Origin of the sequence: Streptomyces sp. NPDC059917 (genome assembly GCF_042730635.1) — a bacterium.
GTDB lineage: Bacteria > Actinomycetota > Actinomycetes > Streptomycetales > Streptomycetaceae > Streptomyces.
Map to the genome: position 1 here is coordinate 38456 of NZ_JBHWLC010000028.1, position 56113 is coordinate 94568.

The window sequence follows — 56113 nt, forward strand, 5'->3', positions numbered from 1 at the left end:
AAACACTTTCCCCACCCCCCCCCACCCGCGCCGCTCGCTGTGGCTGCGCCACAACCTGCAATATCCAAACCCGGGTTTTGGGGTTCTCCCGGGGGCCGCGGGGGGGGGCGCGCGGCCACCGGTCATTCCACTCTGGGTGCAGTCATGTCCACACAGAGTCAGGAGGCCCTATGCGTCGTCCCTTTGCCCGAGCCATGGCAGGTGCGCTGACCCTCGTGGCGGGAGCGGGCGTGGCCCCGCTGGCCCAGGCGCCCCGCGCCCTCGCGGACGGTGTGGTGATCGGCGGGCAGCCCGCGAAGGTGGCGGACAGTCCCTGGGTGGTCGCCCTGTCCAGCCGTGACCGGTTCGGGCGTACGCGGGCCGGACAGTTCTGCGGGGGAGTGGTCGTCGGCCCGACCAAGGTGCTCACCGCGGCGCACTGCCTGGGCGAGAACGTGCTGGGCGGCCCGGTCCAGTCGGTGTCCGACTTCGTGGTGATCGCCGGCCGGACCGAGCTGAACGCGGGGGACGGCCGTGAGATCGCGGTCAGCGGCGCCCGGGTGAACCCCGCCTACGACCCGTTCACCAACGCCGGGGACATCGCCGTACTGGAGCTGCGCGAGGCCGTCCCCGCCGGGTACGTCCTTCCGATGGCCGCCGGCGGGCATCCGGGCTACGCCCCCGGTGCGGACGCGACCGTATACGGCTGGGGGGACACGAGCGGCTTCGGTGACTACGCGTACGCGCTGCAGGCCGCTCGGGTGAAGGTGCTGGCGGACGAGGACTGCGTCCGCGCCTACCCCGGCGACGCGGACGGTCAGTACCAGGCGGGCACGATGGTCTGCGCGGGGGCCAGGGAAGGCGGCAGGGATGCCTGTCAGGGGGACAGCGGGGGGCCTCTGGTGGCCCAGGGCAAGCTCATCGGGCTGGTGTCCTGGGGGCGCGGCTGCGGGCGCGCGGACAGCCCCGGGGTGTACACGCGGATCGCCCCGCTGATCGACTTCGTCGGCGGGGCGGGTCGGCAGGGCTGAGACGGGTCGCCTTCGGGCGTGCCGGGACATGAGGACGGGCGGTCCCCCTGGGTCTCAGGGGTACCGCCCGTTGACCGGCGTGCGCCGGTCCTGGCTCGTCGGGATGCGAGGTATAGGCCTGTGTCAGCGGTCCTCGGGGTCGGCCACAGTGGCCGGAGCGGTCGTAAGCCGCTCAGTCTCATCCTGTATTTCCGCGGCGATCTTCTTGAGTTCCGGCTCGAACTTACGCCCGTGGTGGGCGCAGAAGAGCAGTTCACCGCCGCTCAGCAGGACGACGCGCAGGTATGCCTGGGCGCCGCAACGGTCGCATCGATCAGCGGCCGTCAGCGGGGTCGCGGGTGTCAGAACAGTAGTCACGTCGCCTCTTCTCTAGCTCGACGAGCTGTCGTACCAGGGTCAACATCCAACCAGGCCGAAAACGTTCCCGCTCGCGGCTTTTCCTCGAAACTTCCTTCCGAAGCTGGCCGGCTGTTGCCGGTTGGCGGCGAAGGAGCCGTATTGCATTGCTTTACGGTTTCGCGTTGTCTGTCGTTGCTTCTTGCAGGTTCAGCCCTCTCCGGCGAAGGCCGGTTGTTGATGAGGACGTGCCCGAACCCTAAATGGTTCATGCCTGGAAGGGAACGTGATGTTTGCTTCACTCCAACGAGCGATCGAACATCCGTGCGGGTCTGCACTAGGCTGAAGGATCACGAGGGTGGCGTTACATAGGCTCTAACAGGCCTCGATACCCTCTGAGCGGCACCCGAGCCACCCCTGCGCCCGACCGGGCCAGAAAAGAAATTCAGCGAGGAGCGAACTGCGTGACCGCCGACACGTCCGTGCCTTCCAGCGCGCTGCTGTCCGGAGCAGACCGGGACGGTTCCAACTACACCGCGCGGCACCTGCTCGTCCTCGAGGGCCTCGAGGCCGTCCGCAAGCGCCCCGGCATGTATATCGGGTCCACGGACAGCCGTGGCCTCATGCACTGCCTGTGGGAGATCATCGACAATTCCGTCGATGAGGCCCTGGGCGGCTACTGCGACCACATCGAGGTGATCCTCCACGAGGACGCCTCCGTCGAGGTCCGCGACAACGGCCGTGGCATCCCGGTCGACGTCGAGCCCAAGACGGGGCTCTCCGGCGTCGAGGTCGTGATGACCAAGCTGCACGCCGGTGGAAAGTTCGGCGGCGGCTCGTACGCGGCCTCCGGCGGCCTGCACGGCGTCGGCGCCTCCGTGGTGAACGCGCTCTCCGCCCGCCTCGACGTCGAGGTCGACCGCAACGGCTCCACGCACGCGATCAGCTTCCGTCGCGGGGTGCCGGGGATGTTCACCGAGCAGGGTCCCGACAGCCCCTTCGACCCGGCCAACGGCCTGCGCAAGGGCAAGCGCGTCACCAAGGGCCGCACCGGCACCCGCATCCGCTACTGGGCGGACCGGCAGATCTTCCTCAAGGACGCCAAGCTCACGCTGGACACGCTGTACCAGCGCGCCCGCCAGACCGCCTTCCTCGTCCCGGGCCTGACCATCGTCGTCCGCGACGAGCGGGCGCTCGAGGGGGCCGGCAAGACGGAGGAGACCTTCCGCTTCGACGGCGGCATCAGCGAGTTCTGCGACTACCTCGCTCAGGACAAGGCCGCCTGCGACGTCCTGCGACTGACCGGCTCCGGCACCTTCAAGGAGACCGTGCCGGTCCTGGACGACCGCGGCCACATGACCCCCACCGAGGTCACCCGCGAGCTGGGCGTCGACATCGCCCTGCGCTGGGGCACCGGCTACGAGACCAACGTCAAGTCCTTCGTCAACATCATCGCCACGCCCAAGGGCGGCACCCACATGTCCGGCTTCGAGCGCTCGGTCACCAAGACGGTGAACGAGGTGCTGCGCTCGGCGAAGCTGCTGCGCGTGGCCGAGGACGACGTGGTCAAGGACGACGCGATGGAGGGCATGACGGCCGTCGTGACCGTCCGCCTCGCCGAACCCCAGTTCGAAGGTCAGACCAAGGAGGTCCTCGGGACCTCGGCCGCCACCCGGATCGTCGCCGCGGTGGTCGCCAAGGAGCTCAAGGCGTTCCTGACCTCGACCAAGCGCGACGACAAGCAGCAGGCGCGCTCCGTGATGGAGAAGATCGTCGCGGCGGCGCGGACCCGGATCGCGGCCCGCCAGCACAAGGAGGCGCAGCGCCGCAAGACCGCGCTGGAGTCCTCCTCGCTGCCGGCGAAGCTCGCCGACTGCCGCAGCGACGACGTGGAGCGCAGCGAGCTGTTCATCGTCGAGGGGGACTCCGCCCTCGGTACCGCGAAGCTGGCGCGCAACTCCGAGTTCCAGGCCCTCCTGCCGATCCGCGGCAAGATCCTCAACGTCCAGAAGTCCTCGGTCTCGGACATGCTCAAGAACGCCGAGTGCGGCGCGATCATCCAGGTCATAGGGGCCGGGTCGGGCCGCACCTTCGACATCGACGCCGCCCGCTACGGAAAGATCGTCCTGCTCGTCGACGCCGACGTGGACGGCGCGCACATCCGCTGCCTGCTGCTGACCCTCTTCCAGCGCTACATGCGTCCGATGGTCGAGGCGGGCCGGGTCTTCGCCGCCGTACCGCCGCTGCACCGGATCGAGCTGGTCCAGCCCAAGAAGGGCCAGGACAAGTACGTCTACACGTACTCCGACAACGAGCTGCGCCAGACGCTGCTGGAGTACCAGCGCAAGAACATCCGCTACAAGGACGGCATCCAGCGCTACAAGGGCCTCGGCGAGATGGACGCCGACCAGCTGGCGGAGACCACGATGGACCCGCGCTTTCGCACGCTGCGCCGGATCAACATCGGCGACCTGGACTCGGCGGAGCAGGTCTTCGACCTGCTCATGGGCAATGAGGTGGCGCCCCGCAAGGAGTTCATCACCAGCTCGGCGGCGACCTTGGACCGCTCGCGCATCGACGCCTGATCCGCGGTCGGGCCGCCGCGCGGCCCGACCGGGCTCCCGCCACCGCTCGTCCTCGCTCCCTCGTCCGTCCATCACCTGATGGAGTGAAGAGAACCGGGTCACCGGTGGCGAACCCTTCCTTCCGCACATCCTGGGCGGTACGCGGCCACTGCGGCGGCGGACAAGGAGAGCCCGGTGGACAAGCAAGAAGGGCGCGATGCCGGAACGATAATCCGGTACGACGACCCCTGGTACGAGGCGCTCGCCGCGGGGTGGGGCGAGGGCGAGGGCGAGACGGGGGAGGCCGGGGCGCAGGCCCCCGGCCCGCGCTCGGCCACCGCATCCGACGACGACGGCCGGCGCGATCCCCGCGCCGCCGACATCTACCTGGAGGTGCAGCGCAGCGCCGCCTTCCAGGAGGTCCGCAGCCGCTACCGGAGGTTTGTCGTCCCGGCCACCCTCGGCTTCCTCCTCTGGTACCTCGCCTACATCGTCGCGGCGACCGCCGCGCCGGGGCTGATGGCCCGACCCGTCGTGGGCGCCGTCAACGTGGCCCTGCTCGCCGGGCTCGGCCAGTTCCTCAGCACCTTCGTGCTCACCTGGGCCTACACGCGCCACGCGCGGCTCCGCCGGGACCGCGCCGCCCTCGACCTGCGCTGGACCGTCTTCGAGCAGGAGCGGGGCCAGGAGCGCACCCGGGGGGCCCAGCGGTGAGCACCGAACACCAGACGCTGGCCCTCATCCTGTGCAGCCTCTTCATCGCGGTCACCCTGGGCATCACCACCTGGGTCAGCCGCAACCGGCACGGCTCCGCGGAGGAGTTCTACGCGGGAGGGCGGCTGTTCTCCCCTCTGGAGAACGGTTTCGCCATCGCCGGTGACTACATGTCCGCCGCGTCCTTCCTGGGCATTTCCGGCCTGATCGCCCTCTTCGGCTACGACGGCCTGCTCTACTCCGTCGGCTTCCTCGTGGCCTGGCTGGTGGTCCTGTTCCTGGTCGCCGAGCTGGTGCGCAACTGCGGCCGCTTCACCCTCGCCGACGTGGTGGCGGCCAGGATGAGCGAGCGGCCCGTCCGGATCGCCGCGGGCGTCTCCTCCGTCACCGTCTCGGTGCTCTACCTGGTCGCGCAGATGGTCGGCGCGGGCAGCCTGATCGGGCTGCTGCTCGGCAGTTCGAGCACCGGGGCCCGGACCCTGACCGTGATCGGCGTGGGCGCGCTGATGGTGATCTACGTGTCCTTCGGCGGCATGCGCGCCACCACCTGGATCCAGATCGTCAAGGCGGTGCTGCTGATGGGCGGGGCCGTCGCGCTCACGGTGCTCGTCCTGCTCCGCTTCCACGGCGACTTCAACCAGCTGCTGACCAGCGCCGCCGCGCGCAGCGGCCACGGCAAGGAGTTCCTGAACCCCGGGCTCAAGTACGGCGGTGACTGGACCGCCCGCTTCGACTTCATCAGCCTCGGGCTGGCGCTGGTCCTCGGCACCGCCGGGCTGCCGCACATCCTGTCGCGCTTCTACACCGTGCCGACCGCGCGGGCGGCCCGCCGCTCGGTGGTGTGGGCGATCGGGCTCATCGGGGGCTTCTACCTGATGACGATCGTGTTGGGGTTCGGTGCGGCCGCGCTGTTGGGCCCGGACCAGGTGCGGGCCTCCAACGCCTCGGGGAACACGGCCGTGCCGCTGCTCGCGGCCCAGCTCGGCGGAGGGGCCGACTCCACCGGGGGCGCGGTGCTCTTCGCGATCGTCGCCGCCATCGCGTTCGCGACGATCCTCGCCGTGGTCGCCGGGATCACGCTGGCCTCCTCGGCCTCCGTCGCGCACGACCTGTACGCCTCGCTCAAGCGGCGCCACGCGCGTCAGCGCAGCGAAGTGACCGTGGCCAGGGCGGCCGCGGTGGGCATCGGGGCGGTGGCGATCGCCCTCGGGCTGCTCGCCCAGGACCTGAACGTGGCCTTCCTGGTGGGGCTGGCCTTCGCGGTCGCGGCCTCCGCGAACCTGCCGGTGCTGCTGTACTCGCTGTTCTGGCGGGACTTCACCACGCGGGGGGCCGTCTGGTCGGTGTACGGCGGGCTCGTCCCGGCCGTGCTGCTGGTGGTGCTCTCGCCCGTGGTCTCCGGCAGCCCCGACGCACTGTTCCCGCACGTGAACTTCCAGTACTTCCCGCTGCAGAACCCGGGCATCGTCTCGATCCCGCTCGGCTTCCTGGCGGGCTGGCTGGGCACGGTCACCTCGGCCGAGGTCCCCGACGCGGCCCGGCACGCCGAGACCGAGGTCCGCTCGCTGACCGGCGCCGGAGCGGTGTGAGGGCCGGGGGTGTCCGGTGGACCCGGACACCCCTCAGGGGTGCGCGGTCGGGAGCCAGGTGTAGCGGTGCTCCGGGCGGCCGGTCTCCCCGTAGCGCAGCGAGAGCCGGACGCGGTCGCTGCGTTCGAGGAGCTTGAGGTAGCGCTGCGCGGTCTGGCGGCTGATGCCCGCCAGGTCGGCGATCTGCTGGGTCGACAGAGGGCCGTCGGCGCTCCGCAGGACCTGGCGGACCAGGTCGGCGGTGGTGGGGGAGTGGCCCTTGGGGAGTTCGTTGGGCGTGGCGGCCCCGGCCAGGGCGCCGAAGATGCGGTCGACCTCGGCCTGCTCGGCCTCCCCGCCCCCGCCCAACGCGCGGCGCAGGGCCCCGTACGCCTCCAGCTTGGCGCGCAGCCCGGCGAAGGTGAACGGTTTCACCAGGTACTGGAGGGCGCCGAGGCGCATCGCGGCCTGGACCGTGGCGAGGTCGCGGGCGGCCGTCACCATGATCACGTCGGTCTGGTGGCCGAGCCGGCGCAGCGATCCGACCAGGTCGAGCCCGCTGCCGTCGGGCATGTAGTGGTCCAGCAGGAGCAGGTCCACCGGCCGGTCCGCCGGGCTGGCGGTGATGAACGCCAGCGCCTCGGCGGCCGAGTGGGCCCGCCCCGCGACCTCGAAGCCGGGCACCTTGGCCACGTAGGCCGCGTTGATCCGGGCCACCCGGGGGTCGTCGTCCACGACCAGGACCTGGAGCGGGGAGCCGCTCACCGCAGGGCCTCCGGCAGTTCGACGCGGAACTCGGCCCCGCCGTCGGGCGCCTCACCGGCCCGCGCGCTGCCGCCCTGGCGCTGTGCGAGCCGGCGTACGAGCGCGAGCCCGAGCCCGCGCTCGCGGTGCCCGCTGGGCAGTTTCGTGGACCAGCCTTCGGTGAAGATCTCCTCGCGCCGGTCGGCGGGCACCCCGGGGCCGCTGTCGCGCACCCGCAGCACGGCGGTGCGGCCCCGGGCGCACAGTTCCACCTCGACCCGGGGATCGGCCGAGCCGACCGCCGCGTCCAGGGCGTTGTCGACGAGGTTGCCGACGATGGTGACGAGGCCGCCGGGGTCGACGAGCCGGTCGGGCAGGAGGGTGGCGGGGGCGAGGCGCAGCGCGACGCCGCGTTCGGCGGCGACGGTGGCCTTGCCCACCAGCAGCGCGGCGAGCAGGGGATCGTGGACCTTCTCGGTGACCTGCTCGGCGGTGCTGCGGTGCACGCCGACGACCTCGGTGAGGAACTCCGAGGCCTCCTCGTGCAGGCCCAGTTCGAGCAGGCCGAGGAGGGTGTGCAGCCGGTTGGCGTGTTCGTGGTCCTGGGCGCGCAGGGCATCGATCAGGCCACGGGTGGAGTCCAGCTCGCGGCCCAGGTGCTCCACCTCGGTGCGGTCGCGCAGGGTGGCGACGGCGCCGCCGTCCTCGGTGGGCATGCGGTTGGCGAGCAGGACCCGGGAGCCCTGCACGGTGAGCAGGTCGCGCCCGGTGACCCGGCCCGCCAGGACGTCGGTGGTCCGGCCGGGGCCGAGCAGTTCCTCCAGGGGGCGCCCGGCGGCGTCCGGGGCGCCGGGGGCGAGGCCGAGCAGCCGTGCCGCCTCGTCGTTGACCAGTCGGACGCGGCCCGCCCGGTCGAGGGCGACGACGCCCTCCCGGATGGAGTGCAGCATCGCCTCGCGCTCGGCGAGCAGCCCGGCGATATCGGAGAAGGCCAGGTCACGGGTCTGGCGCTGGATCCGGCGGGAGAGCACGAAGGCGGCCAGGGCGCCCACCGCCAGCGCGCCGCCGGCGTAGGCGAGCAGGCCCGGGATGGCGCCGACGAGCCTGTCCCGGACGTTGTCGTAGGCGATGCCGACGGAGACGGCGCCGACGATCTCGCCGTCGGTCGCGAGCAGCGGGACCTTGCCGCGGGCGGATCGGCCGAGGGTGCCCTCGTCGATCTCCATGACCTCGCGCCCGGCCAGCGCGTCGGCGGGGTCGGTCGAGACGGGCAGCCCGATCAGCTCGGGGCTGGGGTGGGAACGGCGGATGCCCCGGAGGTCCACGACGACGACGTACTCGGCTCCGGTGGCGCGGCGGACGCGCTCGGCGATGGCTTGGACCCGACCGTCCGGCGCGGGCGGGCCGGACAGCAGGGCGGTGGGCAGATCGGGGTCGGCGGCGGTGCTCTGCGCGATGGCCAGGGCGCGCCGCATGGCCTGGTCGTCGAGCTGGGAGCCGAGCGGGGCCAGGAAGAGGCCGGTGGCCAGAACGGCGACCCCGGCGGCTATCGCCAGCTGGGTCAGCAGGATCTGGGAGACCGCCCGTCGGGGGCGGCCGAAGCGCCGGGCGCCCGTCGCGCCCGTGGCGCTCGTGAGGTGGGACCGCATGAGTACGAACCGTAGGGCGGCTTCCGCTTTTTAGGAATTTCCATAGGGCACGCAAATTCCTTGCGCTGCTTGCGTGCTGCTTGCGCAAGTGTTTCAGGAGGAAAAGTGTGGTCATGGCGGTAGACGACTGACCAAGGCTCTGCAATTCTCGCACCGCAGTACGCAAATTCCTATGTCACCTGGTTCAGAAAACTCATGTCGAGGGACGAGGACGTATGAGAAGGCACAGCTGGAGATGGCGGGCCCTGGCCGCCCTGATCAGCACGGCCCTGCTGATGTTGGGATGGCCGGCGCTGACCGCCACGGCCGCGGGCGGTCCGAACATCGCCGCGGGCAGGCCCGCATCCGCGAGCAGTACCAACGGCTCCTTCACGGCCGCCGCCGTCACGGACGGCAACCAGTCCACCTACTGGGAGAGCGCCGGCAGCACCTTCCCGCAATGGGTGCAGACCGACCTCGGCGCCACCACGCGCGTCGACCAAGTGGTGCTGAAGCTCCCCGCGGCTTGGGAGAACCGCAACCAGACCCTGTCCGTCCAGGGCAGCGCCGACGGCACCGGCTTCAACACCCTGGTCGGCTCGGCCACCTACACCTTCGGCCAGGGCAGCGGGAACACGGTGACCATCGGCTTCCCGGCCACCCAGACCCGGTTCGTCCGGATCGAGATCACCGCCAACACGGGCTGGCCGGCCGCCCAGCTCGCCGAGCTGGAGGTCCGGGCCCCGGGCGAGTCCTCGGACAACCTGGCCCTGGGCAAGACCCTGACCGCGAGCAGCAACACGCAGTCCTACGTCGCCTCCAACGCCAACGACGGCAACCGCGCCAGCTACTGGGAGAGCGTCAACAACGCGATGCCGCAGTGGATCCAGGCCGACCTCGGCGCCTCGCTGCGCGTGGACCGGGTGGTGCTGCGGCTGCCCGAGAACTGGGGCCCCCGCACCCAGACCCTGAAGATCCAGGGCAGCGCCAACGGCAGCGACTTCACCGACCTGACCGCCTCCAAGGCCTACGACTTCACCACGGCGGGCGGCAACGCGGTGACCGTCACCTTCGACGCCGCCACCACCCGCTACCTCCGGGTCCTCATCTCGCTGAACAGCGTCCAGCCGGGCGGCCAGCTCTCCGAACTGGAGATCTACGGGCCCCAGTCCGGGGACACCCAGGCGCCGAGCGCCCCCACCGCGCTGGCCTACACCGAGCCCGCCACCGGTCAGGTCAAGCTCACCTGGCAGGCCGCCACCGACAACGTCGGCGTCACCGGCTACGACGTCTACGCCAACAACCAGCTGCGCACCAGCGTGGCCGGCAACGTCACCACCTACACCGACACCCAGCCCACCAGCGCGAGCGTGACCTACTACGTCCGCGCCAAGGACGCCGCCGGGAACCAGTCCCCGAACAGCAACAGCGTGACCCGCGCCGGTGACACCGGTGACACCCAGGCGCCGACCGCCCCGGGCTCCCTGGCCTTCACCGAGCCCACCGCCGGCCAGGTCAAGCTCACCTGGCAGGCCGCCACCGACAACGTCGGCGTCACCGGCTACGAGGTGTACGCGAACAACGCGCTGCGCACGACCGTCGCGGGCAACGTCACCACCTACACCGACACCCAGCCCACCAACGCGAGCGTGACCTACTTCGTCCGCGCCAAGGACGCGGCGGGCAACCGCTCGGGCGACAGCAACTCCGTCACCCGCAACGGCACCGGGGGCGGCGGCTCCAACCTCGCCGTCGGCAAGGAGATCGCCGGCTCGTCCGTGACGAACGCCTTCGTCGCCGAGAACGCCAACGACAACGACACCGCGACCTACTGGGAGGGCGCGGGCGGCGCCTACCCGAGCACCCTGACGGTCAAGCTCGGAGCCAACGCGGACCTGGACCGGCTCGTCCTCAAGCTCAATCCCAGCGGCAGCTGGGGCGCCCGCACCCAGCGCATCGAGGTGCTCGGCCGCGAACAGGGCGCCTCCGGCGCCACCAGCCTCGTCGCCGCCAAGGACTACGTCTTCGACCCGGCCTCCGGCAACACCGCCACCATCGCGCTGAGCGCCCGCGTGGCGGACGTACAGCTGCGCTTCACGGCCAACAGCGGCGCCGGGAACGGCCAGATCGCCGAGTTCCAGGTCATCGGCGTCCCCGCGCCCAACCCGGATCTGGTGATCACCGCGCTGAGCACCGCCCCGGCCGCCCCGGTCGAGTCGGACCCGGTGACCCTCTCCGCCACGGTCAAGAACAGCGGTCCGGCCGCGGCCGCCGCCACCGCGGTGACCTTCCAGCTGGGCGGCTCGAAGGCGGCCACCGCCAACGTCCCGGCCCTGGCCGCGGGCGCGCAGGCGAACGTCACCGCCTCCATCGGGCCGCGCGACGCCGGCAGCTACCCGCTGAGCGCGATCGTCGACGAGGCGAACACGGTCATCGAGCAGAACGACACGAACAACTCCTTCACCGCCCCGCCGCTGGTGATCCGGCCGGTGGACAGCTCCGACCTGGTGGCCGCGGCCGTCAACTGGAGCCCGAGCGCGCCGGCCGTGGGCCAGAACGTCGACTTCTCGGTCACGGTGAAGAACCAGGGCACCGTCGCGGCGGCCGCGGGGTCGCACGGCATCACGCTCACCCTGCTGGACGCGAACGGCGCCACCGTGCGCACCCTGACGGGCTCCTTCAGCGGCGCCCTCGCGCCCGGCGCCTCCTCGGCCCCGGTCGTCCTCGGCGGCTGGACGGCGGCCAACGGCAAGTACACCGTCAAGGTGGTGCTCGCCGACGACGCCAACGAACTGCCGGTCAAGCGCGCCAACAACACCAGCACCAAGGCCTTCTTCGTCGGCCGCGGGGCGAACATGCCCTTCGACACCTACGAGGCCGAGGACGGCGTCGTGGGCGGCGGGGCGAGCGTGGTCGGCCCGAACCGCACCATCGGTGACATCGCGGGCGAGGCCTCCGGCCGCAAGGCGGTCAGCCTCGACGCGACGGGCGAGTACGTCGAGTTCACCACCCGGGCCGCCACCAACACCCTGGTCACCCGCTTCTCCATCCCGGACGCCCCGGGCGGCGGCGGCATCGACGCCACCATCGACGTCTACGTCAACGGGACCTTGAAGAAGGCCCTCCCGCTGACCTCGAAGTACGCCTGGCTGTACGGCGCCGAGGCCTCCCCGGGGAACTCGCCCGGCGCCGGCGCTCCGCGGCACATCTACGACGAGGCCAACGTCCTGCTGGGCGAGACCGTTCCGGCCGGCAGCAAGATCCGCCTCCAGAAGGACGCGGCCAACACCTCCACCTACGCCATCGACTTCGTCAGCCTGGAGCAGGCCACGGCGATACCCAACCCGGACCCGGCGGCGTACGCCGTGCCCACCGGATTCGGCCACCAGGACGTGCAGAACGCCCTGGACAAGGTCCGCATGGACACCACCGGCAAGCTCGTCGGCGTCTACCTGCCGCCCGGCGACTACGACACGGCCAGCAAGTTCCAGGTGTACGGCAAGGCCGTGCAGGTGGTCGGCGCGGGCCCGTGGTTCACCCGCTTCCACGCGCCCACCGCGCAGGACAACACGGACATCGGCTGGCGGGCGGAGGGCACGGCGAAGGGATCCTCCTTCTCCGGCTTCGCCTACTTCGGCAACTACACCTCGCGGATCGACGGCCCCGGCAAGGTCTTCGACTTCTCGAACGTCACCGACATCACCATCGACAACGTCTGGAACGAGCACACGGTGTGCCTCTACTGGGGCGCCAACACCGACCGGATCACGATCAAGAACTCCCGGATCCGGGACACCTACGCCGACGGCATCAACATGACCAACGGCAGCACGGACAACCTCGTCTCCAACAACGAGGCGCGCTCCACGGGCGACGACAGCTTCGCGCTCTTCTCCGCGATCGACGCGGGCGGCGCCGACATGAAGAACAACGTCTACGAGAACCTGACCACCCTCCTGACCTGGCGCGCGGCCGGGGTCGCGGTCTACGGCGGCTTCAACAACACCTTCCGCAACATCCTCATCGCCGACACCCTGGTCTACTCGGGCATCACGATCAGCTCGCTGGACTTCGGCTATCCGATGAACGGATTCGGCACCGATCCGACGACCTTCGAGAACATCTCGATCCTGCGCTCGGGCGGCCATTTCTGGGGAGCGCAGACCTTCCCCGGAATCTGGATCTTCTCCGCCTCGAAGGTGTTCCAGGGGATCCGGATCAACAACGTCGACATCGTCGATCCGACCTACAGCGGCATCATGTTCCAGACCCAGTACATCGGAGGCCAACCGGTCAATCCCATCAAGGACACGATCCTGCGGGACATCACCATCACGGGTGCCAAGAAGAGCGGCGACGCCTACGATGCGAAATCGGGCTTCGGGCTCTGGGCCAACGAGATGCCGGAAGCGGGCCAGGGTCCCGCGGTCGGTGAAGTCGAGATCCACAACCTGAAGACGAGCGACAACGCCGTGGACGTGCGGAACACGACCTCGACGTTGAAGATCAACCAACTGCCGTAAATCGGCCCCGCCAAGAGGGCCGAAGACTAGCGCAAGCGACTTGCGTCGCTTGCGCTAGTCTTGCGCTCATGACGCGACGACTTGCTCAGGTAGCGAAGAAGGTGGGAGTCAGCGAAGCCACGGTCAGCCGGGTGCTCAACGGCAAGCCGGGGGTCTCGGACGCGACCCGCCAGTCCGTGCTCACGGCCCTCGACGTCCTCGGCTACGAGCGGCCCACCCAGCTGCGCGGCGAGCGCGCCCGGCTGGTGGGCCTGGTCCTGCCCGAACTGCAGAACCCCATCTTCCCGGCCTTCGCCGAGGTGATCGGCGGAGCCCTGGCCCAGCAGGGGCTGACCCCCGTGCTCTGCACCCAGACCACGGGCGGGGTCTCCGAGGCGGACTACGTCGAGCTGCTGCTCCAGCAGCAGGTCTCCGGCGTGGTCTTCGCCGGTGGACTCTTCGCCCAGGCCGACGCCCCGCACGAGCACTACCGGCTGCTGTCCGACCGCAAGGTCCCGGTGGTGCTCATCAACGCCTCCATCGAGGACCTCGGCTTCCCCTGCGTCGCCTGCGACGACGCCGTCGCGGTCGAGCAGGCCTGGCGCCACCTGGCCTCCCTGGGTCACGAGCGGATCGGCCTGGTGCTCGGGCCGCCCGACCACATGCCCTCGCTGCGCAAGCTCGTCGCGGCCCAGGCCGTCGCCGCGGCGGCGCACACCGAGCTGCCCGCGGCCCACGTCGAGCGGGCGCTGTTCTCCCTGGAGGGCGGCCACGCGGCCGCCTCCCGGCTGCTGGACCGCGGGGTCACCGGCATCATCTGCGCGAGCGATCCGCTGGCCCTGGGGGCCGTCCGGGCGGCCCGCCGGCGGGGTCTGGACGTACCCCGGCAGGTCTCCGTGGTCGGCTACGACGACTCGGCCTTCATGAACTGCACCGAACCCCCGCTGACCACGGTCCGCCAGCCCATCGAGGCCATGGGCCGGGCCGCCGTGGAGCTGCTGACGGCGCAGATCCAGGGCGCCGCGGTCCAGCCCGGCGAGCTGCTCTTCGAGCCGGAGCTGGTCGTGCGCGGCTCCACCGCCCAGGCCCCGCGCGACTAGGTCGCCCCGGGCACCGATCGACAGAGCCCCCGTACGTCCATGTGACGTACGGGGGCTCTCTTTTTGCGTCTCATGACGCACTCGATCCGGTCTGTCCTGTCAATGTATTACGAAATCTGCGCGAGATCTTGCGTTCATCTGTGGCTGGTGGTTGAGTGTGCCGCGCTCGCCCCCACGCACTCCTGCTCGATGCTCGAAGGGGTCCATCGATGAGAAGCAACACCCGCCGCGCCGTCGCGGCAGCCCTCGTCTCCGCGCTCGCCGTCACCGCCCTCGCGGCCTGCGGTACGAGCAGCAGCGGCGACGGCAAGCCGGACAAGGCGGCGCCCGGCGCCCCCGCCGACGCCTCCGCTCCACTCGACCCGAACACCAAGGTCACCCTCACCATCGACTGCATGCCGCCCGCGGCGAAGGCGGCCGAGCTGAAGGAGTGGAAGGAGGACGTCGAGGCGTTCAAGAAGATCTACCCGAACGTCACGATCGACGGCCGTTCCACCCCCGGCCAGTGCCTGGAGCCCCCGCGGTTCACCGCGATGCTCAAGGCCAAGTCCCAGCCGGACGTGTTCTACACGTACTTCACGGACCTGAAGCAGGTGCTCGACAACAGCGGCGCCGAGGACATCTCGGCGTACGTCACGCCGAAGTCGGTCCCCGCCCTCGACACCATCGACAAGAACGTCATGAACGTCCTGAAGCAGGACGGCAAGCTCTACGGCCTGCCGACCAGCAACTACACCATGGGCCTGCTGATCAACCGCAAGCTCTTCACCCAGGCCGGGCTCAACCCCGACACCCCGCCGCGCACCTGGGACGAGGTCCGCGCGGCCGCCAAGAAGATCGCCGCGCTGGGCAACGGCACCGCCGGCTTCGGCGAGTACAGCGTGGAGAACACCGGCGGCTGGCACTACACCGCGACCCTGTACGGCATGGGCGGCGACGTCGTCGGGGCCGACGGCAAGGCCGCCTTCAACAACCCCACCGGGCGCCAGATCGTCGAGAACCTCAAGGCGATGCGCTGGGAGGACGACAGCATGGGCAAGACCCAGCTGCTCAAGTGGGGTGACCTGCAGAAGCAGATGGCCTCGGACAAGCTCGGCATGTTCCTCGCCGCCCCGGACGACATCACGTACATGGTCCAGCAGCTCGGCGCGAAGTACGACACCTTCGGGATGGGCCCGCTGCCCGGCGGCGCGTCCACGCTCTTCGGCGGCAACAGCTACATGATCAAGAAGGGCAGCTCGCCCGACAAGATCAAGGCGGCGATCGCCTGGCTGAACTTCAAGACCCTCACGGTCGGCAAGGGCCAGTTCGACTTCGCGCGCAGCAAGGCCGACGGCCTCCCGGTCGGCCTGCCGCAGCCCGCCTTCTTCGTCGGTGCCTCCAAGGAGCAGAGCGACGCCCTGAAGGCCGCGAGCGCGACGATGCCGGTCGCCAACTTCAAGTCCTTCCTGGACAACCCGGTGCCGCCCAAGGGCGAACCCGCGAAGGCCCAGGAGGTCTACAAGGTGCTCGACAAGGTGATGTCGGGGGTCCTCACCAACAAGGACGCCGACCCCGCGCAGCTGCTCGGCGACGCCGAGAAGGCGGTCAACCAGGTGCTGGCCAACCAGTAGGGCGCCGGGCGGGCCCGGGACGCCTCCCCGGCCCGGTCCCGCCCGCCCCGCCCCGCCGTGTTCAGCCCTGCGACCCACCAAGGAGCGGCGATGTCGGCCCCCACCCCGCCCGGATCCCGAGAAGCCTTCGTCCGGGCATTCAAGCGGAACGTTTCCGCCCACGGATTCCTGATCGGCGCGGTCCTCTGTTTCGCCTTCTTCTCCTGGTACCCGATGGTCCGGGAGTTCGTCCTGGCCTTCCAGAAGACCGAGAACGGCGTCACCCGCTGGGCCGGCCTCGACAATTTCCGCTACGTCTTCAACGACCCGAATTTCTGGCAGGCATGGCGAAACACCCTGCTGTTCACGGGACTCGCCCTGCTCCTCGGCTTCGTGGTGCCCTTCCTCGTCGCCGTCGTCCTCAACGAATTCCGCCACGCACAAGGGTTCTTGCGGCTGCTCGTCTACCTTCCGGTGATGATGCCGCCGGTCGCCTCGGTCCTGCTGTTCAAATACTTCTACGACCCGGGATACGGCCTCTTCAACCGGATCCTGGTCTTCCTCCACCTCCCCGCCCAGGACTGGCTCCAGTCCACCGACACCGCCATGCTCTCGGTGGTCCTCGCCGCCACCTGGATGAACATGGGCGGCGCGACCCTGATCTACCTCGCCGCCCTCCAGGGCATCCCGGGCGAGCTCTACGAGGCCGCCGAACTCGACGGCGCGGGACTGCTCCGCAAGATCTGGCACATCACCATCCCGCAGACCAAGCTCATCCTCTCGCTGATGCTGCTCATGCAGATCATCGCGACCATGCAGGTCTTCGTGGAGCCGTTCCTGCTCACCGGCGGCGCCGGCCCCGAGGGGTCGACGACGACCGTGGTGATCCTCATCTACCAGTACGCCTTCAACTTCAACCAGTACGGCGGCGCCGCGGCCCTGGGCCTGTGCCTGCTCGTCCTGCTCGCCGGCTTCTCGGCCGCCTACGTCCGGCTGAGCCGCGACAACGAGAACTGACACCCGGCAACCACCCCGAGAACTGACCCGAGACGAGAACGGACCGGAGCCCGAAACATGGCAGAGCGCACGCTGATCTCGCCGGCCCAACTCGGCCGGACCCGGGGCAAGGTCCTCTACTGGACGGTCCTCGTCCTGGTCGTCGTCGGCTTCACCCTCGTCTTCCTCGGCCCCCTGTACTGGATGGTCGCCAACGGCCTCAAGAGCACCGAGGAGTTCGCCGAGGTCCCGCCCACCCTGGTGCCCGGCTCCCTGCACACCGCCAACTACACCAGCGCCTGGAAGGTCATGGACCTGGCCAAGCTGCTCTTCAACACCGTCTACTACGCCTTCGGCGCGCTGGCCTTCCAACTCGTCCTCGACGTCGCGGCCGCCTACTCGCTCTCGCGGCTGCGCCCCGTCTTCGGCAAGGCCGTCCTCGGGATGATGCTGGCGACCCTGATGATCCCCGCCACCGTGCTCGTCGTACCGCAGTACCTGACCGTCCTGGACATGCCCCTCATCCAGCGGAACCTGCTCAACACGCCCTGGGTGATCTGGCTGCCGTCCGTGACGAACGCCTTCAACATCTTCCTGCTGAAGCGGTTCTTCGACTCGATCCCGCAAGAGATCCTCGACGCCGCATCCATCGACGGGGCGAGCGCCCTGCGCAGCCTGCGCTCCGTCGTCCTGCCGATGTCCCGCCCCATCCTCGGGGTCGTGTCCATCTTCGCGATCGTCGGCGTCTGGAAGGACTTCCTCTGGCCGATGCTCACCCTGCCGGACCCGGCCCTGCAGACGCTCAACGTCGGCATCTACTCCCTGTCGACGGGCGTGCCCGAGAACCACCTGATCGCGGCGCTCGCCATGGCTTCCGCGCCCACGCTCATCGTGTTCCTGATCTTCCAGCGCAACATCATGAGCGGCCTCACGGCGGGCTCCCTCAAGGGCTGACCACCCTTCTCCCGCCCCGTGCGAAAGGACCACCCCTCGTGGCCGACTTTCCCCTGCCCGCAGCCGCCGCCGACTGGTGGCGCACCGCGGCGATCTACCAGGTCTACCCGCGCAGCTTCGCCGACGGCGACGCGGACGGCACCGGCGACCTCGCGGGCGTCCGCGCCAAGCTGCCCTACCTCGCCGAACTGGGCGTCGACGCCCTGTGGTTCACGCCCTGGTACCTGTCGCCGCTCGCCGACGGCGGCTACGACGTGGCCGACTACCGCACCATCGACCCCGCCTTCGGCACCCTGGACGAAGCGGAGAAGCTCATCGCCGAGGCCACCGGCCTGGGCATCCGCACCATCGTCGACATCGTCCCGAACCACGTGTCCGACCAGCACGCCTGGTTCCGCGCCGCCCTCGCCGCCGGACCCGGCAGCCCGGAGCGCGAGCTCTTCCACTTCCGCCCCGGCCGGGGCGAGCACGGCGAACTGCCCCCGGGCGACTGGCCCTCGCAGTTCGCCGGGGCGACCTGGACGCAGGTACCGGACGGGGAGTGGTACCTGCACCTGTTCACCCCCGAGCAGCCCGACCTCAACTGGGCCCACCCCGCCGTCCGCCGCGAGCACGAGGACGTCCTGCGCTTCTGGTTCGAACGCGGCGTGGCGGGCGTACGGATCGACTCCGCGGCCCTGCTCGCCAAGGACCCGGCCCTGCCCGACCTGGCCGGCCGCCCCGGCGAGCCCTGGCCCGGCGAGACCCACCCCTACATCGACCGGGACGAGCTGCACGACATCTACCGCTCCTGGCGCGCCATCGCCGACGAGTTCGACGCGATCTTCGTCGGCGAGGTCTGGCTGCCGGACTCCGAGCGCTTCGCCCGCTACCTGCGCCCCGACGAACTGCACACCGCCTTCAACTTCTCCTTCCTCAGCTGCCCCTGGGACGCGGCGCGGCTGCGCACCTCCATCGAGGAGACCCTCGCCGAACACGCGCCGGTCGGCGCCCCCGCCACCTGGGTGCTCTGCAACCACGACGTCACCCGCACGGTGACCCGCTACGGGCGCCAGGACACCGGGTTCGACTTCGCCACCAAGGTCTTCGGCACCCCCACCGACCTGGCCCTCGGCACCCGCCGGGCGCGCGCGGCGGCCCTGCTCACCCTCGCCCTGCCGGGCGCCGTCTACGTCTACCAGGGCGAGGAACTGGGCCTGCCGGAAGCCGACGTCCCGCTCGACCGGATCCAGGACCCCATGCACTTCCGCTCCGGGGGCCGCGACCCCGGCCGGGACGGCTGCCGGGTACCGCTTCCCTGGTCCGCCGAGCCCTGGCGGAGCCCGTGGCTGCCCCAGCCGGAGCACTGGGCGACGTACGCCGCGGACCGGCAGGCCGAGGACCCGGAGTCGATGCTCAGCCTCTACCGGCTGGCCCTCGGCCTGCGCCGGGCCGCGCGCGGGTTCGGGGCGGGCTCGATGCGCTGGCTGCCCGCGCCGGACGGGGTACTGGCCTTCGCCCGCCCGGACGGCCTGGTCTGCGCGGTCAACCTGTCCGACGCGCCGGTGCCGCTGCCCGGCCACACCGAACTCCTGCTGAGCAGCGCCCCCTTGGACCGGGCCGGGCTGCTCGCGCAGGACACGGCGGTCTGGCTGCGGACCTGACGCCGCGGCCAGACCACCGGCCCCCCCACACCCCCCGCTCGTCCCCACCCAGGGAGAGGTCCCGACATGAGCCCCACGAGCCGCACGACCCCACCGCGGGCCAGGCCGGTGAGCGCCGCCCTCATCGCCGCCCTGGCCACCGCGGCCCTCGCCGCGACCGCCGCCCTGCCGGTCCTCACCGCCGCCGCCCCGGCCGCGGCGGCCACTCCCGCCGCCCTGTCGCCCCTGGACGTCCAGGGGCGCGGGGCCACCGTCCCCTTCACGGAGCAGGAGGCGGAGCGGGCCGCCACCAACGGGTCCGTGATCGGCCCCGACCGCACCTACACGACCCTGCCCGCCGAGGCCTCCGGGCGCAGCGCGGTCCGCCTGGACGCGGCGGGGGAGTACGTCGAGTTCACCCTGACCAAACCCGCCAACGCGATGAACGTCCGCTACTCCGTCCCGGACAACGCGGCCGGTACGGGCATCTCGGCCCCCGTGGAACTGAAGCTGGACGGGACCAAGCTCAAGGACCTCGACTTCACCTCGAAGTACAGCTGGTACTACGGCAGCTATCCCTTCACCAACCAACCCGGTGAGAAGCCGCACCACTTCTACGAGGAGACCCGGACCCTCTTCGGCCGGACCCTCCCCGCGGGCGCCAAGGTCCGGCTCACGCTGGCGCAGACCGCGGCCACCCCCTGGGCGGTGGTCGACCTCGCCGACTTCGAGCAGGTCGCCGAGCCGACGGCCCGGCCCGCGGGCTCGCTCTCGGTGACCGACTTCGGGGCCGACGCGGGCGGATCGGCCGATTCCACGGCCGCGTTCCAGCAGGCGGTGGACGCCGGAGCGGCCCAGTCGAAGGAGGTGTGGATCCCCCAGGGCACCTTCAGGCTCACCGACCACGTGGTCGTCGACAAGGTGACGCTGCGCGGCGCCGGCCCCTGGTACTCCGTCCTCACCGGCCGCAGCGCCACCGACCGGTCCCGCGCCGCCGGCATCTACGGCAAGTACGTGCGCGGCGGCGGGTACGGCGGCCAGATACGGCCGTACGAGGACAACGGCCCCAGCCGCGGCGTCACGCTCAAGGACTTCGCGATCATCGGCGAGATCGCCGACCGCATCGACGACGACCAGGTCAACGCCATCGGCGGGGCGATGACGGACTCCGTGGTCGACAACGTCTGGATGCAGCGGACCAAGGTCGGGGCCTGGATGGACGGTCCGATGGACAACTTCCACATCAGGAACAGCCGGATCCTCGACCAGAGCGCGGACGGGGTGAACTTCCACTGGGGCGTCACCCGTTCCTCGGTGGAGAACACCTTCCTGCGCAACACGGGCGACGACGGGCTGGCCATGTGGGCCGACACGAAGGCGAACGTCGGGAACTCCTTCAGCCACAACACCGTGGTGGCCCCGATCCTGGCCAACAACATCGCGGTCTACGGCGGCAAGGACATCAGCGTCACCGACAACGTGGCCGCCGAGACCCTGTCCAACGGCGGCGGGCTGCACGTCGGCAACCGCTATCCCGGCGTCACCGCGGGGCAGGGCACCGATGTCCAGGGGACCTTCACGCTCGCCCGCAACACCCTGATCAGGACCGGCAACACGGACTACGGGTGGAACTTCCCGATCGGCGCCCTCTGGTTCGACAGCCGCAACAGCTCCATCGACAAGGCCACGATCAACGTGACCGACAGCGACCTCCTGGACAGCTCCTACGCGGCGGTCCACTTCGTGTCCGGCACCACCAAGGGCGTCCGCCTGGACAACGTGAACATCGACGGGACGGGGACCTTCGCGCTCCAGTTCAACGACCCGGCCGAACTGTCCATGACGAACGTCAGGGCCACCCGGATCGGCTTCGGCGAGCCGATCTACAGCTGCCTGGGCGCGCAGCTCAAGCTCACCCAGGGAGCGGGGAACTCCGGCTGGAACGGGAAGCTGCCGAGCACCTACTGCGGGCCCTTCCCGCCCGCCAACGACCAGCCGGGACCGGACCCGACGCCCACCCCGACCCCGACGGCCCCGACCCCCACCCCGACCCCGACGCCCACGCCCACCCCGACCCCCACTCCTACGCCGACCCCCACCCCCACGCCGACCGCGGACCCGACGCGCAACCTGCTGCGGGGCCGCCCGGTGGCCGAGACCTCGCACACCCAGGTCTACGACGGGGCCAAGGCCGTCGACGGTGATCCCGGCAGCTACTGGGAGAGCGCCAACAACGCCTTCCCGCAGTCGCTGACCGTCGACCTCGCAGCCCCCGCCCAGGTCCGGCGCGTCGTGCTCAAGCTGCCGCCGCCCGCCGCCTGGGGGGCCCGTACGCAGACCCTGGCGGTGCTCGGCAGCGCCGACGGGACGGCCTTCACCACCCTGGTGGACGCGCGGGACTACCGCTTCGACCCGGCCTCGGGGAACCAGGTGACCATCGCCCTCCCCGCGGGCGCCGACCTCCGACGGCTGCGGGTGACCGTCACCGGCAACACCGGTTGGCCGGCCGGTCAGATCAGCGAGTTCGAGGCCTACACCGGCTGACCCCGGCTCCGGGGGACCACCCCGCCCCGCCCGTCACGGCATCGGCCGTGGCGGGCGGGGTCCGTGGTACAGCCCGCTCGGCCGCATCCGCAGCGGCCGCTCCTGGTACTCCTCCAGCGCGTGCGCGATCCAGCCGGCCGTGCGCGCCACCGCGAACAGGCTCTCCCCGGCCTCGGCCGGCATCCCGCAGGACACCGTCAGGACGGCCAGGGCCAGGTCCACGTTGGCGTGCAGCCCGGGGCGCCGGGCCGCCGTCGTGGCGACCACGTCCCGGGCGGCCGCCAGCGCCGGTCCGGCCTGCGGCAACGCCGTCAGCCGGGCGAACAGCGCCGTCGCCCGAGGGTCCTCGCCCCGGTAGAGCCGGTGCCCGAGCCCCGGCACCCGGCGGCCGGCCCGCAGGTGGTCGGCCACGACGGGCGCGGCCCCGCCCCGCTCGACCACCTCCACCAGCATCCGGTGCGCGAGCCGCCCGGCCGCTCCGTGCAGCGGGCCCTCGAGCGCCCCGAGTCCGGCCGAGACCACCGCGTACGGATGGGCCCGCGCCGAGGCGGCCACCCGCACCGCCAGGGTCGAGGCGGCCAGGTCGTGGTCGATGAGCAGGGCCAGCGCCAGATCGAGCACGTCCAGCGCCACCGGATCGGCCTCCCGCGCGGTCAGCCTGCTCCACAGCTGCCAGGCGAGCGGGCCGGTCCCGCGGTGCGCCCGCCCGACCACCGGCAGGGCGCCGACGAGCGTCGGGATCAGGCAGCGGGCCGAGCCGAGCACGGCCTCCTCGGAGAGGTCGAAGCGCAAGGGGTCCGCCACGGCGGCGGCCGCCGCCGCCACCCGCAGCCGGTCCAGCGGCCCGGCGTGCTCCGGCAGGGCCGCCACCGTCCGCCGCGCGGCGGCCAGCATCGGCGCCGGGGCCTCGAACCGGACCCCGTGGCGCAGGACGCCGGTCCAGAGCCACTCGGCGACCTCCTCGTAGGAGTGCCGGGCGGCCAGCTCGGTGGCGTCGACGCCGCGGTACCAGTAGCGGTCGTCCTCGATCAGGGTGATGGCGGTGCGGACGGCGAGTTCGCCCCCGGCGGCGGCCTGGGGGAGCGCCGCCTCGCGGCGGGTGCGGCGCGCCAGCTCCTCGACCTCCTGCGCGGCGAAGCTGCTCCCGCGGCCCACGGGGTCGCGACGGCTGGTGAGCTGGCCGCGGCTGACGTACGCGTACACCGTCGCGGGTTTCACCCCGAGCAGCTCGGCGGCCTGCCGGGTGGTGAGCCGCCGCTCTTCGCCCCGGTGCGCGTCGGGAGCTTCGTGATCCATGGATCCCAGGCTACATATATTGATCCGATCAATATTGACAGTGATTCGATCCATCATGGATGGTCGATCCATGGACACCAACGTCAGCACTGCCGCAGGGGCCGCCACCGCGGCCGCGGCCACCCTCGCCGAGGTACCCCGCGGACTCGCCGGGGTCGTCGTCACGGACACCGCCCTCGGCGACGTCCGGGGGCGCGAGGGCTTCTACCACTACCGCCAGTACTCGGCCGTCGACCTCGCCACGAGCCGCACCTTCGAGGACGTCTGGCACCTGATGTTCCGCGGCGCCCTGCCGGACGCCGCCGGGCGCGCCGCCTTCACCGCCGAACTCGCCCCGCTGCGCCGCCTCCCCGCCGACGTCCGGGACGCGCTGCCCGCCCTCGCCCGGGCCACCGCGCTCTCCGGCCCCCTCGCGGGCCTGCGCACCGCGCTCTCCCTGCTCGGCGCGTCCGCCGGCTTCCGCCCGGTCTACGACCTCGCCCCCGAGCGCCGGGCCGCCGACGCGCTGGCCGCCTGCGCGGCCGTACCCACCCTGCTCACGGCGCTGCACCGGCTCGGCCAGGGGCGGGAGCCGGTCGAACCGCGCGACGACCTCCCGTACGCCGCCAACTACCTCTACATGCTGACGGGCGAGGAGCCCGATCCGGTCCGGGCCCGGGCGGTCGAGCGGTACCTGATCTCCACCGTCGACCACGGCTTCAACGCCTCGACCTTCACCGCCCGCGTCATCGCCTCCACCGGCGCCGACGTCGTGGCCTGCCTGACGGGCGCGATCGGCGCCCTCTCCGGCCCGCTGCACGGCGGCGCCCCCAGCCGCGCCCTCGACACCCTCGACGCGATCGGCACCGCCGACCGGATCGACCCGTGGATCCGCGAGCGGGTCCTCGCGGGGGAGCGGATCATGGGCTTCGGCCACCCCGTCTACCGCACGGAGGACCCGCGTTCGCGGATGCTGCGCGACATCGCCCGGCAGTTCGGCGGCCCGCTCGTCGACTTCGCCGTCGAGGTCGAGCGGCACGTCGAGGAGATCCTCGCGGAGTTGAAGCCCGGCCGCGAACTCCACACCAACGTCGAGTTCTACGCCGGTGTGGTCATGGAACTGTGCGGGCTGCCGCGCGAGATGTTCACCCCCACCTTCTGCGCCGCGCGCGTGGTCGGCTGGAGCGCGAACGTGCTGGAACAGGCCGCCGACTCGAAGATCATCCGGCCCGCCGCCCGCTACGTCGGACCGACCCCGCCGCAGCCGGTGCCCCCGCTCGACTGACGCGCACGCCCTACCATCGACCGGATGAGCACCAGCGAGACCCAGCAGAGCCGCCGGCCCCGGCGGACCGGGCGGCCCATCCCCGTCGTCGTCCTCGCCGGATTCCTCGGATCCGGCAAGACCACCCTGCTCAACCACCTCCTCGCGCACCGCGGGGGGACCCGGATCGGGGTGGTCGTCAACGACTTCGGCTCCATCGAGATCGACGCGATGTCGGTCGCCGGGCAGGTCGGCGACTCGATGGTCTCCCTCGGCGGGGGCTGCCTGTGCTGCGCGGTGGACGGCAGCGAGCTGGACGCGTACCTCGCCAAGCTCGCCGATCCCGCCCACCGGATCGACGTGATCGTCATCGAGGCGAGCGGCCTGGCCGAGCCCCAGGAGCTGATCCGGATGCTGGTGGCCGGGGAGAACCCGGACGTCCGCTACGGCGGCATGGTCGAGGTCGTGGACGCCGCGGAATTCGACGCGACCCGCCGACGCCACCCGGAGACCGACCGCCACCTCGCCGTCGCCGACCTCGTGGTGCTCAACAAGACCGACCGGGTCGACGCCGCCGAGCGCGCCCGGATCGAGTCCGTGCTCGGCGGGCTCTGCCCGGGGATCCCGCTGGTCGCGGCCGACCACGGCCGGATCGACCCCGAGCTGCTCTTCGACCGCCGCCCCTGGACCGAGACGCGCGGCCAGCTCTCCTTCGAGGACCTGCTCGGCCGGGCCGCGGAGGAGCACGGCGAGGACGACGACCACGCAGGGCACGCGCACACGCACTACGAGACGACCGAGTTCGTCACCGACGACGCGCTCTCGCCCCGCCGGTTCATCGACTTCCTCGACGCCCGCCCCGCCGGGCTCTACCGGATCAAGGGCTTCGTCTACTTCGGTGTACCGGGCCACGAGGAGAAGTACGAGGTCCACGCCGTCGGCCGGTTCCTGAGCTTCGCCCCGCTGCCCTGGGCCCGCGCCGAACCCCGGCGCACCCAGCTCGTCCTCATCGGCTCCGGCACCGACGGGCCCGCCCTGCTGAGCGGGCTGGAGGCCTGCCGCGAGAGCGCCCCGCAGGACGCCCCCGCCGACAGCATGTGGGGCGTCCTGCGCTACGTCCGCCAGGACCCGGCCGACCCGATCGGCTGACCCGATCGGGCGGACCCCCGCCCCGGAGCCGCTACCGCGCCGCTACAGCACCGCTCCGGCCAGCGCGCTCACCGACGCCGGCAGCGCGGTGCCCGAGCCGTCGCGGCGCGGGTCCGGCTCCGGCAGCGCGGCCGGGGCGCCGTTGGCCCCCGCCGCCCGGGCCGGGCTGCCGCCCGCCCAGGCCAGCACCAGCACGTCCTCGCCCTTGAGGAACCGCTGGCAGCGCACACCACCGGTGGCGCGGCCCTTGCGCGGGTACTGGTCGAAGGGGGTGAGCTTGCCCGACTGCACCGAATCGTCCAAGGTGCCGTGCGAACCGGCCACCGTGAACACCACGCCCTCGGCGGCGGGGTCCACCGCCGAGAAGTGGATCACCTTGGCGTTGTCGGAGAGCTTGATGCCCGCCATGCCGCCCGCCGGGCGGCCCTGCGGACGGACCTGCCCCGCCGGGTAGCGCAGCAGCTGGGCGTCGTCGGTGATGAAGACCAGGTCCTCCTCGCCCGTGCGCAGCTCGACCGCGCCGACGATCCGGTCGCCCTCCTTGAGGGTGATGACCTCCAGCTCGTCCTTGTTGGCCGGGTAGTCCGGCACGACCCGCTTGACCACGCCCTGTTCGGTGCCCAGCGCCAGGCCCTGCGAGGACTCGTCCAGCGAGGTCAGGCAGACCACGCTCTCGTCGGCCTCCAGCCCGGAGAGGAACTCCGCGACCGGGGCCCCGCCCGCCAGGTTCGGCGCCGCGTGCGTGTCCGGCAGCTGCGGCAGGTCGATCACCGAGAGCCGCAGCAGCCGCCCGGACGAGGTGACCACGCCCACGTCGGCCCGCGCGGTCGCCGCGACCTGCGAGACGATCAGGTCGTGCTTGGCCCGCGCCGCCCCGTCCTCGGCGACCGCGAGCGGCTCGCCGTTGGCGGTCCGGGCCAGCAGCCCGGTCGAGGACAGCAGTACCCGGCACGGGTCGTCCGCGACCTCCAGCGGAACCGCCGTGACCGCCGAGCCCGCCGACTCCAGCAGCACCGTGCGCCGCTCGGTGCCGAACTTCTTCGCGACCGCCGCCAGTTCGTTGGAGACCAGCTTGCGCAGCTCGGTGTCCGACTCCAGGATCCCGGTCAGCTCGTCGATCTCGCCGTTGAGGCGGTCCTGCTCGGTCTCCAGCTCCAGCCGGTCGAACTTGGTGAGCCGGCGCAGCGGGGTGTCCAGGATGTACTGCGTCTGGACCTCGCTCAGCGAGAACCGCTCGATCAGCCGGGCCTTGGCCTGCGCCGAGTTCTCGCTGTCGCGGATGAGCCGGATGACCTCGTCGATGTCGACGAGGGCCACCAACAGGCCCTCGACCAGGTGCAGCCGGTCGCGCCGCTTGGTGCGGCGGAACTCGCTGCGGCGGCGCACGACCTCGAAGCGGTGGTCGAGGTAGACCTCCAGCAGCTCCTTGAGGCCGAGGGTGAGCGGCTGACCGTCCACCAGCGCGACGTTGTTGATGCCGAAGGACTCCTCCATCGGCGTCAGCTTGTACAGCTGCTCCAGCACGGCCTCGGGGTGGAAGCCGTTCTTGATCTCGATGACCAGGCGCAGGCCGTGCGAGCGGTCCGTGAGGTCCTTCACGTCGGCGATGCCCTGGAGCTTCTTCGAGCCGACCAGGTCCTTGATCTTCGCGATGACCTTCTCGGGGCCGACCGAGAACGGCAGTTCCGTGACGACCAGGCCCTTGCGGCGGGCCGTCACGTTGTCCACGGAGACCGTCGCGCGGATCCGGAAGGTGCCGCGCCCGTTCTCGTAGGCGTCCTTGATGCCGGACAGGCCCACGATCCGGCCGCCGGTCGGCAGGTCCGGACCCGGGACGAAGCGCATCAGCGCCTCCAGGTCCGCCTCCGGGTAGCGGATCAGGTGCCGGGCGGCGGCGATGACCTCGCCCACGTTGTGCGGGGGCATGTTGGTGGCCATGCCCACCGCGATCCCGGACGCGCCGTTGACCAGCAGGTTCGGGTACGCGGCCGGCAGTACCGCCGGTTCGAGCTCCTGGCCGTCGTAGTTCGGGGTGAAGTCGACGGTGTCCTCGTCGATCGACTCCGTCATGAGCGAGGCGGCGTCGGCCATCTTCGACTCGGTGTACCGCATGGCGGCGGGCGGGTCGTCGTTGCCGAGGGAACCGAAGTTGCCGTGGCCGTCGACCAGCGGCAGGCGCATCGAGAAGGGCTGGGCCATGCGCACGAGGGCGTCGTAGATCGACGCGTCACCGTGCGGGTGGAGCTTGCCCATCACCTCGCCGACGACGCGGGCGCACTTCACGTACCCGCGATCGGGGCGCAGCCCCATCTCGTTCATCTGGTAGACGATGCGGCGGTGCACCGGCTTCATGCCGTCCCGGGCGTCGGGCAGGGCGCGGGAGTAGATCACCGAGTACGCGTACTCGAGGAAGGAGCCCTGCATTTCGTCGACGACGTCGATGTCGAGGATCTTCTCCTCGAAATCCTCCGGCGGCGGGGTCTTCGTGCTGCGGCGGGCCATCGCTGCGCGGCTCCTTAACCATGTGATGGGTGCTGTGTCTGACGCGGACCATTGTGGCCCGAGGCTCCGACAACGCCGACTCCGACCCAGGAGTGACCCGGGAACTTCTCCAGGGGCCGACGCGCTTGCATACAGTGACAGGTCTGACGGAATTCTCTACATCGCGATCGAAGGGACCACATGCCCATGGGTCACACGGCCACAGCTCAGGCCGGCTCCGGCGGCCTGACAGCGACCGAGCACCGCCTGGCCAACGGCCTGCGCGTGGTGCTCTCCGAGGACCACCTGACCCCGGTCGCCGCGGTCTGCCTCTGGTACGACGTCGGTTCGCGCCACGAAGTCAAGGGCCGCACCGGGCTGGCTCACCTCTTCGAGCACCTGATGTTCCAGGGTTCGAAGAGCGTGTCCGGCAACGGCCACTTCGAGCTGGTGCAGGGCGCGGGCGGTTCGCTCAACGGCACCACCAGCTTCGAGCGCACCAACTATTTCGAGACGATGCCGACCCACCAGCTGGAACTCGCGCTGTGGCTGGAGGCGGACCGGATGGGCTCGCTGCTGGCCGCCCTGGACGACGAGTCCATGGAGAACCAGCGCGACGTCGTCAAGAACGAGCGCCGCCAGCGCTACGACAACGTCCCCTACGGCACGGCGTTCGAGCGGCTGACCGCGCTCGCCTACCCCGAGGGCCACCCGTACCACCACACCCCGATCGGCTCGATGGCCGACCTGGACGCGGCCTCCCTGGAGGACGCGCGGACCTTCTTCCGCACCTACTACGCGCCCAACAACGCGGTGCTGTCGGTCGTCGGGGACATCGACCCCGAGCAGACGCTGGCCTGGGTCGAGAAGTACTTCGGCAGCATCCCCGCGCACGACGGCAAGCAGCCGCCGCGCGACGGCTCGCTGCCCGACACCATGGGCGGCCAGCTGCGCGAGGAGATCGTCGAGCAGGTCCCGGCCCGCGCGCTGATGGCCGCCTACCGCCTCCCGCACGACGGCACCCGCGACTGCGACGCGGCCGACGTGGCCCTGACCATCCTGGGCGGCGGCGAGTCCTCGCGGCTGCACAACCGCCTGGTCCGCCGCGACCAGAGCGCCGTGGCGGCCGGATTCGGCATGCTGCGCCTGGCCGGTGCCCCCTCGCTCGGCTGGCTGGACGTCAAGACCTCCGGCGGGGTCGAGGTGCCCGACATCGAGGCCGCCGTCGACGAGGAGCTCGCGCGGTTCGCCGCCGAGGGCCCGACGGCCGAGGAGATGGAGCGCGCGCAGGCCCAGCTGGAGCGCGAATGGCTGGACCGGCTGAGCACGGTGGCCGGCCGCGCCGACGAACTGTGCCGCTTCGCGGTGCTCTTCGGCGACCCGCAGCTGGCGCTCACCGCCGTCGGCCGCGTCCTCGACATCACCGCCGAGGAGGTGCAGGCCGTGGCCGCGGCCCGACTGCGCCCGGACAACCGCGCGGTGCTCGTCTACGAGCCGCTCGCGGCCGAGGACGCCGAGGAAGCCGCCGAGAACGACGAGACCGAAGGGGCGGAGCAGTGAGCGACACCGCAGCCGTCACGATGACCTTCCACCCCCAGCCGCAGCCCGGCGAGGCCAAGCCGTGGGCCTTCCCGGCCCCCGAGCGCGGCGCGCTGGCCACCGGCCTGACCGTGCTGCGGTGCCACCGGCCCGGCCAGCAGGTGGTGGCCGTCGAGATCAACCTCGCGGCCCCGCTGGACGCCGAACCGGCCGGCCTGGACGGCGTGGCCACCATCATGGCCCGCGCGCTCTCCGAGGGCACCGACAAGCACTCCGCCGAGGAGTTCGCGGCCGAGCTGGAGCGCTGCGGCGCCACCCTCGACGCGCACGCCGACCACCCGGGCATCCGGGTCTCCCTGGAGGTCCCGGCCTCCCGGCTGGCCAAGGCCCTGGCGCTGCTCGCCGAGGCGCTGCGCGCCCCCGCCTTCGCGGACAGCGAGGTCGACCGCCTGGTGCGCAACCGGCTCGACGAGATCCCGCACGAGCTGGCCAACCCGCAGCGCCGCGCCGCCAAGCAGCTCTCCCAGGAGCTGTTCCCGGCCACGCTGCGGATGTCCCGCCCGCGCCAGGGCACCGAGGAGACGGTGGCCCGGATCGACTCCGCGGCCGTGCGCGGCTTCTACGAGGCCCACGTGCGCCCGGCGACGGCCACCGCGGTGGTGGTCGGCGACCTGACCGGCATCGACCTGGACGCCGTCCTGGCCGACACCCTGGGCACCTGGACGGGCGGCACGGCCGAACCGCTCCCGGTGCCGGCGATCACCGCGGACGACACGGGCCGCGTGGTCATCGTGGACCGGCCGGGCGCGGTCCAGACGCAGCTGCTGATCGGGCGGATCGGCGCGGACCGGCACGACCGGGTCTGGGCGGCCCAGGTGCTCGGCACGTACTGCCTGGGCGGCACCCTGACCTCCCGTCTGGACAAGGTCCTGCGCGAGGAGAAGGGCTACACCTACGGCGTGCGCGCCTTCGGTCAGGTGCTGCGGTCCACCGCGGACGGCACCGGTGCCTCGATGCTCGCCATCAGCGGTTCGGTGGACACCCCGAACACGGGTCCGGCGCTGGACGACCTCTGGAAGGTGCTGCGCACCCTCGCGGAGGGCGGACTGACCGACGCCGAGCGCGACGTGGCGGTGCAGAACCTGGTGGGCGTGGCGCCGCTCAAGTTCGAGACGGCCGCGTCCGTCGCCGGCACCCTGGCCGACCAGGTCGAGCAGGAGCTGCCGGACGACTACCAGGCGCAGTTGTACGCGCGGCTGGCCGAGACGGGCACGGTGGAGGCCACCTCGGCCGTCGTCAACGCCTTCCCGGTGGACCGGCTCGTCACGGTGCTCGTCGGTGACGCCGCGCAGATCGAGGAGCCGGTGCGCGCACTCGGCATCGGCGACGTGAGCGTCGTCGCCAACTGAGGCCGAACGGGCCTTACAGGGCGAACGGGACGTGAACTGACGGCGTTCCGCAAGGGGTTTCGGTGGCTCGTCCACCGGAACCCCTTTTGTCCGTTTGGTGGAGAGGTTGCTTCTATGTCGCGTGATGTAGGTAACAATGGGGCTCGTGTGTTTGGTGATTGCCTGATGATCCGCCTAGCGTCGGCCGTGCTGTCCGTCAGTTGTCACAGCCGCACTCGCGGCACCGGACAGCGATCGCCGAGTCCCCGTCAGGCGCGAGCCTGGGGAGCCGGGGACCCACAGTCCCTGGGGTGAATCGGACCACCTCGCAAGAGGGGGCCCGTAGGAGACCTTCCTGCTCCGAACCCGTCAGCTAACCCGGTAGGCGAGAGGGAAGGAAAGGATCAACCTCTTCATGGCGTTCGGCAGCAGTCGTGCCTCCTCCGGCAAGCACCGTGGTTCCAGCCGTCTGAGCCGGAAGACCGCAGGCGTCGCCGGTATAGCCGCCCTCGCCGCCACCGGCGTCGCGGCCACCCTCGCTGCCCCGGCCTTCGCCGCGGACAACCACAGCAGCAGCGTTCCCCAGGACTCCGGCATGAAGGCCGTCGTCGTCGCCGACGACCTCTCCGGCGACATCGAGGCGCAGGCCGACGCCCAGCGCAACGCCGCCGACACGGCCGCCCTCAAGGCGCAGGCCGAGGCCGAGGCCAAGACGAAGGCCGCCGAGGCCCGTCGGATGGCCGAGGCGAAGGCCAAGGCCGAGCGCGAGGCCAAGGAGCGCGCGGACCGCGAAGAGGAGCGCAAGCGCCTCAACACCTTCGTGACGCCGATCGAGGGCTCCTACGTCAGCACCCAGTACGGTGCGGGCGGCAGCATGTGGTCCTCCGGCAGCCACACCGGCATCGACTTCCACGCGGGCGTGGGCAACGTCGTCCGCGCCGTGGGTGCGGGCGTCATCGTCGAGGCCGGCAACGGCGGCGCGTACGGCAACAACATCGTCATCAAGCACAACGACGGTACGTACACCCAGTACGCGCACCTCTCCAGCCTCAGCGTCTCGGCCGGCGAGCAGGTCACCGCCGGACAGCAGATCGGCCTCTCGGGCGACACCGGCAACGTCAGCGGCGCGCACCTGCACTTCGAGGCCCGCACCGGCCCGTCGTACGGCTCGGACATCAACCCGATCGCCTACCTGCGGGCCCGCGGCGTCGCGATCTGACCCCGCCCGCACAGCAGCTCCCCGAAGGCCCCGGCTCACCGAGCCGGGGCCTTCGTGTCGTGCGCGGAGCGCGTGACGGGGATCGTCCACCGGCCGCTCATTTCCATCCGTCCTCGGAAAATATCGCGTGTTGCAATAGAGTCGCGAAATGGAGTCTGCGGAAACGGCATTCGGTGGAGGTCCGGTCTTGCGAATTCCCGCGCACGCGGTATGTACGGCGATCCGCGACGACATCGTCTCCGGGGTCTTCGGCCCGGGCGCGCGGCTCACCGAGGAGCTGCTCGCCCGCCGCTACGGAGTCTCCCGCGTCCCCGTCCGCGAGGCCCTGCGCACCCTGGAGTCCGAGGGCTTCGTCACCACGCGCCGGCACGCGGGCGCCTGCGTCGCCGAGCCGACCGCGCAGGAGGCGGCCGACCTCCTGGAGGTCCGCACGCTGCTGGAGCCCCTCGCGGCGGCCCGGGCCGCCCGGCGGCGCAGCGAGGCGCACCTCAAGGTGCTGCGCGGGCTGGTCAGATTGGGCCAGGAACGGGCCAGGAGGGGCCAGGGGGAGGATCTGCGGGCGCTCGGGGGGTGGTTCCACGAGACGCTCACCCAGGCCTCCGACAGCCCCGGTCTGATCGCGCTGCTGACCCAGATGCGGCACAAGATCACCTGGATGTACGCCGTGGACGCCCCGGCGCGGCCCGTGGACTCCTGGGCGGAGCACGGCGCGATCGTGGACGCGGTGGCGCGCGGCGACGCGGAGCGGGCGCGCGCGCTCACCGCGGCGCACACCGGACGGGCGGCGGGAGCGCACCGGCTGCGCGTGAGGACTTCGCAACCTGCCGTAAACACGGCGAGCAGCCGGCTTTAACAATTCCCGTATAGGAAGGACGGGGGAGGATATTCCCGCGGTCGAATGCGGCCCGCTATTTCCGGTACGGAGAATTGCGCACCCCGCCGAAAAGCAGCGGAGCCGTGGCTCCCGGAATGCGGGGGCCACGGCTCCGCCGTGTGTGGTGCGTGGGGTCGGACCCGGGGGTCAGACGGTCTCGGGGAGCTCCTCGAGGCCCTCGGCGACCAGCTTCGCCAGGCGGTCGAGCGCGGCGTCCGCACCCTCGGCGTCGGACGCGAGGATGATCTCCTCGCCGCCCTGGGCGCCCAGGCCCAGAACCGCGAGCATGGACGCGGCGTTGACCGGGTTGCCGTCGGCCTTGGAGATCGTCACCGGGACGCCGGAAGCGGTCGTCGCCCGGACGAAGATCGAGGCGGGACGAGCGTGCAGGCCCTCGGCCCAGCCGACGTTGACGCGGCGCTCTGCCATGGTGATGCCCTTCAGGTTCTTACGGTTGTCTAGACCAGTCTCTCACGGCACTCCGAATGCTTCGGCCGACCTTCGACCCCAATCAGCCTGCCGTTCGACCCTCCCCAGCTTGCACTGATTTGCCCCGGCCCGCCTAATGCGCCGCGCGCACGCGGCCCGGCCGATGCGCCCTCGGCGCAGCCCCGGTGCGCCCCCGGCGCCGGCCCGCCCCCCGTCCGCCCGGGACAGGCCCTAGGGTGACCCCATGACCACCGCGTCGGACCCCTCGTACCCGGCCCACTGGGAAGCGGACGTCGTGCTGCGCGACGGCGGCACCGCCCGGATCCGGCCCATCACCACCGAGGACGCGGACCGCCTGGTCAGCTTCTACGAGCAGGTCTCGGACGAGTCGAAGTACTACCGGTTCTTCGCCCCCCACCCCCGCCTGTCCGCCAAGGACGTGCACCGCTTCACCCACCACGACTACGTGGACCGGGTCGGCCTCGCGGCCACGGTCGGCGGCGAGTTCATCGCGACCGTCCGCTTCGACCGGATCGGCTCCGACGGCCGCCCCGCCTCCGGGCCCGCCGACGAGGCCGAGGTCGCCTTCCTCGTCCAGGACGCCCACCAGGGCCGCGGCGTCGCCTCGGCGCTCCTCGAACACATCGGCGCGGTCGCGCGCGAACGCGGGATCCGCCGCTTCGCCGCCGAGGTGCTGCCCGCCAACGTCAAGATGATCAAGGTCTTCAAAGAGGTCGGCTACGAGCAGAAGCGATCCTTCGAGGACGGCTCGGTCCACCTCACCCTCGACCTCGAACCGACCGCGGAGTCGCTCGCGGTCCAGCGCGCCCGCGAGCAGCGCGCCGAGGCCCGCTCCGTGCAGCGCCTCCTCGCCCCCCGCTCCGTCGCCGTCGTCGGCGCCAGCCGCACCGGTACCGGCGTGGGCGCCGCCGCCCTGCGCAACCTCCGCGACAGCGGCTTCGACGGACCGCTCTACGCGATCAACCGGGCGGTGACCTCCGACACCCTGCTCGGCGTACGGGCGCACCGCACCCTCGGCGCCATCGGCGAGCCCGTCGACCTCGCGGTGCTGGCGGTCCCCGCCGAGCAGGTCCCGGAAGCGGTCGCGGACTGCGGCGAGCACGGGGTGCAGGGACTGGTGGTGCTCTCCGCGGGCTACGGCGAGAGCGGGCCCGTGGGGCTGGAGCGCCAGCGCGAACTGGTGCGCCAGGCGCGCACCTACGGCATGCGGATCGTCGGCCCCAACGCCTTCGGCGTGATCAACACCGCGCCGGACGTCCGGCTCAACGCCTCGCTGGCCCCCGCGCCGACCCCCGAGGTCGGCCGGATCGGCCTGTTCACCCAGTCCGGAGCCATCGGCATCGCCCTCCTCGCCGGGCTGCTGCGGCGCGGCGAGAGCCTGTCCTCCTTCGTCTCGGCGGGCAACCGGGCGGACGTCTCGGGCAACGACATCCTCCAGTACTGGTACGACGACCCGGCCACCGACGTCGCCCTGATGTACCTCGAGACCCTCGGCAACCCGCGCAAGTTCACCCGCATCGCCCGGCGCACGGCGGCCGTGAAGCCGGTGGTCGTGGCCAGGGGCGGCCGCCACAGCGGGGTCACCCCGGCGGGCCACGCGGTCCCCGGCACCCGGCTGCCCGACGCCACCGTCTCGGCGCTGCTGCGCCAGGCCGGGGTGATCCGGGTGGACACGGTGACCGAGCTGGTGGACGTGGGCCTGCTGCTCGGGTCGCAGCCGCTGCCGGGCGGGCCGCGGGTGGCGATCCTCGGGAACTCCGAATCGTTGGGCGTCCTGACGTACGACGCCTGCCTGACCGAGGGGCTGCGGCCGTGGCCCCAGCTGGACCTCACGACGGAGGCGACCCCGGAGGACTTCCGGGTGGCGCTGGTGACGGCCTTGGCCGCCGACGCGAACGACGCGGTGATCGTCACCGCGATCCCGGCCGTCGGGCGCCAGGACCTGACGGACGGGCTCGCGGTGGCGATCCGGGAGGCGGTGCGGGAGGTTCCGGGCAAGCCGGTGGCCGTGGTGCACGTGGAGCTGGGGGCGTTGGCGGAGGCGTTGTCCGCGGCCACGAGCCTGCGGCCGGCTTCCCCGACCGTCGTCCGCTCAAGCGCCGCGGGGGCTGAGCCCTTCGCCTCGAACGCCGGCGGGGCTGGGTTCGGCGCGGGCGGGGCTGAGCCCTCCGCCTCAAACGCCGGCGGGGCTGGATTCGTGGTCCCGGGAGCCGGTTCGTCGGGCAGGGGGCGGGTGCCGGCTTATCCCGCCGCCGAGCGGGCGGTGCGGGCGCTCGCCGAGGCCGTCCGCTACGCGCACTGGCGCCGGGACACCGCCGACCCCGGCCGCGTGCCCGAGTTCGACGACATCGACGAGACCGGCGCCGCCGACCAGCTGGCCGACCTCCTCGCCAAGACCACGGGCGACGCCGCGCTGACCCTGCCCGACGACGCGGCCCGGGAGCTGCTCGCCCGCTACGGGATCCGCGTACGGCCCACCCTCCCCGCACCCACCCCCGACGCCGCCGCGGCCGCCGCCCGCGCGCTCGGCTACCCCGTGGTGCTCAAGACCACCGCCCCGCACCTGCGCCACCGTGCCGACCTGGGCGGCGTACGGCTGGACCTGACCACCGAGGCCGAGCTGCGCCGGTCCTACGACGAGCTGACCGAGGCCCTCGGCAGCCCCGCCGAGCTGCTGCCGGTCGTCCAGGCCATGGCGCCGCGCGGGGTGGACACGGTCGTCCGGGCCGTCGTCGACCCCGGCGCGGGCGCCGTCCTCTCCTTCGGGCTGGCCGGGGTCGCCTCCGAACTCCTCGGCGACACCGCCCACCGCCTGGTCCCCGCGACCGACCGGGACGCCGCCGAGCTGATCCGGTCGATCCGGACCGCCCCGCTCCTCTTCGGCTGGCGCGGCAGCGACCCCGTGGACACCGCGGCGCTCGAAGAACTGCTGCTGAGGCTGTCCCGGCTGGTCGACGACCACCCCGAGGTGGTCGGGGTCTTCCTGGAACCGGTCGTGGTCGCCACCGAGGGCCTCTCCGTCCTCAGCGCCACCCTCCGCATCGCCCGTCCCCCCGCCCGCACGGACCTCGGGCCGCGCACCCTTCCCAGTTACTAGGCCCCGGTCGGCCAGTGGACCCGCCCGGGCAGGCCGAGGTGCCCCGTACGGGCCTTAGGATGGACCTCATGGCGAAATCCGGTACGACGACCCAGGGGCTGCGCGCGGCGATCGAGCGCAGCGGCTACTACCCGGCCCTCGTGGCCGAGGCGGTGGAGGCCGCCGTGGGCGGCGAGCCGATCTCGTCGTACCTGGTCCACCAGGAGACCACCTTCGACTCCAACGAGGTCCGTCGGCACGTCACCGTCCTCGTCCTGACCGGCAACCGGTTCATCGTGAGCCACACCGACGAGCAGGCCGCCGACGCCGGGTCCCCGTCCCCGTACGCGACCACCTCGACCGAGTCGGTCAAGGTCGCCGGGATCTCCTCCGTGGTGCTCAGCCGCGTCGTCGCCAACCCGGAGTCCTACACCCCGGGCACGCTGCCCCGCGAGGTCGTCCTGACCATCGGGTGGGGTGCGGTCTCCCGGATCGACCTGGAGCCCGCCGCCTGCGGCGACCCCAACTGCGACTCCGACCACGGCTACACCGGCAATTCCACCGCCGACGACCTCAGCCTGCGGGTCAGCGAAGCGGGTGACGGCCCCGAGGCCGTGCGCCAGACCCTCGCCTTCGCGCAGGCGCTCAGCGAGGCCACCGCGGCCACGACCACCCAGGCCGCCCGCTGATGACGTACTCCGCACAGCAGAACTGGCAGGAGCCGGAGCTGCTGGACCTCTCCGGCGCGCCCGTTCCGCAGTACGGCAGCGGTTCGCTCGCCGATCTGCTGCCGACCCTGGCCGCCGGCCAGGGGGTGCCCGGGCTCACCGCGGGGATCGCCGAGCTGACCCCCGCCGACCGCAACTGCGTGTTCCTGATCGACGGGCTCGGCTGGGAGCAGATCAAGGCCCACCCCGCCGAGGCCCCTTTCCTGACCTCGCTCCTCGGCAGCTCGCGCGGCGGCACCGGCCGCCCGATCACCGCGGGCTTCCCGGCGACCACCGCGACCTCGCTGGCCTCCGTCGGCACCGGGCTGCCGCCCGCCGTGCACGGCCTGCCGGGCTACGCCGTGCGCAACCCGGCGACCGGCGAGCTGATGAACCAGCTGCGCTGGAAGCCCTGGACCCAGCCGAAGACCTGGCAGCCGTACCCGACCGTCTTCCAGCTGGCCGACGCCGCCGGGGTCGCCACCTCGCAGGTGTCCTCCCCGGACTTCCAGCACACCCCGCTCACCAAGATCGCGCTGAGCGGCGGCAGCTTCCACGGCCGGATCACCGGCGAGGACCGGATGGACCTCGCGGCCCTGCGGCTGGCCGCCGGCGACCGCTCGCTCGTCTACACGTACTACAGCGAACTGGACGGCGCCGGGCACCGCTTCGGGGTCGACTCCGACGCCTGGCGCGGCCAGCTGATGTACGTCGACCGGCTCGTCCAGCGCCTGGCCGAGCAGCTCCCGCCGCGCTCCGCGCTCTACGTCACCGCCGACCACGGGATGGTCGACATCCCCTTCGACGAGGACGCGCGCATCGACTACGACGAGGACTGGGAGCTGGGCGCGGGCGTGGCCCTGCTCGGCGGCGAGGGCCGGGCCCGGCACGTGTACGCCGTTCCGGGCGCGCAGGCCGACGTGCTGACCGTGTGGCGCGAGGTGCTCGGCGACCGGTTCTGGATCGCGAGCCGCGAGGAGGCGCTGGAGCTGGGCTGGTTCGGCGCTCCCGGATCCTGCGACGAGCGGGTGCTCGGGCGGATCGGGGACGTCGTCGCCGCGGCGCACGCGCAGGTCGCCATCACCGCGTCCCGGACCGAGCCGAACGAGTCCGCACTCGCGGGCATGCACGGTTCGATGACCGCGGCCGAGCAGCTCGTCCCGCTGCTCGAAGTGCGTACGCCCTAGCGGCCCCGGCCCTCCGGGCCACCGCGCCACGGCTCCCGCCCGCCCTCCCGTCTTCCCGATCTCGAAAGGTCCCGTACTTCGCATGCCCGAGCTGGCTTTTTTCTCCGGAACCATGGACTGCGGGAAGAGCACGCTGGCGCTCCAGATCGGGCACAACCGTTCGGCCCGGGGGCTCCAGGGCGTGATCTTCACGCGCGACGACCGCGCGGGCGAGGGCAAGCTGTCCTCCCGCCTCGGGCTGGTGACGGCGGCGGTCGAGGCCTCCGAGGGCATGGACCTGTACGCCTACGTGGTCGCCCGCCTCTCCAAGGGCGGCAAGGCGGACTACGTGATCGTGGACGAGGCCCAGTTCCTGGCGCCGGAGCAGATCGACCAGCTGGCCCGGATCGTCGACGACCTCGACATGGACGTCTTCGCCTTCGGCATCACCACGGACTTCCGGACCAAGCTCTTCCCCGGCTCGCAGCGGCTCATCGAGCTGGCGGACCGCGTCGAGCAGCTCCAGGTGGAGGCCCTGTGCTGGTGCGGGGCGCGCGCCACGCACAACGCCCGCACGGTCGCCGGTGAGATGGTGGTCGAAGGGGCCCAGGTCGTCGTCGGGGACGTGAACCGCCCGGCCGGGGAGATCGGCTACGAGGTCCTCTGCCGCCGCCACCACCGGCGCCGCATGACGAGCGCCGCGGCCCAGGTCGGCGCGCTCTCCCCGGACGTCCTCCCGGTGCCCCAGCCCTGACCTGTCGGTCCTGACGCTTCCGCCGTGCCGCGAGACGTCCGGTCCCGCGGAGCAGGCGCGGCGGTGGAGGGCGCTCGCGGCCGACCTATCATGCGGTGATCATCACGGCATGGGGGGCGACGCGTGAGCGCGTACACGGGCGGGAACGGTTACGGCGGCAGAGCCGGGGGCGGCCGGGGCGGGGGCGACGGGCGGCGGCGGGGGTGCGTCGGCTTCCTGCTGCTTCCCTTCCACCTCGCGGGGCGGGTCCACCGGCCCACGCGACCCGACCGGCTCGTGGACCCCGCCATCGAGCGGGCCCAGATAGCCCGTTCGCTCATCGGGCTGTTCGCCACCTTCTGGCTGCTCTGGTCCTACCCGGTCAAGGGTTCGGCCAAGGGCCTGTTGGAGGACCGGCTGGTCGAACTGGTCATCAGCACCGGCCTGTTGCTGGTGCTCGCCCCGCTCATGATCGGTGCGTTCGTGTTCTCGGCGCGGCCGCCCGGCCCGGCCTTCTACCGGCGCAGGCTGCGCGGGCCGCTGATCTCGCTGGGCGTACTCCTCGCCAGCGCCCTGGCGTTCTGGGCCGGAGTGCTCCAACAGGGCCTGACGAACACGATGTTCGGGGCCGGTGCGCTCGGCATGCTGCTGGCCCCGATCCTCGGGTTCGTCGCGCTCTTCTCCTTCCCCTTCACGCTCGCGTCGGCCGCGCTCGCCGTGCACCACGCCTTCCGCACGGCCGACGTCCACGAGGTGCTGCCGCCGCTGATCTCCCCCGTCCTGGTGTGGGGGCTGGCGATCGTACAGGTCTTCGAGGACGGGCCCGTCGACGCCCCGGTCCCGGTCCGGATCCTCTTCCTGCTCGGGCCGCCGCTGTCGGTGACCGCGCTGTCCGGCTGGGAGTTGCGCCGCCTGCGGGTGCGGTACGGGATCACCCTGCGCGCGGCCCTGGGACGGACCGCGCCCGGGGTCAGCCCGCGGACGCGCCCCGCCGGACGAGGCTGAAGACCGCGCCCTCCGGGTCCGCCACCAGCGCGAGTCGGCCGAGCGGGGCGTCGTGCGGGGCGTCGAGCACCCGGCCGCCCAGCTCCACGACCCGCGCCGTGGCCGCGTCGGGGTCGGCGACCTCGAAGAAGGTCATCCAGTGCGCGCCGCGCTCGTGGGGCAGCGCACGGCCGACGCCGTGCACCGAGGCGACCGGCCGTCCGTGCAGGTGCAGGGTCAGGCGGTCGAGGTCGGGCTCGTCCGCCGCCTCGCCGTCGTGCCCGAACACCGTCTCGTAGAACTTGCCGACGGTCAGCGTCTCCTGCGTGATCAGCTCGTTCCACATCGGCGTACCGGGGCCACCGGCCGTACCGGCGCCCATGTGGCCCTCGGCCTGCCAGATGCCGAAGATCGCGCCCGCCGGGTCCGAGCAGATCGCGACCCGTCCGGCGGCGCCCGCGTCGAGCGGCCCGACCGCGACGGTGCCGCCACAGGCGCGGATGGCCTCCGCCGTCGCGTCGGCGTCGTCCGTGGCGAGGTACGTCGTCCAGGCCACCGGGAGCTGACGGTCCGGCGGCATCTCGCCCATGCCCGCCACCTCGTGGCCGTCCAGCAGCGCCCGGACGTACGGTCCGAGCTGAGCCGGACCCGGGGCGTACTCCCAGCCGAACAGGTCGGCGTAGAAGTCCTCGGTGGTTCCGAGGCTGTGCACCATCAGGCTCACCCAGCACGGTGTGCCGGGAGTGCGCCGCGTCGCTCCCGCTGCCTCGGTCATGTCAGGTTTCTCCTCCGTCGTACCGCGCCCCGTCTCGGGGCTGATGTTTCCACCCGCGGCACGCTCGCGCGCCCCGACCGGGCCGCTTTTCCGGGTGCTGCGACAGAGATGACCGAAACACCACGGCCCGTCGATGTCCGGCTTGTTACGTGGGCCGACCGGGTGGGGAGGAGGATGGCCCGCATGACTGTGAAGCCCGTGAACTCCGCGATCCTCTCCGCGTCCGCATTGATGGCCGAACTGGCGGGGGGCCGGCCGCCGGTCCTCCTCGACGTGCGGTGGCAGCTCGGTGGCCCCCGGCTGCGCGACGCCTACGCGTCCGTGCACCTGACCGGTGCGGTGTACGTCGATCTCGATCAAGAACTCGCAGGTCCCGCGGGGTCGGGCGGGCGGCACCCGCTTCCGGATCCGGAGGCCTTCGGAGCGGTGATGCGGCGGGCCGGGGTCTCGGCCGGGACGCCGGTGGTCGTGTACGACGGGGGTCAGGGCTGGGCCGCCGCCCGTGCGTGGTGGCTGTTGCGCTGGACGGGTCACGGGGACGTCCGGGTCCTGGACGGGGGACTGGGCGCGTGGACGGCGGCCGGGGGTGCGGTGACGGCCGAGGAGTCGGCGCCGATCGAGGGTGATTTCAAGCCAAACCCGGGTGCGGAGGGCGGGCCGGGGCTGCTGGACGCCGACGGGGCGGCGGCGTTGGCCAGGGCCGGAGTGCTGCTGGATGCGCGGGCGGGGGAGCGCTACCGGGGTGACGTCGAGCCGATCGACCGGGTCGGGGGGCACATTCCGGGGGCGCTGTCGGCGCCGACCTCCGAGAACGTGGGGGCGGACGGGCTGTTCCTGGCGGCGGACGCGTTGCGGGCGCGGTTCGCGGGGTTGGGTGCGGCCGAGGAGGGGGTGGCGGTCGGCGTCTACTGCGGGTCGGGGGTGTCCGGGGCGCACGAGGTGCTGGCGCTGGAGGTGGCGGGGATCGGGGCCGCGCTGTACGCGGGCAGCTGGTCGCAGTGGTCCGCCGACCCGGCCCGCCCGGTGGCCACGGGCCCGACCCCCCAGTAGCCCCCGACAGGACGCTCCCGGTCCCCGCCTCGATCGCCGCCGCGGCCCGGTCGGGTGCGCCCGCGTTGTGCGCGGGGGTGCCTCCGACGGCGCCTCAAGCGCCGGCGGGGCTTGATTGGGTGCGCCTGCGCCGTGTGCGGGGTGCCGCCGGTGGGGCTTGGACGGGGACTGCCCGGTCAAGCCCCACCGGCGGTGGGGGCGGGGTTACTCCTGCTTCTTGCGGCGGGTGCCGAAGACGATTTCGTCCCAGCTCGGGACGGCGGCGCGGCGGCCGGGGCGGACGCCGTCGGCCTCCGCCTGACGGTCCGTCGTGCCCGTCAGCCGGTCCCGGTGTCCCGCCACGGTCCGCGGCATCAGGACATCCGCGTACGCGGCCCCCGCACCCGTGCTCGCCGAGGCGGCGGGCGGTTGCTCCGCCACCGGCTCGTCCGGCTCCGGCGGCTCGACGGCGGAGGGACGCTCCGGGACGACCAGGTCGCCCCGGAAGCTCGGCACCGCCTCCAACAGACTGGTGAGCGAGTCCCGCTCCTCCTCCGGCTCCGGCGGGGGCGGCGGCGCGGGCCGCTCCAGCTGCCGGTCCAGCGCGCGGTCCAGCGGCCGGTCCCGCGGCAGCCGCGCGATCCTCGGCACGAAGGGGAAGCTCGGCTCCGGCGTCGCCGGCAGGTCGTCCGACTCGCCGATCAGGGAGCGGGCCTCGTCGTCCACGGCCACGACCAGGCGGCGCGGGGGATCGTAGCTCCAGCTCGCGGAGTGCGGTTCGGCCGCGACCCGGTAGACCAGCAGGACCTCCCAGGTGCCGTCGTCGCGGCGCCAGGAGTCCCACTGGACGGAATCCTTGTCGGCCCCGCGCAGCGTCAGCCGCTCCTGCACGGCCTCGCCGAGCTGGGGTCCGGTGTTCTCGCCGGGACGTCGCACGGGGGTCTTCCGGGCCCGCTCGGCCATGAACGCGCGCTCCGCGAGCACGGGGCCCTCGAAGCGGCGCACCCGGTCGACCGGGATGCCCGCGAGTTGAGCGACCTCCTCCGCGGAGGCACCGGCTCGTATCCGGGCCTGGATGTCGCGGGGGCGGAGGTGGCTCTCCACCTCGATCTCGATCTGGTTCAGGCGCGCGCGGTCGTTGCGCACGGCTGCCCGCAGCCGCTCATCGATCGGAAGGGTGTACTCCGTGCTGTCCGCAGCTTTGAGCACCAGTCGTGTGCCGTCATTGGAGACGGCCACGACACGCAGTTCGGGCATGGGGACCTCCCGGGTGGTGCCTGCCGACGTCACGTGCGTCGCTGCTTCCGCTAGTCGAGTGTGGCCTGCCCGGGTGCAGCCTGCCACAACCTTGCCGAGTTCATCCGGCGTGTCGGGCATGCGCCCTTGATCGCCGTCATGGCACGGTTACCTGTTGGCCACACACAGTGACCGGTCAGTCACTCTGCGCATCAGGAATCCGTGAGATTCCGTGGCATTGCCGGTTTCGAGCGCCGATTCTGCACCAGCCGGCCCCCTCTCCCGAGTCCGGACATCCGAAAGGAAGGACGGCCCCAGGGCTCGCCACAGTACTCCATTCGGGCCATGCGGGTGGACCGCCGCGCCGCCGAACTTGTCCAGGGCGGGGGCAGTTGAAAGGCCGTACTTCCGTACGTGCCTGGACCTCCGTCCGTTTTCAGGTGTCTTGCTTCACAGAATCACCAGAAATGGAACTATCCGTTTCGCTCGGGTGTCAGTAACTGCTGGAAGCACCGAAACGGACGGGGTCCGGGCACGCAGAGGATGGGGATGGGTCACAAGACGACGCGGGGCATGGAGACGCTGGAGTCGATCGGGGGTGTGGAGCCACCGGAGAAGAAGAAGCTGGATCTGAGCGCGGCTCAGGTCGCGGGTTCCTCCCTGGCCACCGTCGCGGCCGCGGTCCTCGCGTCGAAGCTCGGCGTCTACGGGACGATCCTGGGCGCCGGTGTGGTCAGCGTGGTCGCCACCGCGGGCGGCCCGGTGATCGGCCATCTCTTCCGGCGCACCGGCGACCAGTTGCGCGAGAGCGCCCGGCCCAAGGCCCGCCAGGTGCCCGTCCTGGACGGCGACGCCTACGGCGGGGCGGGCGACGCCCGGGTGCCCGGCGGAGCCGAAGGGGACGGGGCGGGCGACGCCACCACCGTCCTGCCCGCGGCCGGGCCGCCGACCACCGCGATGCCCACGGTCCTCGTGCCCGCGGCCGGTCTGCCGCAGGGGCCGCCGGACGAGGAGTTCAGCCGGGCCACCACCCACGGCACCCGGTTCCGCGGCTGGAAGTCCACGGCGGTCGCCGCGGCCACCGTCTTCGCGATCTCGATGGGCGGCATCGTCGCGTTCGAGACCCTCTCGGGCGAGCAGCTGGGCAAGGCCCCCCTCTCCAGCGTCGTCACCGGCAACAGCACCGAAACCGGCGGCGAGAAGGAGCTCCCCCGGCCCCCGGGGCACACCGGGGGCCCCACGCACGGCGGTGAGCGCGGGCACGACGGGACTCCCGGGACCGGGAGTTCACCGAGCCCGTCCCGGTCCCACGGCGGGCCGGGTCCGAGCCCCGACCCGAGCCCCTCGCACTCCGGCGGCCCGTCGCCGAGCCCCGACCCCTCGCGGTCCAAGGACCCGACGCCGACGCCGGCGCCCTCCAAGTCCACGCCGAGCCCGGAGAAGTCCACGCCGCGGGGCGGCGCGGACGGGGCGAACCCCTCCTGACCCCGGGTCAGTCGCCCAGGACCCGCCGCAGGTAGTCGTTGGCGAACACCCGCTCCGGGTCCAGCCGGTCCCGGAGCGCGGTGAACTCCCCGAAGCGCGGGTAGAGCCGCGAGAAGTACTCCGCGTCCCGGGTGTGCACCTTGCCCCAGTGCGGACGCCCGCCGTGCGCCGTGAAGATCTGCTCGGCCGCGGTGAAGTAGGCGTGGTAGGGCGTGCCCTTGTACATGTGCACCGCGATGTACGCGCTGTCGCGGCCCGAGGCGGTCGACAGGGGTATGTCGTCCGCCGGGGCCGTGCGGACCTCCACCGGGAAGCTGATCCGCAGACCGGAGCGGTCGACCATCGCCTTCAGCTCCCGCAGCGCCTCCACGACGCGCTCGCGCGGAAGGGCGTACTCCATCTCGACGAAGCGCACCCGGCGCGGGCTCGTGTACACCTTGTACGGGATGTCCGTGTAGGTGCGCGCCGACAGGGCGCGGCTGGCGATCCGGGCGATGCCGGGGATGGCCGCGGGGACCGCGCGGCCCAGGGAGTTGACGACCTGGAAGATCCCGTTGGAGAGCAGCTCGTCCTCGACCCAGGCGCTGACCGCGCCGGGCGGGGCGGCGGGGCCCTGGCTGCGGTTGTTGCGCTTGGTGTTGCAGTTGCCGGTGTGCGGGAACCAGTAGAACTCGAAGTGCTCGTTCTCCGCGAAGTGCTGCTCGAACTCGGAGGTCACCCGGTCGAAGGGCATCGGTTCCTCGCGGGCCGTCAGGAAGAACAGCGGCTCCACGGCGAAGGTGAGCGAGGTGACGACGCCCAGCGCGCCGATGCCGAGCCGGGCGGCCGCGAAGACCTCCGGATTCTCCTTCTCCGAACAGACCAGCAGCCTTCCGTCGGCCGTGACCAGCTCCAGGGCGCGGATCTGCGCGGACAGCGAGGCGGAGTCCCGGCCGGTGCCGTGGGTGCCGGTGCCGGTCGCCCCGGAGACGGTCTGCTCCATGATGTCGCCCATGTTGGTGAGCGAGAGGCCCTCCCGCGCCAGGGCGAGGTTGAGGTCCTTGAGGGCCGTGCCGGCCGCCACCGTGACCGTCCCGGCGGCCCGGTCGATCGCCCGGATCCCGGTCAGGGCCTGCGGGCGGATCAGGACGCCGTCGGTGGCGGCGGCCGAGGTGAAGGAGTGGCCGGTGCCGACCGCCTTCACCCGCAGCCCGTCCGAGGCGGCCCGGCGGACCGCCTCCTGGAGCTCCCCGACCGAGGTCGGGGTCACGACACGGGCGGGCGTCGCGCTGACGTTGCCCGCCCAGTTACGCCACGCTGCGGTCGGTGCCGTGCTGCTGCTGCCCGGCCCGCTCTTGCCGGTCAGCGCCGTCGGTGTGTCCGCCATCGCTAGAGGGCTCCTCCCCTTGCGCCGGCCTCGTCAGCCGGCGGTAACCCGCGAACGCCACCGCCGCCGCGGCGCCCCCCGCCGCGATGGAGACGACGTAGCCGCTGCGCGCCCCGGAGGCGTCGATGACCCAGCCGGCCACGGAGGAGCCGACCGCGACACCGACCGCGAGCCCGGTGCTGATCCAGGTCATCCCCTCGGTCAGCTTCGCGCGCGGTACGTGCGCCTCGATCAGGGCCATCGTGGTGATCATCGTGGGAGCGATGGCGAGACCCGAAACGAAGAGCGCCACGGCCAGAAACGGAAGGTTCCCGGCCAGTAGGAGGGGGATCATACTCACGGCCATCGCACAAATGCCCAGCACCCACCTGCGTTCGGCCCTGCCCTTGAGGTGCAGCAGGCCGAAGGCGATGCCCGCGAGGCAGGATCCGAGCGCCCAGACGGCCAGGATCACGCTGGCGAGGGGCTTGTGCCCCCGCTCGTCCGCGAAGGCCAGGGTGGCCACGTCGATCGAACCGAAGATCGCCCCCGTCGCGACGAAGGTGCCCATCAGCACCTGGAGCCCGGGGGAGCGCAGGGCGGAGGTCCGGTCGGCGTGCTCGTCGTGCGGGTGCGGCTCGGGCTCGGTGGCGCGCTGGGCCGTCAGCCACCACACGCCCACCAGCAGGCAGACCGCGGCGAGCAGCGGGCCCGCCTCCGGGAACCAGGTGGTGGACAGGCCGATGGCGATGATCGGGCCGAAGATGAAGCAGATCTCGTCGACGACGGACTCGAAGGAGTAGGCCGTGTGCAGGCTCGGGGTGTCCCGGTAGATCGCCGTCCAGCGGGCGCGGATCATCGAACCCACGCTCGGCACGCAGCCCGCGAGGGCGGAGAAGACGAAGAGGGTCCAGTCCGGCCAGCCGTTCGCGGCGGCCAGCAGCAGCCCGGTCACGGCGAGGACGGCGAAGAGGGTGGCGGGGCGCAGCACCCGGCGCTGGCCGTGCCGGTCGACCAGTTTGGAGACCTGGGGTCCGACCGCGGCGGCGGAGAGGGCGAGGGTGCCGGTGAGCGCGCTGGCGAGCCCGTACCGCCCGGTTATCTCGGAGATCATCGTGAGGATGCCGACGCCCACCATGGACAGCGGCATCCTGCCTATGAAGCCGGCGGCGCTGAACCGCTTGCTGCCGGGGGCGGCGAAGATCGCGCGGTAGGGACTGGGCAAGGAGCCCTCCGTAAGGGACGTCGGTGGCCCATACAGGTTACGACCGTCGGTGCGGTACCCGCAGGGGGAATCAAAAGGGACAACTTAGGCTGACCTTACCTGCGCGCCGGGGCGGGTTCGACGGGCGAGGTCGTTTCCCGGGCGCCGAGGGCGGGTGGCAGGATTCGAGGCATGTCAGACCAGCACCCCGCCGCCGCCCGCCCCACCGACGCCGGGCCCGCGCCCGCCGGCCCCGCCGCGCCCTACGACGCCCTGCTGCTGCTGTCCTTCGGCGGCCCGGAGGGCCCGGACGACGTGGTGCCCTTCCTGGAGAACGTCACCCGTGGCCGCGGCATCCCGCGCGAGCGGCTCAAAGAGGTCGGCAAGCACTACTTCGGCTTCGGCGGCGTCAGCCCGATCAACGGGCAGAACCGCGAGCTGCTGGACGCGCTGCGCAAGGACTTCGCCGAGCACGGCCTGGACCTGCCGGTCTACTGGGGCAACCGGAACTGGGCTCCGTACCTGGACGACGTGATGCGCGAGATCGCCGTCGACGGGCGCCGCCGCGTCGCGGTGCTCGCCACCAGCGCGTACGCCTCGTACTCCGGGTGCCGGCAGTACCGCGAGAACCTCGCCGACGCGCTCGCCAAGGTCGAGTCGGAGGGCCTGGAGCGGCCCCGGGTGGACAAGCTGCGGCACTACTTCAACCACCCGGGCTTCGTGCAGCCCATGATCGACGGGGTGCTCGCCGCGCTGGAGTCGCTGCCGCCGCAGGTCCGCGCGGGCGCCCACCTGGCCTTCACCACGCACTCCATCCCGGACTCCGCCGCCGATGCCTCGGGCCCCGTCGCGGACCACACCGAGGACGGCGAGGGCGGCGCGTACGTCAAGCAGCACCTGGACGTCGCCCGGGTGATCGCGGACGCGGTCCGGGCCGGGACCGGGGTCGAGCGGCCCTGGCGGCTCGTCTACCAGTCGCGCAGCGGCGCCCCGCACACGCCCTGGCTGGAACCGGACATCTGCGACCACCTGGAGGCCCTCCACGGGGCCGGCGCCCCCGCGGTGGTGATGGTGCCCATCGGCTTCGTCTCCGACCACATGGAGGTCCTGTACGACCTCGACACGGAGGCCACCGCCAAGGCGGCGGAGCTGGGACTCCCGGTGGCCCGTTCGGCCACGGTCGGCGCCGATCCGCGCTTCGCGGCCGCCGTGCGCGAGCTGCTGCTGGAGCGGGCCGCGGGAGAGCGGGGCGAGCCGGTGGAGCGCTGCGCGCTCGGACTGCTCGGACCGAGCCACGACCTGTGCGCGGTGGGCTGCTGCCCGGCGCGCGCGCCCCGGCCCGCGGCCGCGGGCGCCGACAGTCCGTACGCGGACGCGTGAGGAGCCCGCTGTGACCGCTGCGACCCCCGGCACCCCCGGTGACCCCGCACCCGACCTCGACGAACTGCTGGAGCTGGCCCTGGAGGCCGCCCGGCGCGCCGGCGCGCTCCTCAAGGACGGCCGCCCGGCCGACCTGGCGGTGGCCGCGACCAAGTCCAGCCCGATCGACGTCGTCACCGAGATGGACATCGCGGCGGAGAAGCTGATCACCGGTCTCCTCGCGGAGCGCCGGCCCGCTGACGGGATCCTCGGCGAAGAGGGCGCGGACACGCCCGGCACCAGCGGGGTCCGGTGGGTCGTGGACCCGCTGGACGGGACCGTGAACTACCTCTACGGCCTGCCCAGCTGGGGCGTCTCGATCGCCGCCGAGTACCGGGGCGAGACGGTCGTGGGCGTGGTGGCGGCGCCGATGCGGGGCGAGACCTACCACGCGGTGCGGGGCGGCGGGGCCTGGACGGGCGGCGCCCGGCTGTCGTGCCGGTCGGCCGCGCCGCTGGACCAGGCCCTGGTGGCGACCGGGTTCGCGTACGTCCAGACGCGGCGCGCGCACCAGGCGGAGGTGGCCCGGCAGATCGTGCCGCAGGTCCGGGACATCCGGCGGGGCGGGTCGGCCGCGCTCGACCTCTGCGACGTCGCCGCGGGGCGGCTCGACGCCTACTACGAGCGCGGGCTGAACCCCTGGGACCTGGCGGCGGGGGACCTGATCGCCCGCGAGGCGGGGGCCCTGACGGGCGGCCGCCCGGGGCAGCGGGCGTCCGGGGAGCTGGTCGTGGCCGGATCGCCGGCCGTGTTCGCCTCGCTCCAGCCGCTGCTCGACGCGGCGGGGGCGTGGCACGACTGAGCCCCGCCGAGCGAACCCCACCGGTCGCACCCGTCGGCTGAACGCCGTCCGGCCCCGGCGCGGAGCGCGCCGGGGCCGGACGGGACGGTCGGAGGGGGTGCGGGTCGGGGGCCGGGGCGGAGCCCCGGGCCGGTGGGCCGGTGGGTCGGTCAGGCGGCGGAGACGGAGACCTGTACCTGCACGCCGTGCTCGGCGGCGAGGCGCTGGAGGTCCTCCAGCTCGGCCTGCTCGACCTCCGCGAGGAAGTCGTCGCCCGCCTCGCGGGCCTGCCTGAGGTCCGTCTGCGTGCTCCTGATGCGCTGCAGGAGACCCGCGGTGAATGCGTCCATGGGATGCGCCCCTTCTACGTGGGTCGGCGGCGGCGAGCACGAAGCGCGCCACTGGCATGGAGTGATCGGGGTGTGCTGACGTCCTCCCCGGCACCCTGGGCGCAGAAACCTCGTGAGGGCGGGGAATCCCCGGGCACCCCCCGCCGGAGCGGCTCAGGGGCGCCTTACAGCCGGTTTACGGCTGAAAGGGGCAGGATGGACGACGCAACACACGTGTGCCCTGAAGGGCTCGGAGGAAGGAAACGACGTGCGCGTACTCGTCGTCGAGGACGAGCAGCTGCTCGCCGATGCGGTGGCCACCGGACTGCGCCGCGAGGCCATGGCGGTGGACGTCGTGTACGACGGCGCGGCCGCCCTCGAGCGCGTCGGGGTGAACGACTACGACGTCGTGGTGCTGGACCGGGACCTCCCGCTCGTGCACGGCGACGACGTCTGCCGCAAGATCGTCGAGCTGGGCATGCCCACCCGGGTGCTCATGCTGACCGCCTCGGGCGATGTCAGCGACCGGGTCGAGGGCCTGGAACTGGGCGCCGACGACTACCTGCCCAAGCCGTTCGCGTTCACGGAGCTGACCGCCCGGGTGCGCGCGCTGGGTCGGCGTACGACCGTGGCCCTGCCGCCCGTCCTGGAGCGGGCCGGCATCAAGCTGGACCCGAACCGCCGCGAGGTCTTCCGCGACGGCAAGGAGGTGCAGCTGGCGCCGAAGGAGTTCGCGGTGCTGGAGGTCCTGATGCGCAGCGAGGGCACCGTGGTGTCCGCGGAGCAGCTGCTGGAGAAGGCCTGGGACGAGAACACCGACCCCTTCACCAACGTCGTGCGGGTGACCGTCATGACGCTGCGCCGCAAGCTCGGCGAGCCGCCGGTCATCGTGACCGTACCGGGCTCCGGATACCGGATCTGATGAGGATGGCCTCGTCTCCGGCGCCGCCATCGGCGCCACCGAAACCGACCTGGGACCCCGGCCAGCCCGAGGGTCCCTTCCCTTGGCTCAGGCCGACGATCCGCATACGCCTCACGCTGCTCTACGGCGGCATGTTCCTGATCGCGGGCATCCTGCTGCTGTCGATCATCTACCTGCTGGCCGCCCAGGCCCTGCGGGAGGGCAACAACCTCCCGTTCAAGATCGTGGGCGGGACCAAGGTGGAGGTCTCCAGCAGCACGTGCGCGGGCGTGCAGTCGATCGAGCAGTCGCTCGACCGCTTCAACCAGGTGATCACCGAGTGCGTCAACGTCCAGCGCAAGCACGCGCTGGACGACCTGCTCAGCCGTTCGCTGATGGCCCTGCTGGGCCTCAGCATCATCGCCTTCGCCTTCGGCTACGCGATGGCCGGCCGGGTGCTGTCGCCGCTCGGCAAGATCACCCGGACCGCGCGGCGCGTGGTCGGCTCGGACCTGACCCGGCGGATCGAGCTCGACGGGCCCGACGACGAGCTGAAGGAGCTGGCCGACACCTTCGACGAGATGCTCGACCGGTTGGAGCGGGCGTTCACCGCCCAGCAGCGCTTCGTCGCCAACGCCTCGCACGAGCTGAGGACCCCGCTCGCGATCAACCGGACCCTGCTGGAGGTGCACCTCTCCGATCCGGGGGCGCCGGTGGAGCTCCAACAGCTCGGCAGGACGCTGCTGGCCACCAACGAGCGCAGCGAGCAGCTCGTCGAGGGCCTGCTGCTGCTCGCCCGCAGCGACAACCAGATCATCGAGCGCAAGCCGGTGGACCTCGCCGAGGTCGCTTCCCGGGCCCTGGACCAGGCGCGCGTCGAGGCGGCGGGCAAGGGCGTGGAGATCCGCGGCGAGCGCGCGCTGGCGGTCGTACAGGGCAACGGCGTGCTCCTGGAGCGGATCGCCCTCAACCTGGTGCAGAACGCCGTCCGGTACAACGTGCCGGAGGGCGGCTGGGTCGAGGTCACCACCGAGGTGCAGCACGGCCAGGCGGTGCTCCTGGTATCGAACACGGGTCCCGTGGTTCCCGCGTACGAGATCGACAACCTCTTCGAGCCGTTCCGGCGGCTGCGCACCGAGCGGACGGGCAGCGACAAGGGGGTCGGACTCGGCCTTTCCATCGCGCGTTCGGTCGCGCGGGCGCACGGCGGCCGCATCCACGCGGAGCCGCGCGAGGGCGGTGGCCTCGTGATGCGTGTCACTTTGCCGATCTGAGACTTCATGCCCGTGTTCGCTCTTGGCTGAATGAAAGAGCGGCCACGGGGGTGGATTCTGTGTGATCGATCACAGTGGCGAGTGGGGGTCCCTGTACGTTCGGTGACCCCTGGGGCGGCCGGAAAGCCCGGGAAGTCCGGGTTTCCGGCCCCCCTGATGGCGGGAAATACACGGGGTGGCGCTCGTGCAAGGCGACCCCCGGACCGTGTACGGTCCCGGTCGTCATCCCAGCTGAACGCCGCCCATGGCGAGCAGCTGGGTGTCGATTGAGTAACAGACCTTGATGTGAGGCAAAATCTCCGCCTCAGGTCGGGCACAAGTCCGGCCTCTCGCGCGTTACGTGCGCTGAGACACCGCTAAATCCCAGAGGGGGAGAGCGAAAAATGGCAACGGACTACGACACCCCACGCAAGACGGACGACGACGTCGACAACGACAGCATCGAAGAGCTGAAGGCTCGTCGTAACGAGAAGTCGTCCTCGACCGTCGACGTCGACGACTTCGACGCCGCGGAGGGCATGGAGCTCCCCGGTGCGGACCTCTCCAACGAGGAGCTGGCCGTCCGGGTCCTACCCAAGCAGGCCGACGAGTTCACGTGCACCAACTGCTTCCTGGTGCACCACCGCAGCCAGCTGGCGCGGGAGAAGAACGGCCAGCCGATCTGTCGCGACTGCGACTAGGAGCGTCGGCCGTGACGGGCTCGACGCCTTTTCGCAGGCTCCGCCTGCGAAAACAGCATGATGATCCGGTGGAAACGCACGAGGGGGCCACGGACCCGGCAACGGGTCCCGAAGCGCCCGGCGTGCCCGCCTTGCCCTCCGGGGCCGGAGGACTTGAGCCCTCGGCCACGGAGGCTGCCGAAGAGCCGCGGCGAGCCGCTACGGCCCGTCGGCTGCACGCCGTCAAGAACGGGGTGCGCAAGGGCGGTGAGGGAGTCAGGGCCGCGGCCCTCTTCATCACCGACCGGATCATCGAGAACGCCCCGCGCGTTCCGGTACGGGACCTCGCGACACTGCGCGCGCAGTTCCCGGACCTGGGTCCCGATCAGCTTGCCGACAAGCTGATCGCGGGCGCCGCCAACGCCAGCTCGACCGTCGGCGCGGGGATCGGTGCGGCGGCGATGCTGCCCGTGCCGCCCGCCATGCCGGCGGAACTGGCCGCGGAGATCACCGGCGTCGCGGCGATCGAGTTCAAACTGATCGCCGAGCTCCACGAGGTCTACGGCCTGCGGCCGCCCGGCACGCTGAAAGAGCGCAGCCTCGGCTACCTCACGGCGTGGACGGAGGAGCGGGGCGTGGACCTCTCCCGGCCCACCACGCTCAATGCCGCCCTCGGCGGCCAGATGAAACGCGAGCTGCGCCAGCAGATCATGAAGCGGATGGTGCGGAACCTGCCGAACCTCATGCCCTTCATGGTCGGCGCGGCCGTCGGCGCGGTGATGAACCGCCGCGACACCCGCAAACTCGCCGAGAAGGTCCGCAGCGACCTGCGCAGCCGTGCCGTGCCCTGGAGCGCGCTCGCACAGCTGCCGCCCCTGGAGCAGCCCCTCCAGCCCCTTCCCGAGGCCACCAGGGCCGCCCTCGAGGGTCCCGGAGAACGCCCGCACGGCTGAGGCGCGCGGGACCACCGTGATCCGTGTGCCGGTCGAGGCGACCCGGTGGGTCGCCGGCCGGCCCCCGCGAGCTAGGCGCGGGCCGCCCGCAGGGCCGCCGCCAGTGCTTCCGGCTCCCGCGTCGAGACGTACACGTACGGCGTCGGGTCCGTGGGGTCGGTGACCTCCACGCGGACAGCCGTCGGCACGTAGCTGCGCATCAACATGAAGGCGCGGTCGTCGGCCTTGTGCGTGCGCCAGGCAATTGCCTCGTCGGCGTCCAGCACCTCGGGTTCCCCCAGGGCCGAGACCGGGATCCGCGCGTCCCCGATGCTCAGCGCGCCGTTCACCACGCGCACGCGGGCGGACCCGTACGAGCTCACCCACGCCCCGGCCAGCGCCGTCCCGCCGACCAGCCCCGCCAGCAGCGGCAGGGTGCCCAGCGGCAGCAACATCAGCGCGCACGACAGACCCAGCAATACGGAGATGGCCCACCAGGCGCGGGGGGCGGTCAGTCGTTCGTCGTGGTGCGCGGGGGAGAGCTGCATGCCTCCAAGCTTGGCACGGGGCGACCCGTGGCCGGTGGCGCGGGTAAGGTCTGCGCCTGTGAGTGGACGAAACACAGCGTTGACGCCTCCCGCCGATGCCACGGCGCCGGTGCGGCACCCCGATGCCCCGGCACCCGGCGAGCTCCTCGGTGCGCACTACGAGCACTGTTTCGGCTGTGGCGAAGGGCAGCCGCACGGGCTGCACCTGGCGGCCAGGGCCGGCGAGGGCGTGCGGGTCACCGCCGAGTTCACCGTCAAGCCCGCGCACCAGGGCGCCCCGGGCCTGGCCCACGGCGGCGTGCTCGCCACGGCGCTCGACGAGACCCTCGGCTCCCTGAACTGGCTGCTGCGCGTGATCGCGGTGACCGGGCGGCTGGAGACCGACTTCGTGCGGCCCGTGCCCGTGGACACCGTGCTGTACCTGGAGGCCGAGGTCACGGCCGTCGCGGGACGGAAGATCTACTCCACGGCCGTCGGTCGGATAGGCGGCCCGCAGGGTCCGGTCGCGGTCCGTGCCGAGGCCCTGTTCATCGAGGTCAAGGTCGACCACTTCATCGACAACGGACGACCCGAGGAGATCCGGGCGGCGATGGCCGACCCGGACCAGGCCAAGCGCGCCCGCGCCTTCGAGGTGAACCCCTGATGTCCCAGAACTCCTTCGCACCCGTCGACGTGCTGATCCGCCGCGTCGACCCCGAGGTGCCGCTGCCCGCCTACGGCCACCCCGGTGACGCGGGCTGCGACCTCGTCACCACGCGGGCCGCGGAACTGGCTCCCGGCGAGCGGGCCGTGCTGCCCACCGGCGTGTCCATCGCGCTGCCCGACGGCTACGCCGCCTTCGTGCACCCGCGCTCCGGGCTGGCCGCACGCTGCGGGCTCGCCCTCGTGAATGCCCCGGGGACGGTGGATGCCGGGTACCGTGGGGAAATCAAGGTGATCGTGGTCAATCTCGACCCGCGCGAGAGCGTACGGTTCGAGCGTTTCGACCGCATTGCCCAGCTGGTTGTCCAGCGGGTCGAGAGGGTGCGCTTCCACGAGGTGGCGGAACTTCCCGGCTCGGCGCGGGCCGAGGGGGGTTTCGGCTCCACCGGTGGTCATGCGGCCGTGGCCGGAACCGGCGCTGGTCAGCAGGGTGGGAATGGCTACGCTTCGGTCGTAACCGACCGGGAAGGACAGTGACGTGTTCGGACGTCGCAAGAAGAACGACTCCGTCAATGACGGGAGCGCGGCCGAGCAGGTCGACGGCATCGAGGCCGAGGGCCAGGACGTCGCCGACGACTCCGCCGCGAGCGAGCCGCGCAGGCTGAACCTGCCGCCGGCCCCGCGTCCGGACGGCCCCTGGGACGACTCCGAGGTCTCGGCTCCCGCCGAGGGCCGGGTCGACCTCGGCGGCATCCTCGTACCGGGTGTCGAGGGCATGGAACTGCGCGTCGAGGTCGCCGGGGACGCGATCGTCGCCGCGACCGTCGTGCTGCACGACAGCGCGGTGCAGCTGCAGGCCTTCGCGGCGCCCAAGAAGGAAGGCATCTGGGGCGAGGTCCGCGAGGAGATCGGCGCGGGCATCACCGCCCAGGGCGGCATCATCGACGAGGTCCAGGGTCCGCTGGGCTGGGAGCTGCGCGCGCAGGTCCCGGTTCCGCTGCCGGACGGCCAGACCGGCGCCCAGCTGGTGCGCTTCGTCGGCGTCGACGGTCCGCGCTGGTTCCTGCGCGGTGTGATTTCCGGCCAGGGCGCGGTGCGCCCCGAGGCCGCCGGGGTGCTGGAGCAGATCTTCCGCGACACCGTCGTGGTGCGCGGCGAGGGCCCGATGGCCCCGCGCGACCCGATCGTCCTGAAGCTGCCGAACGACGCCCAGATGGTGCCGGACGGCGTGCAGACGGAGGAGCAGGAGGGCTCGCGCTTCTCCGGCGGCATGGGCCAGCTGGAGCGCGGACCGGAGATCACCGAGGTCCGCTGAGCAGTCGGCAGACGCGTTCACGGCCGTGGGCGGGGCCCCCCCCCGCGGGGGGGCCCCCCC

At 72.1% G+C, this 56113-nt stretch carries 45 protein-coding genes and 1 riboswitch; of the genes, 33 read left to right on the forward strand and 12 right to left on the reverse strand.

The window, feature by feature from the left end; genetic code table 11:
• The first annotated feature begins 170 nt into the window (after positions 1-170).
• The gene (locus tag ACFWAR_RS18165) at positions 171-1010 is read left to right on the forward strand and encodes a S1 family peptidase (protein ID WP_385778217.1); all 840 of its coding nucleotides are present in this window, start codon (positions 171-173) and stop codon (positions 1008-1010) included.
• A gap of 123 nt (positions 1011-1133) precedes the next feature.
• On the opposite strand, the gene ACFWAR_RS18170 is transcribed toward ACFWAR_RS18165, so the two are convergent.
• Entirely contained in the window at positions 1134-1367 is a 234-nt protein-coding gene (locus ACFWAR_RS18170) for a hypothetical protein (protein WP_385778219.1), read from the reverse strand.
• Positions 1368-1810: 443 nt separating this feature from the next.
• Between ACFWAR_RS18170 and ACFWAR_RS18175 the strand changes: the two genes are divergently transcribed.
• The 3 genes from ACFWAR_RS18175 (at position 1811) to ACFWAR_RS18185 (ending at position 6213) form a co-directional block, all read left to right on the forward strand.
• Complete coding sequence (locus tag ACFWAR_RS18175; RefSeq protein ID WP_385778221.1) at positions 1811-3931, forward strand: type IIA DNA topoisomerase subunit B; 2121 nt, start codon at positions 1811-1813, stop codon at positions 3929-3931.
• A 174-nt stretch (positions 3932-4105) separates the two neighbouring features.
• On the forward strand, positions 4106-4624 hold the full coding sequence (locus ACFWAR_RS18180; protein ID WP_385778223.1) for a DUF485 domain-containing protein: 519 nt from the start codon (positions 4106-4108) through the stop codon (positions 4622-4624).
• The gene (locus tag ACFWAR_RS18185) at positions 4621-6213 is read left to right on the forward strand and encodes a cation acetate symporter (RefSeq protein ID WP_385778225.1); all 1593 of its coding nucleotides are present in this window, start codon (positions 4621-4623) and stop codon (positions 6211-6213) included. The genes ACFWAR_RS18180 and ACFWAR_RS18185 overlap by 4 nt, the downstream gene beginning before the upstream one ends.
• A gap of 33 nt (positions 6214-6246) precedes the next feature.
• Here ACFWAR_RS18185 and ACFWAR_RS18190 read toward each other — a convergent pair whose 3' ends face one another.
• Complete coding sequence (locus tag ACFWAR_RS18190; protein WP_385778227.1) at positions 6247-6957, reverse strand: response regulator; 711 nt, start codon at positions 6955-6957, stop codon at positions 6247-6249.
• Positions 6954-8585, reverse strand: coding sequence for an ATP-binding protein (locus ACFWAR_RS18195; protein WP_385778229.1), 1632 nt, complete (start codon positions 8583-8585; stop codon positions 6954-6956). Before ACFWAR_RS18195 ends, ACFWAR_RS18190 begins: the two co-directional genes overlap by 4 nt.
• 215 nt (positions 8586-8800) lie before the next feature.
• On the opposite strand from ACFWAR_RS18195, the gene ACFWAR_RS18200 reads away from it, so the two are divergent.
• From ACFWAR_RS18200 to ACFWAR_RS18230, 7 genes are all read left to right on the forward strand, one after another.
• The gene (locus ACFWAR_RS18200; RefSeq protein ID WP_385778231.1) at positions 8801-13087 is read left to right on the forward strand and encodes a discoidin domain-containing protein; all 4287 of its coding nucleotides are present in this window, start codon (positions 8801-8803) and stop codon (positions 13085-13087) included.
• Positions 13088-13155: 68 nt separating this feature from the next.
• Entirely contained in the window at positions 13156-14166 is a 1011-nt protein-coding gene (locus ACFWAR_RS18205; RefSeq protein WP_385778233.1) for a LacI family DNA-binding transcriptional regulator, read from the forward strand.
• Between the two features lie 209 nt (positions 14167-14375).
• Complete coding sequence (locus ACFWAR_RS18210) at positions 14376-15779, forward strand: ABC transporter substrate-binding protein (RefSeq protein WP_385778235.1); 1404 nt, start codon at positions 14376-14378, stop codon at positions 15777-15779.
• Positions 15780-15869: 90 nt separating this feature from the next.
• A complete protein-coding gene (locus ACFWAR_RS18215) occupies positions 15870-16775 on the forward strand; it encodes a carbohydrate ABC transporter permease (RefSeq protein ID WP_385778237.1) in 906 nt (301 codons plus the stop codon).
• 57 nt (positions 16776-16832) lie between these two features.
• The gene (locus ACFWAR_RS18220) at positions 16833-17708 is read left to right on the forward strand and encodes a carbohydrate ABC transporter permease (RefSeq protein ID WP_385778239.1); all 876 of its coding nucleotides are present in this window, start codon (positions 16833-16835) and stop codon (positions 17706-17708) included.
• Between the two features lie 38 nt (positions 17709-17746).
• Positions 17747-19351, forward strand: a complete 1605-nt coding sequence (locus ACFWAR_RS18225; RefSeq protein WP_385778241.1) for a glycoside hydrolase family 13 protein — start codon at positions 17747-17749, stop codon at positions 19349-19351.
• A 66-nt stretch (positions 19352-19417) separates the two neighbouring features.
• Entirely contained in the window at positions 19418-21874 is a 2457-nt protein-coding gene (locus ACFWAR_RS18230) for a discoidin domain-containing protein (protein ID WP_385778243.1), read from the forward strand.
• A 33-nt stretch (positions 21875-21907) separates the two neighbouring features.
• Here the strand turns inward: ACFWAR_RS18230 and ACFWAR_RS18235 are convergent, their stop codons facing one another.
• On the reverse strand, positions 21908-23170 hold the full coding sequence (locus tag ACFWAR_RS18235; RefSeq protein WP_385778245.1) for a citrate synthase: 1263 nt from the start codon (positions 23168-23170) through the stop codon (positions 21908-21910).
• A 70-nt stretch (positions 23171-23240) separates the two neighbouring features.
• On the opposite strand from ACFWAR_RS18235, the gene ACFWAR_RS18240 reads away from it, so the two are divergent.
• Together ACFWAR_RS18240 and ACFWAR_RS18245 are read left to right on the forward strand one after the other, a co-directional pair.
• Positions 23241-24434, forward strand: a complete 1194-nt coding sequence (locus ACFWAR_RS18240; protein ID WP_385778247.1) for a citrate synthase/methylcitrate synthase — start codon at positions 23241-23243, stop codon at positions 24432-24434.
• Positions 24435-24458: 24 nt separating this feature from the next.
• Positions 24459-25562 (forward strand): CobW family GTP-binding protein, encoded by a 1104-nt coding sequence (locus ACFWAR_RS18245; protein WP_385778249.1) that lies wholly within the window; start codon positions 24459-24461, stop codon positions 25560-25562.
• A gap of 42 nt (positions 25563-25604) precedes the next feature.
• On the opposite strand, the gene ACFWAR_RS18250 is transcribed toward ACFWAR_RS18245, so the two are convergent.
• Complete coding sequence (locus tag ACFWAR_RS18250) at positions 25605-28064, reverse strand: DNA topoisomerase (ATP-hydrolyzing) subunit A (RefSeq protein WP_385778251.1); 2460 nt, start codon at positions 28062-28064, stop codon at positions 25605-25607.
• Positions 28065-28250: 186 nt separating this feature from the next.
• Between ACFWAR_RS18250 and ACFWAR_RS18255 the strand changes: the two genes are divergently transcribed.
• The 4 genes from ACFWAR_RS18255 (at position 28251) to ACFWAR_RS18270 (ending at position 33042) form a co-directional block, all read left to right on the forward strand.
• Positions 28251-29603, forward strand: coding sequence for a M16 family metallopeptidase (locus ACFWAR_RS18255; protein ID WP_385778253.1), 1353 nt, complete (start codon positions 28251-28253; stop codon positions 29601-29603).
• A 20-nt stretch (positions 29604-29623) separates the two neighbouring features.
• Entirely contained in the window at positions 29624-30991 is a 1368-nt protein-coding gene (locus ACFWAR_RS18260; protein WP_385778306.1) for a M16 family metallopeptidase, read from the forward strand.
• A gap of 225 nt (positions 30992-31216) precedes the next feature.
• Positions 31217-31373: riboswitch (cyclic di-AMP (ydaO/yuaA leader) on the forward strand.
• Between the two features lie 12 nt (positions 31374-31385).
• Positions 31386-32189 (forward strand): M23 family metallopeptidase, encoded by an 804-nt coding sequence (locus ACFWAR_RS18265; protein WP_385778256.1) that lies wholly within the window; start codon positions 31386-31388, stop codon positions 32187-32189.
• 187 nt (positions 32190-32376) lie between these two features.
• Positions 32377-33042 (forward strand): GntR family transcriptional regulator, encoded by a 666-nt coding sequence (locus tag ACFWAR_RS18270; RefSeq protein WP_385778258.1) that lies wholly within the window; start codon positions 32377-32379, stop codon positions 33040-33042.
• Between the two features lie 168 nt (positions 33043-33210).
• Here ACFWAR_RS18270 and ACFWAR_RS18275 read toward each other — a convergent pair whose 3' ends face one another.
• Positions 33211-33492, reverse strand: coding sequence for an HPr family phosphocarrier protein (locus ACFWAR_RS18275; protein ID WP_351049747.1), 282 nt, complete (start codon positions 33490-33492; stop codon positions 33211-33213).
• Between the two features lie 244 nt (positions 33493-33736).
• Between ACFWAR_RS18275 and ACFWAR_RS18280 the strand changes: the two genes are divergently transcribed.
• The 5 genes from ACFWAR_RS18280 to ACFWAR_RS18300 all read left to right on the forward strand — a co-directional run bounded on the left by ACFWAR_RS18280 (position 33737) and on the right by ACFWAR_RS18300 (position 40200).
• A complete protein-coding gene (locus ACFWAR_RS18280; RefSeq protein ID WP_385778260.1) occupies positions 33737-36610 on the forward strand; it encodes a GNAT family N-acetyltransferase in 2874 nt (957 codons plus the stop codon).
• A 59-nt stretch (positions 36611-36669) separates the two neighbouring features.
• Positions 36670-37278, forward strand: coding sequence for a DUF5998 family protein (locus ACFWAR_RS18285; protein WP_354381428.1), 609 nt, complete (start codon positions 36670-36672; stop codon positions 37276-37278).
• Entirely contained in the window at positions 37278-38483 is a 1206-nt protein-coding gene (locus ACFWAR_RS18290) for an alkaline phosphatase family protein (RefSeq protein WP_385778263.1), read from the forward strand. The genes ACFWAR_RS18285 and ACFWAR_RS18290 overlap by 1 nt, the downstream gene beginning before the upstream one ends.
• Before the next feature lie 82 nt (positions 38484-38565).
• Complete coding sequence (locus ACFWAR_RS18295) at positions 38566-39216, forward strand: thymidine kinase (protein WP_385778265.1); 651 nt, start codon at positions 38566-38568, stop codon at positions 39214-39216.
• Positions 39217-39339: 123 nt separating this feature from the next.
• Entirely contained in the window at positions 39340-40200 is an 861-nt protein-coding gene (locus tag ACFWAR_RS18300; RefSeq protein ID WP_385778267.1) for a hypothetical protein, read from the forward strand.
• Here the strand turns inward: ACFWAR_RS18300 and ACFWAR_RS18305 are convergent.
• Positions 40166-40954: a VOC family protein gene (locus ACFWAR_RS18305; protein WP_385778269.1), complete on the reverse strand. Its 789-nt coding sequence runs from the start codon at positions 40952-40954 to the stop codon at positions 40166-40168. The two genes, ACFWAR_RS18300 and ACFWAR_RS18305, sit on opposite strands and share 35 nt — an antisense overlap.
• Before the next feature lie 183 nt (positions 40955-41137).
• Between ACFWAR_RS18305 and ACFWAR_RS18310 the strand changes: the two genes are divergently transcribed.
• The gene (locus ACFWAR_RS18310; protein WP_385778271.1) at positions 41138-42004 is read left to right on the forward strand and encodes a sulfurtransferase; all 867 of its coding nucleotides are present in this window, start codon (positions 41138-41140) and stop codon (positions 42002-42004) included.
• A 204-nt stretch (positions 42005-42208) separates the two neighbouring features.
• Here the strand turns inward: ACFWAR_RS18310 and sepH are convergent, their stop codons facing one another.
• Positions 42209-43240, reverse strand: a complete 1032-nt coding sequence (gene sepH / locus ACFWAR_RS18315; protein WP_385778273.1) for a septation protein SepH — start codon at positions 43238-43240, stop codon at positions 42209-42211.
• 528 nt (positions 43241-43768) lie between these two features.
• Between sepH and ACFWAR_RS18320 the strand changes: the two genes are divergently transcribed.
• A complete protein-coding gene (locus ACFWAR_RS18320) occupies positions 43769-44704 on the forward strand; it encodes a hypothetical protein (RefSeq protein WP_385778275.1) in 936 nt (311 codons plus the stop codon).
• A gap of 7 nt (positions 44705-44711) precedes the next feature.
• On the opposite strand, the gene ACFWAR_RS18325 is transcribed toward ACFWAR_RS18320, so the two are convergent.
• Together ACFWAR_RS18325 and ACFWAR_RS18330 are read right to left on the reverse strand one after the other, a co-directional pair.
• On the reverse strand, positions 44712-46070 hold the full coding sequence (locus ACFWAR_RS18325) for a D-arabinono-1,4-lactone oxidase (protein ID WP_385778277.1): 1359 nt from the start codon (positions 46068-46070) through the stop codon (positions 44712-44714).
• A complete protein-coding gene (locus ACFWAR_RS18330) occupies positions 45991-47274 on the reverse strand; it encodes an MFS transporter (RefSeq protein WP_385778279.1) in 1284 nt (427 codons plus the stop codon). Before ACFWAR_RS18330 ends, ACFWAR_RS18325 begins: the two co-directional genes overlap by 80 nt.
• Before the next feature lie 171 nt (positions 47275-47445).
• Between ACFWAR_RS18330 and ACFWAR_RS18335 the strand changes: the two genes are divergently transcribed.
• Positions 47446-48633 (forward strand): ferrochelatase, encoded by a 1188-nt coding sequence (locus ACFWAR_RS18335; protein ID WP_385778281.1) that lies wholly within the window; start codon positions 47446-47448, stop codon positions 48631-48633.
• A gap of 10 nt (positions 48634-48643) precedes the next feature.
• Positions 48644-49474 carry an inositol monophosphatase family protein gene (locus ACFWAR_RS18340; protein WP_385778283.1) on the forward strand — a complete coding sequence of 277 codons (831 nt, stop codon included), beginning with the start codon at positions 48644-48646 and terminating at the stop codon, positions 49472-49474.
• A gap of 149 nt (positions 49475-49623) precedes the next feature.
• Here ACFWAR_RS18340 and ACFWAR_RS18345 read toward each other — a convergent pair whose 3' ends face one another.
• The gene (locus ACFWAR_RS18345; protein WP_385778285.1) at positions 49624-49803 is read right to left on the reverse strand and encodes a hypothetical protein; all 180 of its coding nucleotides are present in this window, start codon (positions 49801-49803) and stop codon (positions 49624-49626) included.
• A 247-nt stretch (positions 49804-50050) separates the two neighbouring features.
• On the opposite strand from ACFWAR_RS18345, the gene ACFWAR_RS18350 reads away from it, so the two are divergent.
• The 4 genes from ACFWAR_RS18350 (at position 50051) to ACFWAR_RS18365 (ending at position 53569) form a co-directional block, all read left to right on the forward strand.
• Positions 50051-50704: a response regulator transcription factor gene (locus tag ACFWAR_RS18350; protein WP_283449645.1), complete on the forward strand. Its 654-nt coding sequence runs from the start codon at positions 50051-50053 to the stop codon at positions 50702-50704.
• A gap of 5 nt (positions 50705-50709) precedes the next feature.
• The gene (locus tag ACFWAR_RS18355) at positions 50710-51957 is read left to right on the forward strand and encodes a sensor histidine kinase (RefSeq protein WP_385778288.1); all 1248 of its coding nucleotides are present in this window, start codon (positions 50710-50712) and stop codon (positions 51955-51957) included.
• 383 nt (positions 51958-52340) lie between these two features.
• Positions 52341-52637 (forward strand): DUF4193 domain-containing protein, encoded by a 297-nt coding sequence (locus tag ACFWAR_RS18360; protein ID WP_283449648.1) that lies wholly within the window; start codon positions 52341-52343, stop codon positions 52635-52637.
• 11 nt (positions 52638-52648) lie between these two features.
• A complete protein-coding gene (locus tag ACFWAR_RS18365) occupies positions 52649-53569 on the forward strand; it encodes a hypothetical protein (protein WP_385778290.1) in 921 nt (306 codons plus the stop codon).
• Positions 53570-53640: 71 nt separating this feature from the next.
• On the opposite strand, the gene ACFWAR_RS18370 is transcribed toward ACFWAR_RS18365, so the two are convergent.
• Complete coding sequence (locus ACFWAR_RS18370) at positions 53641-54096, reverse strand: DUF3093 domain-containing protein (RefSeq protein ID WP_385778292.1); 456 nt, start codon at positions 54094-54096, stop codon at positions 53641-53643.
• A 58-nt stretch (positions 54097-54154) separates the two neighbouring features.
• On the opposite strand from ACFWAR_RS18370, the gene ACFWAR_RS18375 reads away from it, so the two are divergent.
• From ACFWAR_RS18375 to ACFWAR_RS18385, 3 genes are read left to right on the forward strand one after another with little or no spacing between them, the layout of a single operon-like run.
• Positions 54155-54739, forward strand: a complete 585-nt coding sequence (locus tag ACFWAR_RS18375) for a PaaI family thioesterase (protein WP_385778294.1) — start codon at positions 54155-54157, stop codon at positions 54737-54739.
• On the forward strand, positions 54739-55275 hold the full coding sequence (dut, locus tag ACFWAR_RS18380) for a dUTP diphosphatase (protein WP_385778296.1): 537 nt from the start codon (positions 54739-54741) through the stop codon (positions 55273-55275). Before ACFWAR_RS18375 ends, dut begins: the two co-directional genes overlap by 1 nt.
• A 1-nt stretch (position 55276) precedes the next feature.
• Entirely contained in the window at positions 55277-56053 is a 777-nt protein-coding gene (locus ACFWAR_RS18385; RefSeq protein WP_385778298.1) for a DUF3710 domain-containing protein, read from the forward strand.
• Positions 56054-56113 lie beyond the last annotated feature (60 nt).

What these genes read in the sequence shown, in the direction of transcription:
- sepH (WP_385778273.1), bottom strand. Translation starts at nt 43,240, where the DNA reads ATGCCCGAACTGCGTGTCGTGGCCGTCTCCAATGACGGCACACGACTG.
- ACFWAR_RS18220 (WP_385778239.1), top strand. Translation starts at nt 16,833, where the DNA reads ATGGCAGAGCGCACGCTGATCTCGCCGGCCCAACTCGGCCGGACCCGG.
- ACFWAR_RS18165 (WP_385778217.1), top strand. Translation starts at nt 171, where the DNA reads ATGCGTCGTCCCTTTGCCCGAGCCATGGCAGGTGCGCTGACCCTCGTG.
- ACFWAR_RS18280 (WP_385778260.1), top strand. Translation starts at nt 33,737, where the DNA reads ATGACCACCGCGTCGGACCCCTCGTACCCGGCCCACTGGGAAGCGGAC.
- ACFWAR_RS18240 (WP_385778247.1), top strand. Translation starts at nt 23,241, where the DNA reads ATGGACACCAACGTCAGCACTGCCGCAGGGGCCGCCACCGCGGCCGCG.
- ACFWAR_RS18195 (WP_385778229.1), bottom strand. Translation starts at nt 8,585, where the DNA reads ATGCGGTCCCACCTCACGAGCGCCACGGGCGCGACGGGCGCCCGGCGC.
- ACFWAR_RS18360 (WP_283449648.1), top strand. Translation starts at nt 52,341, where the DNA reads ATGGCAACGGACTACGACACCCCACGCAAGACGGACGACGACGTCGAC.
- ACFWAR_RS18285 (WP_354381428.1), top strand. Translation starts at nt 36,670, where the DNA reads ATGGACCTCATGGCGAAATCCGGTACGACGACCCAGGGGCTGCGCGCG.
- ACFWAR_RS18200 (WP_385778231.1), top strand. Translation starts at nt 8,801, where the DNA reads ATGAGAAGGCACAGCTGGAGATGGCGGGCCCTGGCCGCCCTGATCAGC.
- ACFWAR_RS18305 (WP_385778269.1), bottom strand. Translation starts at nt 40,954, where the DNA reads ATGACCGAGGCAGCGGGAGCGACGCGGCGCACTCCCGGCACACCGTGC.
- ACFWAR_RS18355 (WP_385778288.1), top strand. Translation starts at nt 50,710, where the DNA reads ATGGCCTCGTCTCCGGCGCCGCCATCGGCGCCACCGAAACCGACCTGG.
- ACFWAR_RS18310 (WP_385778271.1), top strand. Translation starts at nt 41,138, where the DNA reads ATGACTGTGAAGCCCGTGAACTCCGCGATCCTCTCCGCGTCCGCATTG.
- ACFWAR_RS18245 (WP_385778249.1), top strand. Translation starts at nt 24,459, where the DNA reads ATGAGCACCAGCGAGACCCAGCAGAGCCGCCGGCCCCGGCGGACCGGG.
- ACFWAR_RS18255 (WP_385778253.1), top strand. Translation starts at nt 28,251, where the DNA reads ATGGGTCACACGGCCACAGCTCAGGCCGGCTCCGGCGGCCTGACAGCG.
- ACFWAR_RS18205 (WP_385778233.1), top strand. Translation starts at nt 13,156, where the DNA reads ATGACGCGACGACTTGCTCAGGTAGCGAAGAAGGTGGGAGTCAGCGAA.
- ACFWAR_RS18265 (WP_385778256.1), top strand. Translation starts at nt 31,386, where the DNA reads ATGGCGTTCGGCAGCAGTCGTGCCTCCTCCGGCAAGCACCGTGGTTCC.
- ACFWAR_RS18230 (WP_385778243.1), top strand. Translation starts at nt 19,418, where the DNA reads ATGAGCCCCACGAGCCGCACGACCCCACCGCGGGCCAGGCCGGTGAGC.
- dut (WP_385778296.1), top strand. Translation starts at nt 54,739, where the DNA reads ATGTCCCAGAACTCCTTCGCACCCGTCGACGTGCTGATCCGCCGCGTC.
- ACFWAR_RS18320 (WP_385778275.1), top strand. Translation starts at nt 43,769, where the DNA reads ATGGGTCACAAGACGACGCGGGGCATGGAGACGCTGGAGTCGATCGGG.
- ACFWAR_RS18260 (WP_385778306.1), top strand. Translation starts at nt 29,624, where the DNA reads ATGACCTTCCACCCCCAGCCGCAGCCCGGCGAGGCCAAGCCGTGGGCC.
- ACFWAR_RS18275 (WP_351049747.1), bottom strand. Translation starts at nt 33,492, where the DNA reads ATGGCAGAGCGCCGCGTCAACGTCGGCTGGGCCGAGGGCCTGCACGCT.
- ACFWAR_RS18210 (WP_385778235.1), top strand. Translation starts at nt 14,376, where the DNA reads ATGAGAAGCAACACCCGCCGCGCCGTCGCGGCAGCCCTCGTCTCCGCG.
- ACFWAR_RS18215 (WP_385778237.1), top strand. Translation starts at nt 15,870, where the DNA reads ATGTCGGCCCCCACCCCGCCCGGATCCCGAGAAGCCTTCGTCCGGGCA.
- ACFWAR_RS18370 (WP_385778292.1), bottom strand. Translation starts at nt 54,096, where the DNA reads ATGCAGCTCTCCCCCGCGCACCACGACGAACGACTGACCGCCCCCCGC.
- ACFWAR_RS18335 (WP_385778281.1), top strand. Translation starts at nt 47,446, where the DNA reads ATGTCAGACCAGCACCCCGCCGCCGCCCGCCCCACCGACGCCGGGCCC.
- ACFWAR_RS18345 (WP_385778285.1), bottom strand. Translation starts at nt 49,803, where the DNA reads ATGGACGCATTCACCGCGGGTCTCCTGCAGCGCATCAGGAGCACGCAG.
- ACFWAR_RS18235 (WP_385778245.1), bottom strand. Translation starts at nt 23,170, where the DNA reads ATGGATCACGAAGCTCCCGACGCGCACCGGGGCGAAGAGCGGCGGCTC.
- ACFWAR_RS18295 (WP_385778265.1), top strand. Translation starts at nt 38,566, where the DNA reads ATGCCCGAGCTGGCTTTTTTCTCCGGAACCATGGACTGCGGGAAGAGC.
- ACFWAR_RS18325 (WP_385778277.1), bottom strand. Translation starts at nt 46,070, where the DNA reads ATGGCGGACACACCGACGGCGCTGACCGGCAAGAGCGGGCCGGGCAGC.
- ACFWAR_RS18290 (WP_385778263.1), top strand. Translation starts at nt 37,278, where the DNA reads ATGACGTACTCCGCACAGCAGAACTGGCAGGAGCCGGAGCTGCTGGAC.
- ACFWAR_RS18250 (WP_385778251.1), bottom strand. Translation starts at nt 28,064, where the DNA reads ATGGCCCGCCGCAGCACGAAGACCCCGCCGCCGGAGGATTTCGAGGAG.